This is a genomic window from Pedobacter puniceum, from assembly GCF_009674685.1.
Taxonomy (GTDB): Bacteria; Bacteroidota; Bacteroidia; order Sphingobacteriales; family Sphingobacteriaceae; genus Pseudopedobacter; species Pseudopedobacter puniceum.
The window spans coordinates 865,072-922,742 of the sequence record NZ_WKJI01000002.1 but is presented as its reverse complement, the minus strand read 5'-3'; the positions used below and the strand labels follow the sequence as shown (position 1 = coordinate 922,742).

53 protein-coding genes (2 of these 53 only partly in view) are annotated in these 57,671 nt (G+C 34.6%); 15 read left to right on the top strand and 38 right to left on the bottom strand.

Going from position 1 to position 57,671, the window contains the following annotated elements:
• The 5 genes in view from GJJ64_RS10695 to kdpB are tightly spaced (at most 30 nt apart) and all read right to left on the bottom strand, a layout consistent with a single transcriptional unit that may run on beyond the window.
• Positions 1-1,012 carry the 5' portion of a sensor histidine kinase gene (locus GJJ64_RS10695; protein WP_154287763.1) on the bottom strand. The gene continues 722 nt to the left of window position 1, outside the view, so the window shows 1,012 of its 1,734 coding nt (coding positions 1-1,012); its start codon is at positions 1,010-1,012; the stop codon falls past the left edge of the window.
• A gap of 4 nt (positions 1,013-1,016) precedes the next feature.
• Positions 1,017-2,129 (bottom strand): sensor protein KdpD, encoded by a 1,113-nt coding sequence (locus GJJ64_RS10690; RefSeq protein WP_154287762.1) that lies wholly within the window; start codon positions 2,127-2,129, stop codon positions 1,017-1,019.
• Between the two features lie 12 nt (positions 2,130-2,141).
• Positions 2,142-3,215, bottom strand: a complete 1,074-nt coding sequence (locus GJJ64_RS10685) for a porin (RefSeq protein WP_154287761.1) — start codon at positions 3,213-3,215, stop codon at positions 2,142-2,144.
• A gap of 30 nt (positions 3,216-3,245) precedes the next feature.
• Positions 3,246-3,812, bottom strand: coding sequence for a K(+)-transporting ATPase subunit C (locus GJJ64_RS10680; protein WP_154287760.1), 567 nt, complete (start codon positions 3,810-3,812; stop codon positions 3,246-3,248).
• A gap of 13 nt (positions 3,813-3,825) precedes the next feature.
• Positions 3,826-5,865 carry a potassium-transporting ATPase subunit KdpB gene (gene kdpB / locus GJJ64_RS10675; protein WP_154287759.1) on the bottom strand — a complete coding sequence of 680 codons (2,040 nt, stop codon included), beginning with the start codon at positions 5,863-5,865 and terminating at the stop codon, positions 3,826-3,828.
• A 161-nt stretch (positions 5,866-6,026) separates the two neighbouring features.
• On the opposite strand from kdpB, the gene GJJ64_RS10670 reads away from it, so the two are divergent.
• Positions 6,027-6,401 carry a four helix bundle protein gene (locus GJJ64_RS10670; RefSeq protein WP_026903888.1) on the top strand — a complete coding sequence of 125 codons (375 nt, stop codon included), beginning with the start codon at positions 6,027-6,029 and terminating at the stop codon, positions 6,399-6,401.
• Positions 6,402-6,538: 137 nt separating this feature from the next.
• Here GJJ64_RS10670 and kdpA read toward each other — a convergent pair whose 3' ends face one another.
• The 8 genes from kdpA to GJJ64_RS10630 all read right to left on the bottom strand — a co-directional run bounded on the left by kdpA (position 6,539) and on the right by GJJ64_RS10630 (position 15,776).
• Positions 6,539-8,266, bottom strand: coding sequence for a potassium-transporting ATPase subunit KdpA (kdpA, locus tag GJJ64_RS10665; RefSeq protein ID WP_154287758.1), 1,728 nt, complete (start codon positions 8,264-8,266; stop codon positions 6,539-6,541).
• Positions 8,267-8,275: 9 nt separating this feature from the next.
• Positions 8,276-8,353: a K(+)-transporting ATPase subunit F gene (gene kdpF / locus GJJ64_RS17090; RefSeq protein WP_081659238.1), complete on the bottom strand. Its 78-nt coding sequence runs from the start codon at positions 8,351-8,353 to the stop codon at positions 8,276-8,278.
• A gap of 445 nt (positions 8,354-8,798) precedes the next feature.
• Positions 8,799-10,127, bottom strand: coding sequence for a sigma-54-dependent transcriptional regulator (locus GJJ64_RS10655; RefSeq protein ID WP_229655516.1), 1,329 nt, complete (start codon positions 10,125-10,127; stop codon positions 8,799-8,801).
• Between the two features lie 135 nt (positions 10,128-10,262).
• Entirely contained in the window at positions 10,263-10,478 is a 216-nt protein-coding gene (locus GJJ64_RS10650) for a hypothetical protein (protein WP_154287757.1), read from the bottom strand.
• 366 nt (positions 10,479-10,844) lie between these two features.
• Positions 10,845-11,783, bottom strand: a complete 939-nt coding sequence (locus GJJ64_RS10645) for a PepSY-like domain-containing protein (protein WP_154287756.1) — start codon at positions 11,781-11,783, stop codon at positions 10,845-10,847.
• Between the two features lie 100 nt (positions 11,784-11,883).
• A complete protein-coding gene (locus GJJ64_RS10640; RefSeq protein WP_154287755.1) occupies positions 11,884-14,376 on the bottom strand; it encodes a TonB-dependent receptor in 2,493 nt (830 codons plus the stop codon).
• 22 nt (positions 14,377-14,398) lie between these two features.
• A complete protein-coding gene (locus GJJ64_RS10635) occupies positions 14,399-15,265 on the bottom strand; it encodes a FecR family protein (protein ID WP_154287754.1) in 867 nt (288 codons plus the stop codon).
• Between the two features lie 25 nt (positions 15,266-15,290).
• Entirely contained in the window at positions 15,291-15,776 is a 486-nt protein-coding gene (locus GJJ64_RS10630; protein ID WP_154287753.1) for an RNA polymerase sigma-70 factor, read from the bottom strand.
• A gap of 301 nt (positions 15,777-16,077) precedes the next feature.
• Between GJJ64_RS10630 and GJJ64_RS10625 the strand changes: the two genes are divergently transcribed.
• Genes GJJ64_RS10625 through GJJ64_RS10615 form a run of 3 tightly spaced genes read left to right on the top strand, consistent with a single transcriptional unit; the run spans position 16,078 to position 17,660 of the window.
• On the top strand, positions 16,078-16,428 hold the full coding sequence (locus GJJ64_RS10625) for a helix-turn-helix domain-containing protein (RefSeq protein ID WP_039454653.1): 351 nt from the start codon (positions 16,078-16,080) through the stop codon (positions 16,426-16,428).
• Complete coding sequence (locus GJJ64_RS10620) at positions 16,412-17,146, top strand: ImmA/IrrE family metallo-endopeptidase (protein ID WP_039454652.1); 735 nt, start codon at positions 16,412-16,414, stop codon at positions 17,144-17,146. The genes GJJ64_RS10625 and GJJ64_RS10620 overlap by 17 nt, the downstream gene beginning before the upstream one ends.
• Entirely contained in the window at positions 17,130-17,660 is a 531-nt protein-coding gene (locus tag GJJ64_RS10615; protein WP_195759275.1) for a hypothetical protein, read from the top strand. Before GJJ64_RS10620 ends, GJJ64_RS10615 begins: the two co-directional genes overlap by 17 nt.
• Before the next feature lie 11 nt (positions 17,661-17,671).
• On the opposite strand, the gene GJJ64_RS10610 is transcribed toward GJJ64_RS10615, so the two are convergent.
• The 5 genes from GJJ64_RS10610 to GJJ64_RS10590 form a co-directional block, all read right to left on the bottom strand.
• Positions 17,672-21,118: a hypothetical protein gene (locus tag GJJ64_RS10610; protein WP_154287751.1), complete on the bottom strand. Its 3,447-nt coding sequence runs from the start codon at positions 21,116-21,118 to the stop codon at positions 17,672-17,674.
• Positions 21,115-24,816, bottom strand: coding sequence for a sensor histidine kinase (locus tag GJJ64_RS10605; protein WP_154287750.1), 3,702 nt, complete (start codon positions 24,814-24,816; stop codon positions 21,115-21,117). The genes GJJ64_RS10610 and GJJ64_RS10605 overlap by 4 nt, the downstream gene beginning before the upstream one ends.
• A 112-nt stretch (positions 24,817-24,928) precedes the next feature.
• Entirely contained in the window at positions 24,929-25,810 is an 882-nt protein-coding gene (fabD, locus tag GJJ64_RS10600; RefSeq protein WP_154287749.1) for an ACP S-malonyltransferase, read from the bottom strand.
• A gap of 94 nt (positions 25,811-25,904) precedes the next feature.
• Positions 25,905-26,540: a GTP cyclohydrolase I FolE gene (gene folE, locus GJJ64_RS10595; RefSeq protein ID WP_154287748.1), complete on the bottom strand. Its 636-nt coding sequence runs from the start codon at positions 26,538-26,540 to the stop codon at positions 25,905-25,907.
• 9 nt (positions 26,541-26,549) lie between these two features.
• Positions 26,550-26,963, bottom strand: a complete 414-nt coding sequence (locus GJJ64_RS10590; protein WP_026903902.1) for a 6-pyruvoyl trahydropterin synthase family protein — start codon at positions 26,961-26,963, stop codon at positions 26,550-26,552.
• 83 nt (positions 26,964-27,046) lie between these two features.
• Between GJJ64_RS10590 and mqnB the strand changes: the two genes are divergently transcribed.
• The 3 genes from mqnB to GJJ64_RS10575 all read left to right on the top strand — a co-directional run bounded on the left by mqnB (position 27,047) and on the right by GJJ64_RS10575 (position 29,188).
• On the top strand, positions 27,047-27,694 hold the full coding sequence (mqnB, locus tag GJJ64_RS10585) for a futalosine hydrolase (RefSeq protein WP_154287747.1): 648 nt from the start codon (positions 27,047-27,049) through the stop codon (positions 27,692-27,694).
• A gap of 427 nt (positions 27,695-28,121) precedes the next feature.
• Positions 28,122-28,964, top strand: a complete 843-nt coding sequence (locus GJJ64_RS10580; RefSeq protein WP_154287746.1) for a menaquinone biosynthesis family protein — start codon at positions 28,122-28,124, stop codon at positions 28,962-28,964.
• Between the two features lie 86 nt (positions 28,965-29,050).
• Positions 29,051-29,188, top strand: a complete 138-nt coding sequence (locus GJJ64_RS10575; RefSeq protein WP_154287745.1) for a hypothetical protein — start codon at positions 29,051-29,053, stop codon at positions 29,186-29,188.
• 194 nt (positions 29,189-29,382) lie between these two features.
• Here the strand turns inward: GJJ64_RS10575 and GJJ64_RS10570 are convergent, their stop codons facing one another.
• The 4 genes from GJJ64_RS10570 to GJJ64_RS10555 are packed head-to-tail and all read right to left on the bottom strand — an operon-like array spanning position 29,383 to position 34,084.
• Positions 29,383-30,609 carry an FtsX-like permease family protein gene (locus GJJ64_RS10570; protein WP_317162923.1) on the bottom strand — a complete coding sequence of 409 codons (1,227 nt, stop codon included), beginning with the start codon at positions 30,607-30,609 and terminating at the stop codon, positions 29,383-29,385.
• Positions 30,606-31,247: an MBL fold metallo-hydrolase gene (locus GJJ64_RS10565; protein ID WP_154287744.1), complete on the bottom strand. Its 642-nt coding sequence runs from the start codon at positions 31,245-31,247 to the stop codon at positions 30,606-30,608. Before GJJ64_RS10565 ends, GJJ64_RS10570 begins: the two co-directional genes overlap by 4 nt.
• Position 31,248: 1 nt before the next feature.
• The gene (locus GJJ64_RS10560; protein WP_154287743.1) at positions 31,249-32,559 is read right to left on the bottom strand and encodes an alpha/beta hydrolase; all 1,311 of its coding nucleotides are present in this window, start codon (positions 32,557-32,559) and stop codon (positions 31,249-31,251) included.
• A 22-nt stretch (positions 32,560-32,581) separates the two neighbouring features.
• Positions 32,582-34,084, bottom strand: coding sequence for a rhomboid family intramembrane serine protease (locus GJJ64_RS10555; protein WP_154287742.1), 1,503 nt, complete (start codon positions 34,082-34,084; stop codon positions 32,582-32,584).
• A 300-nt stretch (positions 34,085-34,384) separates the two neighbouring features.
• Here GJJ64_RS10555 and GJJ64_RS10550 point away from each other — a divergent pair, with 300 nt between their 5' ends.
• From GJJ64_RS10550 to GJJ64_RS10535, 4 genes are all read left to right on the top strand, one after another.
• Positions 34,385-34,912, top strand: coding sequence for an RNA polymerase sigma-70 factor (locus tag GJJ64_RS10550; protein WP_154287741.1), 528 nt, complete (start codon positions 34,385-34,387; stop codon positions 34,910-34,912).
• Positions 34,913-34,973: 61 nt separating this feature from the next.
• Positions 34,974-36,035, top strand: coding sequence for a FecR family protein (locus GJJ64_RS10545; protein WP_154287740.1), 1,062 nt, complete (start codon positions 34,974-34,976; stop codon positions 36,033-36,035).
• 127 nt (positions 36,036-36,162) lie between these two features.
• The gene (locus tag GJJ64_RS10540) at positions 36,163-39,501 is read left to right on the top strand and encodes a SusC/RagA family TonB-linked outer membrane protein (protein ID WP_154287739.1); all 3,339 of its coding nucleotides are present in this window, start codon (positions 36,163-36,165) and stop codon (positions 39,499-39,501) included.
• A gap of 17 nt (positions 39,502-39,518) precedes the next feature.
• Positions 39,519-41,264 (top strand): RagB/SusD family nutrient uptake outer membrane protein, encoded by a 1,746-nt coding sequence (locus GJJ64_RS10535; protein ID WP_195759274.1) that lies wholly within the window; start codon positions 39,519-39,521, stop codon positions 41,262-41,264.
• A gap of 53 nt (positions 41,265-41,317) precedes the next feature.
• On the opposite strand, the gene GJJ64_RS10530 is transcribed toward GJJ64_RS10535, so the two are convergent.
• From GJJ64_RS10530 to GJJ64_RS10500, 7 genes are all read right to left on the bottom strand, one after another.
• Positions 41,318-42,142, bottom strand: coding sequence for a hypothetical protein (locus GJJ64_RS10530; protein WP_154287737.1), 825 nt, complete (start codon positions 42,140-42,142; stop codon positions 41,318-41,320).
• Complete coding sequence (locus tag GJJ64_RS17085; RefSeq protein WP_195759273.1) at positions 42,139-42,471, bottom strand: DUF2752 domain-containing protein; 333 nt, start codon at positions 42,469-42,471, stop codon at positions 42,139-42,141. The genes GJJ64_RS10530 and GJJ64_RS17085 overlap by 4 nt, the downstream gene beginning before the upstream one ends.
• Positions 42,455-42,907: a TM2 domain-containing protein gene (locus tag GJJ64_RS10520; protein ID WP_154287735.1), complete on the bottom strand. Its 453-nt coding sequence runs from the start codon at positions 42,905-42,907 to the stop codon at positions 42,455-42,457. Before GJJ64_RS10520 ends, GJJ64_RS17085 begins: the two co-directional genes overlap by 17 nt.
• Positions 42,908-43,056: 149 nt before the next feature.
• The gene (gene gldD, locus GJJ64_RS10515) at positions 43,057-43,638 is read right to left on the bottom strand and encodes a gliding motility lipoprotein GldD (protein WP_154287734.1); all 582 of its coding nucleotides are present in this window, start codon (positions 43,636-43,638) and stop codon (positions 43,057-43,059) included.
• Between the two features lie 10 nt (positions 43,639-43,648).
• A complete protein-coding gene (locus GJJ64_RS10510) occupies positions 43,649-44,440 on the bottom strand; it encodes a shikimate dehydrogenase family protein (protein WP_154287733.1) in 792 nt (263 codons plus the stop codon).
• A 34-nt stretch (positions 44,441-44,474) separates the two neighbouring features.
• A complete protein-coding gene (locus GJJ64_RS10505; protein WP_154287732.1) occupies positions 44,475-45,239 on the bottom strand; it encodes a phosphosulfolactate synthase in 765 nt (254 codons plus the stop codon).
• A 77-nt stretch (positions 45,240-45,316) separates the two neighbouring features.
• On the bottom strand, positions 45,317-46,723 hold the full coding sequence (locus GJJ64_RS10500) for a tetratricopeptide repeat protein (RefSeq protein WP_154287731.1): 1,407 nt from the start codon (positions 46,721-46,723) through the stop codon (positions 45,317-45,319).
• A 271-nt stretch (positions 46,724-46,994) separates the two neighbouring features.
• On the opposite strand from GJJ64_RS10500, the gene amaB reads away from it, so the two are divergent.
• Both amaB and GJJ64_RS10490 read left to right on the top strand, forming a co-directional pair.
• A complete protein-coding gene (gene amaB, locus GJJ64_RS10495; RefSeq protein ID WP_154287730.1) occupies positions 46,995-48,530 on the top strand; it encodes an L-piperidine-6-carboxylate dehydrogenase in 1,536 nt (511 codons plus the stop codon).
• Between the two features lie 52 nt (positions 48,531-48,582).
• Complete coding sequence (locus tag GJJ64_RS10490; RefSeq protein WP_195759272.1) at positions 48,583-49,392, top strand: hypothetical protein; 810 nt, start codon at positions 48,583-48,585, stop codon at positions 49,390-49,392.
• A 56-nt stretch (positions 49,393-49,448) separates the two neighbouring features.
• Here GJJ64_RS10490 and GJJ64_RS10485 read toward each other — a convergent pair whose 3' ends face one another.
• The 3 genes from GJJ64_RS10485 to GJJ64_RS10475 form a co-directional block, all read right to left on the bottom strand.
• The gene (locus GJJ64_RS10485) at positions 49,449-49,934 is read right to left on the bottom strand and encodes a DUF4920 domain-containing protein (protein ID WP_039454817.1); all 486 of its coding nucleotides are present in this window, start codon (positions 49,932-49,934) and stop codon (positions 49,449-49,451) included.
• Positions 49,935-50,052: 118 nt separating this feature from the next.
• The gene (gene radA, locus GJJ64_RS10480; protein ID WP_154287728.1) at positions 50,053-51,435 is read right to left on the bottom strand and encodes a DNA repair protein RadA; all 1,383 of its coding nucleotides are present in this window, start codon (positions 51,433-51,435) and stop codon (positions 50,053-50,055) included.
• A gap of 779 nt (positions 51,436-52,214) precedes the next feature.
• Complete coding sequence (locus tag GJJ64_RS10475) at positions 52,215-52,409, bottom strand: hypothetical protein (RefSeq protein WP_154287727.1); 195 nt, start codon at positions 52,407-52,409, stop codon at positions 52,215-52,217.
• 221 nt (positions 52,410-52,630) lie between these two features.
• Here GJJ64_RS10475 and GJJ64_RS10470 point away from each other — a divergent pair, with 221 nt between their 5' ends.
• Complete coding sequence (locus GJJ64_RS10470; protein ID WP_154287726.1) at positions 52,631-53,656, top strand: sensor histidine kinase; 1,026 nt, start codon at positions 52,631-52,633, stop codon at positions 53,654-53,656.
• A gap of 2 nt (positions 53,657-53,658) precedes the next feature.
• Positions 53,659-54,381, top strand: a complete 723-nt coding sequence (locus tag GJJ64_RS10465) for a LytR/AlgR family response regulator transcription factor (protein ID WP_154287725.1) — start codon at positions 53,659-53,661, stop codon at positions 54,379-54,381.
• On the opposite strand, the gene GJJ64_RS10460 is transcribed toward GJJ64_RS10465, so the two are convergent.
• The 6 genes from GJJ64_RS10460 to GJJ64_RS10435 all read right to left on the bottom strand — a co-directional run.
• Entirely contained in the window at positions 54,378-55,385 is a 1,008-nt protein-coding gene (locus GJJ64_RS10460) for a zinc-binding dehydrogenase (RefSeq protein ID WP_229655515.1), read from the bottom strand. The genes GJJ64_RS10465 and GJJ64_RS10460 overlap by 4 nt on opposite strands.
• Complete coding sequence (locus GJJ64_RS10455; protein WP_039454025.1) at positions 55,382-55,543, bottom strand: hypothetical protein; 162 nt, start codon at positions 55,541-55,543, stop codon at positions 55,382-55,384. Before GJJ64_RS10455 ends, GJJ64_RS10460 begins: the two co-directional genes overlap by 4 nt.
• 64 nt (positions 55,544-55,607) lie before the next feature.
• On the bottom strand, positions 55,608-56,210 hold the full coding sequence (locus GJJ64_RS10450; protein ID WP_026903864.1) for a superoxide dismutase: 603 nt from the start codon (positions 56,208-56,210) through the stop codon (positions 55,608-55,610).
• An 82-nt stretch (positions 56,211-56,292) separates the two neighbouring features.
• Positions 56,293-56,769 (bottom strand): nucleoside deaminase, encoded by a 477-nt coding sequence (locus GJJ64_RS10445; RefSeq protein ID WP_154287724.1) that lies wholly within the window; start codon positions 56,767-56,769, stop codon positions 56,293-56,295.
• 2 nt (positions 56,770-56,771) lie between these two features.
• A complete protein-coding gene (locus GJJ64_RS10440; RefSeq protein ID WP_154287723.1) occupies positions 56,772-57,107 on the bottom strand; it encodes a tRNA-binding protein in 336 nt (111 codons plus the stop codon).
• Positions 57,108-57,113: 6 nt separating this feature from the next.
• Positions 57,114-57,671, bottom strand: the 3' portion of a protein-coding gene (locus GJJ64_RS10435) for a DUF4197 domain-containing protein (RefSeq protein WP_154287722.1). The gene runs 174 nt beyond the window's last position; 558 of the gene's 732 nt are visible here — the last part of the coding sequence; its start codon lies beyond the right edge, outside the window; its stop codon occupies positions 57,114-57,116.

Genomic DNA, 57,671 nt, shown 5'->3' with positions numbered 1-57,671 from the left:
CAGAACCAATATTTGTAAAAGCGTAGTCGATATTTTTTTCGGGGTATAAATTACTTTGTGGAACCAAAATATTTAAAGCCTCCTTTTTAAAATAACTTTCTTTTGCATCGGCATAAATTTTCAGCTCATGGTTTACATGATTGTTAAGCAAGTCTTTTAATAAATCGTTCTTTAATGCAACATCGGGCGCAAATTTACCTACGAGGTCATTTTCGTTTAAACCAAAGAGTTTAAGAGCTACAGGGTTAACAAATAAAATATGCTGATGCTCGTCTAACCCAATTACACCATCATTCATGCTGTTAATGATAGCTTCTATCCTTTTTTTCTCAAAAAGAATTTTTGCCAAATTAGAGTTTTCAAAATCATGAAGCTTTTGAGCCATACTATTAAAAACCTGAGCTAACTCACCAAACTCGTCTTTAGAAGTAAAGCTTAAACGCTTGTTATAATTTTTCGCTTCAATTTCTTTTATTCCTTCTGTTAATAATTTAATGGGATTTGCAATATAACCGGGAAAATTAACAATAAAACTAAAAGTGATTAATAAACAGATACCTCCCCAAAAAATTAGAAATAAATTGGCACTATGCGCTGTTTTGTTTGCTAGTTCATTTTTAAAGATGATGGCTTTTAAATTTAAGTCCATGATTTTGTTCAAGCTAGCTCTAATTTGTTGTTGATGTTTAGCTACGTTTAGGGTGTCAGTAGCCTTTAACTGCTCTAAGTGATGTCTTACCTTTACGGTTAAAACCTGTTCTCCAGGCTCTGTAAGGTTGCTTTCCTGTTTAATAAGTTGCCTTTCAAAATTATTTAATGAGCTACCAAAATCAGACTTATCTAATTCGTACAACATCAATCGGGTATATTCTAGGGTCTCGTAATTATCTTTAAGAACCAATTTTGCTTCAGCAGATAGCTTGTTTAAATAATAAGCTGATAGTGCTCCAAGTATCAGAATAATGATAAAAAGTAAGCTAAAGCCTAAACGAAGTTTGGTTTTTATTTTCATTTCATCAAGATAAAATAATCAGGTCAATATCTGTATTTGTTAAGCGTTTAGAAAGTTTTTCGAAAAGATTTGGTTTGAAAAGATTAAGCAGACTAGTACTTTTAGGTTTACCGATGCAAATGGTTGTAATTTGTTTTTCAAGAACCAACTCCATGATGGCTTCTACAATATCAACATTTTTTTTTCTGACAACTTCTGCACCCATTTCTGTAGCTAGCTTTAAATGATTTATTAAGTGTCTTTGATTGGCTAATTTTATTTTATCAGCCGCTTCTGATGGGATTTGAACATATAAAACCATCCATTTAGCATGATAATAAGAGGCTAACCTTGCTGTTTTTCTAATGATGTTTTTTGCACTATTTGGATGTGAACTGATACAAGCTAAAAAGTATTCCTGTCTTAATTGTATTTGCTTAGGAACTTCTGTTTGAATTTTTCTTTCTAGCTGATTAGAAACTTCCCTTAAAGCCAATTCTCTTAATTGTAATATTTTCTCGATTTGGAAAAAATTCCTCAGGGCTAAAGGTACTTTGTCTAAAGTATAAATCTTACCTGTTTTTAGTCTATCAATCAATTCATCAGCTGTTAAATCAATATTAACTACCTCATCTGCCATTTGCAAAACCTTATCTGGCACTCTTTCTTGCACTTCAATACCGGTGATAGCTTTGACATCCTCATTTAAACTTTCTAAATGCTGAATATTTACAGCTGATATCACATTGATACCAGCATTTAAAATATCCAGCACATCTTGCCAGCGTTTTTCGTTTTTGCTACCTTCTATGTTCGTGTGTGCCAGTTCATCAATAATAACCACCTCTGGATGCAAATTAATAACTGCTTGTACATCCAGTTCTTCTAATTCTTTACCTTTATAAAATAATTTTCTACGGGTTATAATGGGCAAACCTTCTAAAAGCGCATGCGTCTCTTTTCTTAAATGCGTTTCAATAAAAGCTATTTTTACATCAATACCATTTGCTAAAAGCGCATGTGCTTCTTGCAACATTTTATAAGTTTTGCCTACACCGGCACTCATGCCTATATAAACTTTAAGCTTACCTCTTCTATTTGATTTTACTAATTCTAGAAAATCAGAAACTTGTTGCATCTCAATTTTAAATTAAAAAGACAAGGCCAAACTTGCGGTTAAACTGGTATTGTAATTTACAGCATTGTTATTTCTAATAAAGATTTGGTCTTTGCTATCATAAGTTTTGCCTTCTATTCTAAACGTTGCATTACTTACCGGAGCATAATCAATATTTATTGAATAACCGGTTGTGCTAAAACCATTTGGCGTACCTGTATTGATGATGATGCCATCGCTATCTTTATAAAACTCTACTCTTCCTGCTACAGCCCATTTGGGTTGAAACTTGTATTGAGCAATCAAAACTGGAGCAAAAATCTCACTCTTATCAGATTGACCGCTTAGCTTTTGCTGCGTTCCGTAATCAAACCCTGCTGTTAGCCCCAATACATCCGTTAGTTGTGCAATTGCATAAAAGTTATGATAAAATCTATGCACACTAACTTCATCCACACCTTCAGTACCATAATAATTACTGTAGTTAAAAGTTAAACTTGAATTTGGTTTATAGGTAAGCTGTAATCCACCGGCTGGCTTACTGTTACCATCTTGTCGCATGATTTTTTGCCATCCATTTAAATAAAGTAAGGTTGCAGTAAACTTATTATTGGCCGTAGCATAAGATAATTTTGCCCCAGCTTCATAATAAGGTGTATTTTCAGAAACTATATTTCTGGTTAACACCCAGCAGTCTTTACTGATAGCGCTCTCAGAACCTATATGAGAGGGAAAAATTCCTGCATCAAACCAAATATTTTGGGTTTTACTTATTTTGACGCCTATATTAGCCTCAAAAATGTTTTTTAGAACTCCTGATTCTGCTGCTAAATTGGCATTGGTATAAGTTCCTGCCATTAAAGCCAGATTTCCTCTTAGCATTTCACCGCTGTAATTGGCTTTTAGAAATCCTAAATTTAGGTTTACTTCATTGTGTCTGTTGTGCGAATAGATAAAATTTGGTCTGTTGTTACTAGTTGGCTTGTTAAAATCATAAACGTAATAGGTCTCCAAATATCCACTAATATTTATTTTGATAGGTTGTTGCGCTTTTAGTTGAGTTCCAAATATTAAGATCAAAGCCAATGATAAAATTTTTGTTTTCATGTTTGTATAATTATTAAAAAGGAAAAACATCTATCTTTTTAATTCGTCTAAAGCCAAATTCAACTTTAAAACATTTACTGCCGAAGGTCCAAATAAGCCTAATAAAGGTTTTTCAGTATTTTTTTCAACCAGTTTTTCCAACTGTTTCTCCTCAAGTTTGCGATATTCTGCTACTCTTTTAATTTGAATTTTAGCTCCTTCTACTGAGATGTTTGGGTCTAAACCACTACCAGATGCTGTAACTAAATCTGATGGGATTTGGGATTTTTTTAAATAAGGATGATATTTCAGAAGTGTATCTACCCTATCAGATACTTGTTGTAAATAATCAGGGTTTGATGGACCTTTGTTAGAACCTCCAGAACCAGCTGCGTTATAACCTACTGCTGATGGACGTCCCCAAAAAAATTCTGGATTAGTAAAAGACTGGCCAATTAAAGCATAACCAACAGTTTTACCGTTTCTAACTATCTTTTCTCCGCCACCTTCGCCTTTAGAAAATTTACCTGCAAAAGCTAAAGCTAAAGGATAAAGTACGCATAGCAACACCATTAAAACAATTGTTAAGCGTATAGATTGTAAAATGTATTTTTTCATGATTTCTTAAATTTTAAACAAATAAACCAACCACTAAATCAATTAATTTGATGCCTATAAATGGCGCAATTACTCCTCCAATACCGTAAATAAATAGGTTTCGACGTAGTAAAGCAGTTGCCCCTATGGGTTTATAAGCCACACCTTTTAATGCCAAAGGAATTAGAATTGGAATAATGATGGCGTTAAATACCACCGCCGATAGAATTGCACTCTCTGGACTGTGTAAACCCATGATGTTTAAACCTTGTAAAGCTGGTATAGAGGCAATAAAAAGAGCGGGAACAATCGCGAAATATTTTGCCACATCATTTGCAATGGAAAATGTGGTTAATGTTCCTCGGGTTATTAATAGCTGTTTTCCAATTTCAACAATTTCAATCAGTTTAGTAGGGTCGTTATCTAAATCAACCATGTTACCGGCTTCTTTAGCGGCTTGTGTTCCACTATTCATGGCAACACCAACATCGGCTTGAGCTAAAGCTGGAGCATCATTTGTTCCATCTCCCATCATGGCAACCAATTTTCCTTGTTGTTGCTCTGCTTTAATATAGTTCATTTTATCTTCTGGCTTTGCTTCCGCGATAAAATCATCAACACCTGCTTTTTCTGCTATAAACTTAGCTGTAAGTGGATTATCCCCAGTAACCATTACGGTTTTAACGCCCATTTTTCGTAAGCGCTCAAAGCGCTCGCTGATACCTGGTTTGATGATGTCTTGCAATTCTATTACACCCATTACCACTGCGTTTTCAGTCACTACTAAAGGTGTTCCTCCGTTTGAAGATATTTTCTTTACTTCTTCAGCGGTATCTTCGGGGAAATTAAAGCCAGCTTTTTGTGTGATATTTCTCATAGCATCAGAAGCACCTTTAAGAATTTGATTTCCGTTGCTTAGTTTAACACCGCTAGACCTTGTTTCTGCAGTAAATTTGATAAAATCCATCCCTTCTTTTTCTGATGATGAAACAGCGCCAATGGGTAAAAGCTGATTGGCCAACTCTACGATTGATTTCCCTTCTGGTGTATCATCGGGGATTGAACTTAATAAACAAAGCTTTATAAAAACTTCTCTTGGTATTCCTTTAGAAGGATAAAATTGTGTTGCCTTTCTGTTACCTATGGTGATGGTGCCCGTTTTATCTAACAATAAAACATCAATATCACCAGCAGTCTCAACCGCTTTTCCAGATTTAGTAATCACATTAGCTCTTAAAGCCCTGTCCATACCTGCTATACCAATTGCAGAAAGTAAACCACCAATGGTTGTAGGGATTAAACAAACAAAAAGAGAGATTAAAGCCGCGATGGTAATTGGCGTATTTGCATAATCAGCAAATGGTTTTAAAGTGATACAAACAATGATGAAAACCAATGTAAAACTTGCTAATAAAATGGTTAAAGCAATTTCATTAGGTGTTTTTTGACGAGAAGCACCTTCTACCAAAGCAATCATTTTATCTAAAAAGCTTTCGCCTGGCGATGTACTTACCATTACTTTAATTTCATCAGAAAGCACTTTTGTACCCCCAGTTACTGATGATTTATCGCCTCCAGATTCTCTGATAACTGGTGCTGATTCTCCTGTTATTGCCGATTCATCTATGGTAGCAATACCTTCAACAATCTCCCCATCTGTAGGGATGGTATCACCAGCTTCGCAAATAAAAATATTACCTTTTTTTAGTTGACTTGAAGAAACTTGTTGAATGGTTCCATCTGCTAAAATTAATTTAGCAGGAGTTTCTTCTCTGGTTTTTCTTAAACTATCTGCTTGTGCTTTTCCTCTTGCTTCGGCGATAGCCTCTGCAAAATTCGCGAACAAAAGCGTTAGGAATAGCACTAAAAAGATGAAAAAGTTATATAATGCAGAACCTTGACCAGTATTGCTGATAGAATAAAAAGTAACATAAGCCATTACCAAAGTACCAATCTCTACAGTAAACATCACCGGGTTTTTAATCATTACCCTTGGATCTAATTTTATAAAAGATTGCTTTAGTGCGGTTTGAACCAATGTAGGTTCAAATAATTTATTGGATTGAGATTTCATTTTTTATAGTATTAGTGAGAATAGGAAATAGGTGCTTTTATATGGAGATATAGAGAATAGGAAATAGAGACCATTTTCGCATTTACCCCATTCTATTTAAATTCCTTAAAGTCTATTCCTATTTTTCTGTATATTCAGATTTTAAATTAATAAGCTAGTTTGTGAAACCACACCAAAATTTAGAAGTATGGAAGCAAAGTTTTTCTCTTGTCAAAAAATTATATGCCCTTACTTCTGCTTTTCCAACTGAAGAGAAATTTGGACTTACCTCACAAATTAGAAGAGCCTGCACCTCTGTTCCAGTTAATATAGCGGAAGGTTCTGCCAGAAGATCTGATAAAGAGCTGCTACAATTTTTATACATATCTCTTGGTTCTGCTAGCGAGTTAGATACATTGTTATTGTTATCCAAAGAGCTTGGATTTATAAGTAATGATGATTGCGAAATCGTATTAAAAGATTTAGACTCCATATATAAATTACTTTTAGGTTTTATTAATACTGTTAAAAAAAGAATCATGGCTGTAAGCAAATAGGAGATTGAAAATAGAGAGCATGAAACAGTCTCATCTTTTAATTTTATCATGCTATAATCAATAATTCTCATTTTCTTCAATCTATTATCTATTCCCTCTATTCTATTCCCTATTCCCCATGTTCTATTCCCCTTATTCTATTCCCTTAATCCAATCATAGTAAAGTATTCTGCCAAAGGACCCAATGCCAAAGCAGGAAAATAGGAAAGTGCGTTTAAAACTAGAATGACTGCAAATGTCATTAAAGCGAAAGTTTTAGTATCTGTTTTTAGCGTACCTGCTGATTCTGGAATATATTTCTTGGCACCTAATAAACCTGCAATGGCTATTGGACCAATGATAGGTAAGAAACGACCAAGGAATAAAACTATGCCTGTTGAGATATTCCAGAAAATATTATTATCTCCCAAACCTTCAAAACCAGAACCGTTATTGGCATTAGATGAAGTCATTTCATATAACATTTCTGAAAAGCCGTGGAAACTTGGATTATTCAACCAATTTGCTGGTTTAACAGCCCAATCGGCATCGCCATAGGCTCCAAATACAAAAGTTGATATTGCTGTGCCTGCTAAAATCAATAACGGACTTAATAAGGTGATGATGGCTGCAATTTTTATTTCTCTGGCTTCTACCTTGTGTCCTAAAAACTCAGGCGTTCTGCCTACCATTAAGCCAGAAATAAACACTGCGATGATGAGATAAATAAAGTAGTTTAAAATACCTACACCACAGCCTCCATAAAATGAATTAATCATCATTCCAAGTAATTGCCATAATCCTGATAAAGGCATTCCACTATCATGCATAGAATTAACTGATCCCGTAGATATAATCGTGGTAACAGTACTCCAATAGGCTGATGCTGTTGGCCCAAACCTTACTTCTTTGCCTTCCATGGCTCCTGTGGTTTGGCTAATTCCTAATTTTTCTATGGCAGGATTACCCCCCAATTCACTCATAATGGTTGGTATCAGGAGCATAAACATCCCAATGGTCATCACCCCAAAAATTGTCCAAGCTAATTTTTTTCTTCTAATAAAATATCCAAAAGCTAAAACCATAGCTATAGGAATAATCATTTGAGAAATCACCTCAACCATGTTGGTTAAGTAACTTGGGTTTTCTATAGGATGGGCAGAATTTACACCAAACCAACCTCCTCCGTTTGTTCCTAAATGTTTTACAGCTATCATTCCAGCGGCAGGCCCTCTTGATACATTTACAGTATCTCCTTGTAAAGAAATGAATTGATCTTTTCCTTCATAACTGGTTGGAGTACCATTAAAAGCTAATATTAAACCTACAATTAAAGAAATTGGAAGTAATAATCTGGTTATTGATTTCACAAAAAATTCCCAAAAATTACCTAGGGTAGTAGTGGTTTTATCTCTAAATGCTTTAAAGAACACTACTGCTGCTGCAATACCTGTAGCTGCACTTGTAAAATGCAAAAACATGATTACAAATTGTTGGGTAAAATAAGTTAAGCCAGATTCGCCCGAGTAGTGCTGTAAATTACAGTTTACGACGAAACTGATGATGGTATTGAATGATAAATCAGGACTCATTCCTGCGTTTCCATCAGGGTTTAGCGGTAATTTATCTTGATACATCAAAGCAAAAAAACCATAAACTAACCAAACAGAATTAATGGTTAACATGGCTTTTAAATGTTGCTTCCAAGTCATTTGCTCTTTAGGATTGATGCCGGATAGCTTATAAATGATGCTTTCAAAGGGTTTTAAAAAGTCTGTCCAGGTTTTTTCTCCAGCAAATACTTTTGCCAGATATTTTCCAAGTGGTACAGCAATTACCAAGGTGATGGCAAATGAAGCTATAATTCCAAGTAATTCAGTATTCATGATGAAGGGTTAAAATTTTTCGGGCTTTAGCAGTACATAAACCATATAAATGAAAACTGCTATGGATATAATTAATAAATAAATCATTGTTTTGGGGATTAAATTTTCTCGAACCAGCTTATACATTTAAATGCAAGCAAGCAGAGTAATAAAAGAGTTAGCAATAAGATGAGTATAAGCATGATTAAGATTTTAAAAAGATGTTTGAAAGGATAGAGATAACAGCTAAGCTCAGCATTAAACCCATAAATACTTGGTATGGTGTGGGTTTGTAATGATTTGATTTTTCCATATTTGTGATATTAATTTTGATAACCCATACCAAAACAAATACCCTGATAAAAATTAGGAAAAAAATAAAATCAATAGGCTGATTATCAGTGATTTTAACAAAAAGCACTCATCATACGAATTATAAAAGCCTATCAAAATGGAAGGGTACATTTTCAAATTGGTAGGATTTGGGGAAAGGATGATAACCATACAGCTTATTGATAAATCAAAAGCTGATTAAAAATAATATCGTGTAAGCTTATTTTAAACCGTATTCTTCCAGCTTGCGATAAAGGGTAGTTAAACCAATATTGAGTAGCCTAGCTGCCTCGGTTTTATTTTGATGGGTATGATGTAAAACTTTAAGGATGTGCTGTTTTTCGATGGTTTGCAAATCAAAAGCATTAAGATTTGAATATGATTTATTAAACTCCCAGGGAAGCAAAGAGCTGTCTAACTCATCAGCGGAAGCTAAAATAACCGCTCTTTCTATCATATTTTTTAATTCTCTGACATTACCTTTCCATTGGTGAGCTTTCAACTCTTTTAAAAAATCAGGAGATATTTTTTTCACTCCTTGATTGATTTTAGCAGCAAATTCTTTGAGGTAAAAATCAGCCAATAATTCAATATCTTCTTTTCTTTGGTTTAAGGATGGAATGGCTATAGAAAAAACCGATAGTCGATAAAAAAGATCTAATCTAAACCTGTTTTCTTCCGCTTCTTTTTGTAAATTTCTATTGGTGGCAGCAATAATTCTTACATCTACTTTTATGGTTTCAGTAGCACCTACTTTTATAAAAGTACCGGTTTCTAAAACACGTAATAATTTGGCTTGTAAATCAATATCAAGTTCGCCAATCTCATCTAAAAATAAAGTACCTAAATGGGCTTCTTCAAACAAGCCTTTTTTATCTTTTAATGCTCCGGTAAATGCGCCTGCTTTATGCCCAAATAGTTCACTTTCTAATAATTCTTTTGATAGTGCACTACAATTGATGGCTACAAATTTCTTATTAGCTCTTTTGCTTTCGTAATGAATGGCATTGGCAAAAACCTCTTTCCCAGAACCAGTTTCTCCTAAAAGTAAAACAGTTGTATCAGTTTTAGCTACTTTTTCGGCCAAGTTTATCACTTCTTTTATGGCATCTGATTTACCAATGATAGATCTAAAACTAAACTTACCAGCTATTTTAGCTTCTAATTCCAGAACTCTTCGCTGTAATAAAGATTTTTCCATTGCTTTGGCTATCAAAGGGATAATTTTATCATTATCATCTCCTTTAATGATATAGTCAAAAGCTCCATTCTTTATAGCTTGTACACCATCAGAAATATTTCCATAGGCAGTTAAAAGGATAACTTCAGGTATGGGATATTGCTCTTTTATTTTTTTTACAAATGTAACCCCATTACCATCTGGTAGTTTTACATCGCATAATATGATATCTACATCGTACTGTTCAAGCTTCTTTAATGCAATTTTACAATCTGCGGCCTGTATAACTTCAAAACCCTCCAGTGTAATAATTCTGGCCATTAGAGTTCTTAGTTTATCTTCATCATCTATAAGTAATACTTTTCTCAAAATATGACGCTTCTATTATGATGTAAAGATATTGTTTATTTCTATTATACAAGATAGTATGAATAAGTGTATCGATTACTTAGGTCGAAAGCAGAGCTCTTACAAGCTCAGAAGGAAAATTATAATTCATCTCGTTTAATATTGTACTTTTAAAAGTATCTGCTTATAAAAAGATTTTAGTACTTGTTCATTGGGGTAATGATGCATAAATGGCAGTGCTTTTACAGATTCTACCATTAATTTAGGGTGAGTAAATTGATAAGGAAACTCAAAAAAGCCATTATTATACTTAAATGCTTTAGCTAGAATTTTCTTTTTCCAGTGGTTTACTATTTCAAGTATATTTTCCAAAATTTAATTAGAGAGATTAAATTAATTAGTAATATAAATTAACAAATAAATGATTAAATAACAAAAAATCCGACTGTAGCCTTTTAAAATTTTTAGATTAATCACTTTTAATTAATTATATATTTTTTATGTTAAAAAAGTGTTTAGAATAAATTTAGAGGCAATGGAAAAATATATAGTTAGAGTCAAACTACATAAGCTATAGGTCTACTGAATTAAGAAACTCTTTTCTAAATAATAGGTTTCATGATATAAAATTAGCAAAATGCAAAAGAAGACTCTATTGCATTATAATTTATAGAATAAAAAAGGATTGATTCTTATCCGAACCAATCCTTTCATCAGAAAATTAAAATAAGAGAGAAATTATCTTATCACTTTTGCCTCTACAAAAGCTCCTGTAGCGTTAAACAATACTGCGTATTTAGTCATGTTAGCATCTATGATAACTAGATAACCTCTTAATACGCCATTTGCTTTGTGCTCAAAAGCTTTTTTGAAAACATAATTAGGATAAGTTGTACTTAAATAACTTAATACGCTAGCTGGTAAAGCACTTTGTGCAATTTCTTTTTCTTTACCAGGATGAGATGGTAATACTTCTCTTCTCACAAAAGAACCGTCTGCTTTAAATGCTGTTCCGTAGAATTTTACGTTTTTACTTACCACCAACACTCCGCCATCTTTCCCTACCCAAGCATTCTTTAAAGTATCTTGAGGGTAATTGGTAGCAAAATATTGCTTAATAGTTTGTGATAATGCGCTAAGAGCAATACTATCTCTTTGTTTACCATCTCTGTTATCAAAAAAACCACCCGGATGATGTCCACCTGGTCTCTTCATATCCTTACCTTCTCTTAGTTCTAAAACTTTTATAAAAGTACCTGTGGCACTAAAGCGAAGTGCTACTGGTTTGCCATTAAATAAAATAGCCACCACATAGCTATCTAAAGTATTGGTAGCAATTAGCGTTGTACTAAATGCTTTAATAAAAGTATAACCCGCATAATTGGTGCTTAAATAAGTTGTAATAGGCGCTAAAAGTGCGCTCTCTGCTACTGCAGCTCTTTTATGTGTTCTTCTACAAGCATCAACAGCGTAAATAGAATCTGGTGCTGTAGTAGTTGTAGAGCCATTTGATGTTGTTAATACGATAGATGTTGGTGCAATTGCAACTGCGCCAATTTGTGTAGCATCTGAAGATAAATCTGTTTCTACTTCTTGGCCTTTTTGGCAAGCAGTAAAACCTGTTGCAATAGCTAATAATGCTATGGTTAATGTTTTAGCGGTGCGTAAATTTTTCATATTATCGTTTGTTTAAAGGTTATAAAATCAATTAATTATTGGTCTTTAACCCTTAACCGATGAAACTAGAACTTACCCTCAAAAAAAAATAATTTTTTTTTTACAACGCCAATTTTAAAAATATAGTTGGTGTAAACGGAACGGTGTTAGCGTAGATATTAATAGTGTTTAATTGCCCCGTAGAAATCCTATCTAAATTACCTACTCTTAAATTTTGTGTATTAAACACATTGATTAAAGAAACACCAGCATCTAAATTATATTTCCGAGCTTTAAATTTATAGGTTATAGCAGTATCAAACCTATTATAAGGCACATCATCTTCGTCAGTATTATTTAAACTTAAGCTTTTAAAGCCCGATCCATAAACATAATTGGCAGACAAGTAAAACTTATAAATATTAAACAAACCAGCAAATTTAAACTCATGCGTTTGGTCTTGCGGCGCTCTTTCGTAGTTATAAATGATGATATTATTAACGCCTCTTCGCGGAAAGCGCTCCTCTGTCTTACTTAAAGAGTATGCTACCCAAGCGCTATGTTTTTTAAATTCTTTTTTAATGAGAAAATCAATACCTGTAGAGCGTCCGTTGCCTATTAAGGTACGCCTTCCTTGTGCATTTTGTACAAAACGAGTAATATTATCAGTGGTTTTATGATAAACATCAACATTAAAAAAGAATTTGTTCTTCTCATAAGCTGCACCGGCTACCCAATGTTGTGCGTGGTAAACAGGTACGGTATTTCCATCGCTCACAGTCCATTGGTATCTAAAATTTCCTTCTGTATCTACCACGCCGTTGTAAGCAATAAATTGGTGATATAAGCCCCAAGAAGCTGTCATTTTAAAATGCGGATTGAACCTATATGTGGTTGATAAACGTGGCTGAAAATACCATTCTTGCTGTGTAGCATCATAATCTGTTCTTAAACCTGGTACAAATTTAAATTTCTGCGATAAGTAAAGTGTATGTTCTGAAAATGCATACCATCTTTTATTATCATGAGTACGATTGGTTTGCGAAGGATTAACATCATCGTAGGAAAGCATGCTCCTATTTTCAATATATCCAAAACCCAATAAATGACTTTTAGTACTGGTAACAGGTAGCTGATGGGTAAATTTTACGCTTTGCTCTGTAATTTCGTTACCAAATTGCTGGTCTGTACCGCTTACAAAAGCACCATTATTTTGCTGTGTTAAACTAGTAGATTTAGCTTCGGCATTGTCTAAACCAGAGGAAGCTATGGTAAGCGAGCTGATAGTACCATTTCGCCAAACTTTATTATAAAATGCAGATGCGCCATATTGTTGGTTTTCCTCATCTTTAGAGCCATTGATATTTAAGTTCCTTTGACTGGTGTTATAGCTAGAGTTTAGCTCATCGGCACCAGAAAATAAACTAATAAAATAGCTGTCGCCTTTTATTGATTTTCCAGAAAATTTAAGATTTATATCTTTAAAAACGTAATCTGGGGTGATGTTTAAATCTACCACATCTCTTAAACCGTTTCTATTATTTCTAGGCGGACTAACGCTATAACTGTTATAAAGATTAAAATAAGTTTGCCTACCTGCAATTACTAAAGCTGTGTTCTTGAAGAGTGGTGTACTAGCCTCAGCATTTAAAGTAAGGTTATTAAGCCCTATTTTTAAACTAGGCTTAAGAACACTGCCTTCTATACCGGTAATATCAACAATGCCACCAACCCTATCTCCTTGTTCTACCCCGTAACCACCTTTTTTAATATTTAAATCTTTGGTCATTAATGGGTTTACAGCACCAATATTATCATTAAAGTTTTTAACGCCAAAAATGGTAAAGCCATCAAAAGAAACTTTGGTATGCCCACGGTAGCTTCCCCAAATGATTAAATCGTTAGCCTGCTCTCCGGAAGCTAAAATACCAGGTTGTAAACGTAAAAAGTTATAAACCGAGTTATCGCTACTACCGGGTAAATCTTCTCCTACGTTTTGGTTTACCCTGATGTTTCCAGAACTGGTATTGGTAAGGGTAGCAATTTCTGTTTGGGTAGAGGTAAGTACAATCTCGGGCATCACAAAAGTGCTTTGCCTTAAAGCTATCTTTAAGTTGCTATTGGCTTGTAAAAGCGTATCTAATTTATAATAGCCTAAATAAGATACTTGTAACCTAAAAATACTATCAGTAGAAGAGTAAGAGAAATTACCCTTTAAATCTGTAGTTAAAGGATAATTATTGATGAGGATGTTTGAAAAAGGTAAAGACTCGCCGCTTTCTGCATCACTAACTTGGCCTATCAGTAAAAGCTTTTGTGCGTTGTGGTTTACTTTTTTAGAGCTGATGATAAAAACATCATTAACCAACTCTAACGTAAGCGGTAAATCTTTAAGTAGAAACTTTAAAGCTTCTTCGGCATTATTGAAATTAGCATTTACATTAACCTTGTATAGCGCTAATTTATCATCATTAAAAGATAATTTGATTTTGTAATAGTCTCTTAAATTGGTGATAACCTTATTAAGCGGCTGGTTTTGTGCATGTACAGCAATGGCTTGCTGCGCAAATATTTGCTTAATTGGCAGGGCTAAAATCCATAAAATTGCAATCAAAGAAGCAAATTGCTTTATCCATTTACTGGATGCTGTATGCTCCGGAAGGCAGTTTTCTGTATTCGATATTAAATGGTTTACAAACAAAGTTTAAAACTGGTTCTATATCTTCTTGTTTATTAAAATAGCCTGTATAAGACTGGTTTAGTTTATCGATATTTTTAATTTCTACCCCATATCTTCTAGCCACTTCTGCTAACACCTTACTTAAAGGTTCTTGGGTAAAGATAAATTTATCGGCTGTCCAATCTAATGATTTTTGAATATCAATTTCTAAACTAGCATTTAATTTTCCTGATTCATTAATAACAGCCATTTGGTTAGGTGTAATCACAACTTCTTCTTCACTAATGATACTAGAAACCCTAACCTTACCTGTAACACAAGTTACTTCATAATCTTCATTTCTTGCAAAAATATTAAAGCTAGTTCCTAAAACACTAGTTTCGCCTTGTTTAGATAGCACTGTAAATTTCTCGCCCTTTTTTACTTCAAAAAAAGCTTCGCCATCTAAAGAAACTTCTCTGTTAAAAGACCACCAAAACGGATGATAAGCCACACTTGAAGCTGCATTTAAGCTAACTTTAGAACCATCAGGTAAAAAGGCAAAAGCTTGTTTTCCTGCTATGGCTTCTACTTTTTTAGTATAAAACCTCATAAAAGCTAACACGCTTAAAGATACCAAAAGCGCAAAACTGGCAGCTACGCTCCATTTTCTAAAGCTTAATTTCCTAACTTTTGCTTCTTGTGGTAGCGGACGCTCCATCATAGCCTCCAGCTCTTCCCAAACCTGTTGTTTGCTTTTTTTAGCCTCCATGGGTTTAAGTTTTTTAATAAAATCAAGCGGTTCTTGCTCTTGATTTGTATTTTCTTGTCCTAGATTTTTCATCTATCCTATTATTTTTAAACTAGCATTACGCTATTAAAACTTTTCTTAAATAAAACAGCGCATTAGACATTCTTTTTTCTACTGTTTTGATGCTAATGTCTAAGCGCTCTGCAATTTCTGCGTATTTGAGTTCATCCATTCTACTCATTAAAAAAACGGTACGCTGCTTTTCTGGTAATTTATTAAGCGCATCTTCGTACTGATTTTTCAATTGCTTATAGTCATAATCATGTGCCTCGGTAAGCTCTGTCATCTCAAACTGCATACGCGTAGTATATTTATTTTCTACCTCTAAGCGGCGATATTTACTCACCAACATATCTTTAGCCATTTTATACAATAGGTATTTAGCTTGCGATATGTCTATGACTATTTGCTTCTCCCAAATACGTGTAAATATATCTTGAGTGATATCAGTAGCTACATCAATATCTCCTATGCGGTAAAAAATATAATTCTTTATCGCATCAAAATAAGTATCAAATAGTTTTTTAAAGTCGTCCTTTTCCAAATGTTTAATGAAAATTAATGGCTTTCAACTGTTATACCGATGAAGTTTTGCTTTACCCTACCTTGGTTTAAAAATAAATTTTTTATGGATTACTAAAAATAAGCCCTCACCTGCAAGCCTCCAGTATGAATAGTTCTTACTTCATTAGATTTTCTTCCTTCGTAGGTGAGGTTAAGTTGTATGCCATTATATCATTCTCAAAAGCTACATGAAAAAACTTTTTAATGAATTTTTTGTTACATTATTAGGATAATAACTTATATATTTATAATTTTGTAACACAATTTACCACAACTTATTTATGAACCACGCATCCATTTTAAGCAAAAATATTGTTGCCTTTAGAAAGCATATGGGTTTAACTCAAGATGCCTTAGCTCAATTCCTTGGCATACAAAGAGAGATGATTAGTTATTTTGAAAGTGGTAGCAGAGAACCTTCTGCTGAGATATTGTTAAAATTAGCAGATCTTTTTGGTTGTGAGTTAGAAGACTTATTAGAAGATAATCCAGAAGCTATTAATGCCTGCTTAGCTTTTGCATTTAGAGCAGAAGAATTAGCTGCGGAAGATTTAGCTACAATTGCAGAATTTAAAAAAATTGTAAAAAATTATTTAACTCTAAGCAACTTAAAACTTGGCAGCCATTCCTAATATCATTACAAAAAAAGCTGTCGAATTTAGACAAGAAAATGGTTTAAACAATACAGAACCTATCCTGCTTAAAAGTATTTTATTGAGTAATAATGTTCTAACTGTTTACAAACCACTATCTGGATCATTTTCTGGCATGGCCATTAAAGCAGCTGATAAAAAATTTATATTAATTAATTCTAATCATAGTTTAGGAAAGCAACACTTCACAATTGCTCACGAGCTCTATCACTTATTTAAGCAGCCTGATTTTAAATTTCGTTCATGTATTACAGCTAAATTCGATAAAACCGATATACAAGAATATTATGCAGATTTATTCGCAGCCGAATTATTATTACCAGAAGACGGTATTTACAAACAAATACCCGATGATGAATTAAAAAAAGATAAAATTCAACTGCCAACCATTCTTAAACTAGAACAATATTTCTATACTTCAAGAGCGGCCTTACTTTATCGATTAAAAACACTTGGTTTAATATCTATACCTAAATTTAACGAGTATAGTGTTGATATAAAAAGAGGTGCTATTAATCATGGTTTCGATACTCGTTTATATGAAAAAGGAAATGAAGGTCTTGTTATTGGTCAATATGGGCAATTAGCTAAAGAACTTTATGATGCTGATGTTATTTCTGAGAGTTTTTATATGTCTTTAATGATGGATATTGGAAAAGACATTTATGCAGACACTATAGATGAGCCAGAATCATAAATATATTCTAGTTGATGCTGATGTATTCAGTCATTTCATGATGTCTGGAAATATTCTTATATTTTCTAAAATATTCCCTAATAAGAAAGTTGTTTTAGAAATAGTTGCTGATGAAATTACACGGCATCCTAAATTAAAAGTATATATGAATCAATTGATTCAGCTCAAACAAATTACAGAAATTCCTTTACCCCAAAAACCAGAAATTTTAAAAGAGTTTGCATCACTTAAAAAAACTAAAGGACCCGGAGAAAGTGCGTGTATGGCTATGGCTCGTTTTTCTAAGGATATAATAGCATCGAATAATTGGAAAGATATTAAAGCCTATTGTGAAATTCATCAAATTGAATACCTATCTACTATGGATTTCATTTATGAAGCATACCAAAGTAAAATTTTAAGTTTAGCAAAATGTGACTTGATGATACATAACCTTATCACTGCTAAACAACCCGCTAAATTACCTTGTAAAAATCTGGAAGAATATTGTAAAAAGAATGGCTTAACTTTCTAATTCCTTTAACCCTAAAAATAAGCCCTCACCTGCAAGCCTCCAGTATGAATAGTTCTTACTTCATTAGATTTTCTTCCTTCGTAGGTGAGGTTAAGTTGTATGCCATTAGAAATGGTTCTTTGGAAGCCTGCCGCCCAGGTAAGGTTACTGCCGGGCTGTAACCCATCTAATAATTCGTAAGCTACGGGTGTATTGTTATTGCCTTCAAACTTGTTGTTGATGAGATTGAGTTGCGCCGTAAAAGTTCCTTTTTTAAGTAGGTTATATCTTACCTCAGAACCCAAACGCAGGTTTAAAGTTTCTTCGCCACCAAAGGCACTACCGTTGCTTTGCTTTCTTAGGCCCGAGTTTAGGGTGATTTTAAAATCGGTGGTAAACTGGTAGCCAAACTCTGGCTTAAACTCATAAAAACTGATGGCATAATTACGCTCTGCAAAAAGTTCTGATGTAAAATCTTTAGCTCCGTTTTTAAACTCGATACTAAAATTACTCTTTCTAATAAAGTTCCAACGCAGTCTTAAACCTTGTTCTTGCTGGTTACGACTATCAAAACCATTGGTTAGCAAAATCTTACTGGCTGTGTTTTGGATATTGATATCGATGCCCCAAACAGCATTTAAGCGATTATAAAATAAGGTGTTCCTGATAAAAGAGTTTAAAGAAACCAAGTTTTGCGCATCAATATTGGTTTGGAAAGGATTAAATAAAATATTACCATCGCCAGCTAAAACTTTCTTATCTATCCTTAAAGCAGATATGGAAGAAAGCTTAGCCATCAGTTTAGAAATGCCTTCTTTTTTCTTAAAGATACTTGCAGGGTTAAGTCTTAAAGTTTGGTTGATGCTGGTAAAATTAGATCTGATAAAATCGTTATTAGGCCTAAAAATACGGATATAACGGGCTTGGTCTGGAAAGCGGGAAATCTCGAACTCGTTTAACTCTTTAATACCATTGCTGTTATAATCATTCCAAGCGTAAATACCCTGCCCAGGCTGTACTTCTAAATAAATAAACTCTCTTCGGGGTTCTTGCCCTGTACCTAGCTCGTAAAAAGTATTGAGGTTTAAAAAGCCTTTAAAAGCATTGAGGTTATAATCTACCCTACCTAAAAGCGTTTCCTCGTCTCGGTTTAAGCTATCTAATTTCAGGTAATTAATGGTACGGTAGCTGGTATTTATAGTTAAGGTAGATTTTCCCTTTTTATTGAGTTCTAGTTTACCAGTAAAAGTATTGGCTTTACTAAAAGGCGTAAGTTGGCTACCATTGGGCATATCATCAAAACGAGTAATATAACCTAGTTGGAAGCCTGTTTTGCTATTGGATAAAGAGCGAATGAAGAAATCGTACTCTCTAAAATTGAAAGATTGCAAGGTTAATTGCTTGCTAATGCTGTTATAGGTTTTGTTAAGCTCTTCTTCATAACGAGTACCTGTTTCAAAGCTTTTAAAAGCTTTGGTTAATATGAGTTTTTGCTTAAAAAAATCGCCTTCATCTAAACCAACTTCAGACTGCAAAAGACTGGCATCATAACTAAATAGATATTTCTTGTAAGCAAATCTGGAGTTTACAGCTTGTTGTATAGCACTGTAATTGGCTCCTCTGGTAAAGCTAGATATTTGATATTTTAATTGCTTGACATCGGTTTTAAACAAACCTAAAGAAAGGGTGGTCCAATGCTCATTTGCTTGTTCTAAATTGAGGCCTCTAAAATTAAAATCGCGGTCAAATTCTACAGGGCGATATCTTTCTAAAGGTTTAAATTGCTGGTTCACATACTCGTAGCTAATTTGGGTGTTTAACTTTAGTCCTGTAGAATCATTCCCTGCTAAACGGTTTTGCTGATTTAAAACTACTTTGTATGCCAAACCTTTATTATCTGCATTTTGCAAATCAGAAAACAGGTTTACATCGTTATTACTCATCCCAACCTCTGTAAATAAACGCGTTTTTTTTGCCAGTTGATAATCAGCGTTAAGCGTTAACAATTGTTGCTTTTTGGGTGTAATTAATAGGGTAACAGGTTCGTAATCTCCTTGCGGGATATTGTTAATAGGCGCTACAAATACATAAACCCTACCGTTGGCGGTACTAGAAGCATCAACCCGATAGTTACCACGGTTTGCTCCAACAAAAGAAAAGCCTACGCGGTATTTGGCCAATTGCGGATTGGTAGAATAAACATAAACTTGGTTAAAGCCTAAAGTATCTAAACGGCGGTATAAAATCTCGTTCTCATTAAACGTAACCGAGTCTATGTTAGGGAATAATGCCTGATTGATATTATTACCAATGCTACTTAAAAACTGCTGCTGCTCTTGACTTAAATCTTGTAAAAAGGGGCGGTTAGGATTGTCTTGTTCTGAGTATAAGTTAAAGCCAATCTTTAATTTTTCTGATTTAAAATCCTGATTAACATAGTATAAACTTCTACCAAAAACCTTATCAGAATATTCAAACTCTACCACAATACGGGTAAAACGGGTAATTAACCTTTTGGTAGTGAAAGTAAGTTCTGAGGTATTGTAATCAACAATATAATCGTTATCCTGCCCCCTTAACAACAATTGCCCATCTATATAAACACGCTCTGTACCTGATAAAACTACAATAAATTGTTCGCCATTGTTACCTGTTAAACGGTAAGGGCCTTGGTTACCTTCTATACCATCAAACTGGTTACGGGCAGAGCGGCCTTTGGCCACAGCACCAGCTACCTGCGTATTAAAAAGCTGCCCTTTCTTGTTTTTATAGCTGTTTGATACATAAGCACCTTGCGTACGTTTAAAATAATTCATGAAATAGCTATCGGGTTTACGCAATTCGTAATCACCAGCAATTAAGGTGGTTTCTTTACGCTTTAGCTGGATGAAAACCCTATCAAAATCATTAATCTGTTGGGTATTTCCTTCTGGCTGTATGGGTAAATTATCATCAGAAATAGCAGCAGAAAACTCTATTTCATTATTGAGTTTACCCGCCAACTGTAATACCATGTTAGAGTTTACAGATAAATCTTGATTGTTACCAAAACCTATACTGCGGGAGATACTTCCACTTTTTTCTATTCCATCAAAATTAAAAAGGGTATTATCTTCTTGCTTTGGACGGTAAATAAAAGGGTTGTTATTGATAACCGCTTCTTCTATTAAACTTGGGTTTTTACGAAAGCTTTTTTGCGTTAATAAAAGCGGAAAAGTACGGTAAGTAATGGTAACAGAGTCTACCACTGGTTTTTGCTTCCAAATGAGTAAAGCATTTGGATAATCTATTTTATAAATACTGCTATCTATCAACTGCTCATGAAAAACTTTGAGCGTATTGGGTAGAATACTCAGCGTATCTATCGTAATCGTATCGGCTACAGCTATTTTTTTAGATTGGAAATTACTCTTGAATTGGGCAAAACTATGCTCACCAGCAAAAAGCAGTATAAAGCCGATGAGTAGTTTCTTGATCATTTATTTACCAGAGGCAAGATAATGAAGAAAGATGTTCCTGCATTAATTTGCGTAGTAAAATAAATATTTCCGCCAATATTCTCTACAGCTTGTTTCACAAATGCTAAGCCTAAACCCGTTCCAGAGCTTTTGGTAGTAAAATTAGGTGTGAAAATTTTGCTTCTTAAGTCTTCGGCTATTCCTGTACCGTTATCTTGCACTTTAATTTCTACCTTTTCTGTATAAACTTGGCAACTGATATTGATGATACCTGCTTTATTCTCAGGCATAGCTTCGATAGCATTTTTTAGTAAATTATTGAAAGAGCGCAATAGCTGGTCTCTATCGGCCTTAATTTTTAGGTTTTTAAAGTTTTCTTCCTCGTAAATGATATGTATACCTTCCATTTGTTTATAAATATGGATGGCTTGGTTTAAAACATCAACCAATTCAAAAACTTCAAGTTTTAAATCGGGCATTTTGGCAAAGTTAGAAAACTCTGATGCGATGCTGCTTAAACTATCTATTTGTTCTAAGAAAGATTTGCTAAACTTCTCAAACTTGGTATCAAATTTTGGATCTTTTTCTTTCCAAGAGCGCTCTAACATTTGTATACCTAAACGAAGCGGCGTAAGCGGATTTTTAATTTCATGTGCTACCTGCTTAGCCATCTCACGCCAAGCAGTTTCCCTTTCTGATTGTGCCAATTTATTAGCACTTTCTTCTAAGGCCAATATCATTTTATTATACTCGGTAATGAGGTTACCTATCTCATCGTTTCTACGCCAAAATATGGGTTTATTTTTTCTACCGATAACCGTTTTAGCCATGCTTTCCTGTATCAGCGTAAGCGGCGATGTAATTTGATTAGCTACTATAAAAGCAAAAAAACCTATAGCTACAAAAACCAAAACATAAATATTAATCAGAAGGTTTAAGAAGTTTCCTATCCTTTGGTTAAACTCATTCTGATTAGAAAAATAAGGTAATTGCAAATAAGCTATCACATTATTACCTGCATTTTTAACTGGCATATAGGCAGATTTATAGTTTAAATTACCGATATGCTCATCTTGTAAAAGCTCTGCTTTTTGCAGTAAACGTAATTGTATTAAAGCATAAGCATCCATTCTTTTAGCTTGGATACCTAAATTATATACCCGGGGCTGGGTAGAATTAATAAGGATGCCATTAACATCGTATAAATTTAAATCGGTATTGTACATTTTAGAAAACTCGGTAAAAGACATCATATCTTCCTCGATATTTAAAGTTGTATTTCTGTACTTTACCCTGCTTTCAAAGGCTTCTACTATAATTTTTATACGTTCTTTAATCAAATCATCCTGCTGCTCTTTGTATTGGATAGATATGTAAGAGAAAGTAATTAAACCTACAATAACCAAAGAACTTACCACCGCCATTACCAAAGCTATTTGGATACGGGTTTTATATAACATTTTGCCGCTATTAATGAATAACCGGAATTTTAAATTGCGAAAATTAAACTTGTGAGTAGTTACAAAGACCCATATCCATTTATAGGAGATAATAAGCAAGCCAAAAACCAAGAATAAGATAAAGAAGAAAGATAATGAGGCTATTTCTCTCCAAAAAGTATGATACTCTTTACTAATAACAATATATTTATTAGGCCCAGGCTGGTAAATCATATGGCTGTAATTATCCTTACGGAGGATTACAAAATCTTTAATCTTGCCGCTAAAATCTTTATTTACGAGGTCGTATATGAAATTACCTGTTTGGTAAATCAGCTTGTTATTGTAATAGTAAGCGTAAGAATAATCAACATAATCCTCAATAGAAATAAGCTTCCCATCCTTAAACAGTTGCGGAAAAGTACCAAATTCCCTAATATCTTTAGACCTCAACTCTATCACCATAGAGCCTATCAAAGTATCTTTTTCCTTTACAGGGATGATAGCAAAGTAGTTTTGCAAACCAAAAGTATTACTTACCCTATAAAAATTATCAGAAACCTTAATAGCACCACTTTCTACTAAAGTTTTATAGGTATTAAGTTCCTCTTCATTTTCTTCCAAAGCACTGCCATCAAGCCTAAAAGCGAAGAGCTTAAAATCATATTCGCCCAAATATCCTGTAAGGTAATAGTTCTGAAACTTTGAGTATAAGCGCTTTCTATACCCTTGCGGATTTTTAAAATATGATGATAAAATATCGTCTTTAAATATCTCTTCCTCAATTTCTGTAAACAGGATGAGGGCGTGTGGGTCATCCGCCGATTCTAATTTAATAGCTAACCTTTTACGGGTTTCCAGTTCTTTTATATTCTCGTATCGGTTTAGTTTGATAGATACCAAGGTGGCTAATATTAAAGTTATCAATACCAAAGCCGGAAAAACTATCTGCCCTTTGTATTGATATACAACCCTAGCAATAATCAGTATCAAGAGAAAAATCAGCAGTAAGAAAACGGTATTCTCATCAAAAAAAGACTGGTATAAATTAAAGCCTATTAAAACCACTACCATAATAGCTGCTTTAATTTCTAGCTTAATTTTAATGTAAGCAGAGAAATCTATCAGGATAACAACTATTAAATAATAGGTAAGTAAAGTAAGCAACAATAAACCTATACCTATCACGCTCCAGCCATCAAGGTTTACAATATTGGTAACCTTAAAATTAATGTTAGAGTTAAATACCAAACCGAAAAATAAATCAGAAAGTATATTAGAAAGTAAGGCTATAAAAAAAGCCGCATATATGAGGATAGGATAGCCAAACCATAAATTATGGATAGGTTTAAATATCTTCTCTTTATAGCTAAAAACAAAAATGGTAAACCATAAAGCCAGTAGAATATTTAATCCATAATCTGCCAAAGAAGGGAAGTAATAGTTAGATGCATATATTCTCGGACTAAATATATCCAAGTTATATAAAGCATCAGGGAAATGGTATTGTAAGCCCACAAAACGTAAGGCAATAAAAGCAAAAAGTAAAGCTAAAGAGGCTAATATAGGGCTGCCGTTGTCTGCATAATACTTACATATACTATTGATAAGCAAGCATAAAGTTAACAAACCAATGGCCCACATTAAAATTTCAATATTGGTGTAGGGGATATTGTTGATACCCGCAGTACGCTTAATAGAGAACAAATAACGGTCTTCCAGATTTCTAATATCTGCTACATTTTTATCATTAATATCAGCAATGCCAATGGTAGGGTCTTTAATGATACTATTGCTGCTATGGTCGTTTAAAAATTGGTTTCTGTAGGGATATTTATCTTTAACGAGGATATAAAAAATAATGCTGTAGTTTTTATCATCTTTCTTAACAACTTCATACCAACCATTCTGATATTCTACAAAAGAAGCGCCTTGTTTAATGTTTAAAGCGTAACTAGCGCTTATTTTATTGTCAGACCAAAAAACCAGTTGATCATCTTTAAATACCTGAAAATAAACTTGATTTGAGGTAAAGTAATTGATGATATCTAAAGCCTCGGATGCATTTTTATTAATACGTTTTAGATTCTGAAAACGTACAGAATCTGCCAGATAATCGTAAATAAAAAGCTCTTTTTCGCCTAGCTTATCAGCAATATCTTGGGCAACATCTTCCAAATTTGAAGAACGGGTTGCTGCCCACCTCGCTGTTAATGAGGTTGCAAATAAACCAATGGTAACAATTAATAAAAGCCAGCGTATTTTAGTATTTGTCTTCAACGAGTATCAAACTAATTCATCGTAATCATCTAAAGATAGTCAAACTTAAAAATCAAGCCAAAAAACAACGGGAAAGTATTCCTTTCCCGCTGTTTCATTATTTGTTTCTTTTTTATAAGCTTGCGCTTGATGTGCTTACGCTTCTATCTACCTTCTTTACCAGACCTTGTAAAACATTCCCAGGCCCAACTTCTATAAATTCGGTACCACCATCCTCAAGCATCTTCTGTACAGTTTGCGTCCACTTTACAGAACCTGTAAGTTGGGCAATTAAATTGGCTTTTATTGATGCTATATCTTTATAAGGTTTAGCATCAATATTTTGGTAAACTGGGCAAATAGGCTCGTTAAACTGAGTGGCTACAATAGCCGCCTCTAACTCTACCCTTGCCGCTTCCATTAATGGCGAGTGGAAAGCACCACCAACATTCAATTTTAAGGCTCTTTTTGCTCCGGCAGCAGTTAATAACTCGCAAGCTTTATCAATACCAGCAATGCTACCAGAGATAACCAATTGCCCTGGGCAGTTATAATTGGCTGGCACCACAACATCGCTTACACGTTGGCAAATATCTTCAACCGTAAAATCATCTAAACCTAAAATTGCCGCCATGGTAGATGGTTGTAACTCGCAAGCTTTTTGCATGGCATTAGCTCTGGCAGCAACTAGCCTTAAACCATCTTCAAAAGATAAAGCTCCGGCAGATACTAAGGCAGAAAACTCGCCCAAAGAATGCCCTGCAACCATATCGGGCTTAAAATCATCCCCTAAAACCTTAGCTAATATAACCGAGTGTAAGAAAATAGCAGGTTGTGTAACGTTGGTTTGTTTTAAATCTTCATCGGTACCGTTAAACATCACATCAGTAATTCTGAAACCTAAAATTTCATTTGCTTTTTCAAACAAGTCTTTCGCTTGCGCTGATGTTTCATAAAGGTCTTTACCCATCCCTACAAACTGTGCACCCTGACCAGGAAAAATATATGCTCTCATTGTGTTTTATTTGGTTTAAAATATAATTAGAATGTCTTAAAAAGGCTTCAAATCCGCTCAGCCCGACAAAACAGGGGTATGCTAAAATTTTAATCTAAGCTAAATTTGCAGCTATCAGCCTTAAAAATTCAGACCGTGTTTTTTCTATAATAAATTGCCCTGTAAAGGCCGATGTTGTAGTAACAGAATTTTGTTTTTGTATGCCACGCATACTCATACACATGTGTTTACACTCCATCACTACGGCAACACCTGCTGGTTTAAGCGTATCTTGTATACAATCTCTAATCTCGTTAGTTAACCTTTCTTGTACCTGTAACCTTCTGGCAAAAATATCTACCACTCTAGGTATTTTACTTAAGCCCACAATATGCCCGTTAGGGATGTAAGCAATATGCGCCTTACCAAAGAAAGGTAACATGTGGTGTTCACACATGGAGTATACTTCGATATCTTTTACGATAACCATTTGGCTATAATCTTCCTGAAACATGGCAGAACGTAAAACTTCTGCTGCATCTAAATCATAACCATGGGTTAAAAACTGTAAAGCTTTGGCAACACGCTCTGGTGTTTTTAGCAAGCCTTCCCTTTGCGGGTTTTCCCCTATTTCAGAAAGTATTTCTGCATAGTTGGCTGCTATTTTATTGATTTTTTTACTGTTATAACGGTCTATTTTAGCATAGCCATTTTCTTCAGCAAAATCATCATGTTGGTTATCAAGACTCATACGGATGTGTTAATCGCCAAAATACTCAACGTAATTATTGGCAGTTTCATAAAGTTTTATGCTATGCAATTGCGCTCCTCTAGCAGCAATATGAGATTCTAATTGTTTCCAAATTTCTATGGCTAAAACCTCTGTAGATGCCATTTTACCTTTCATAAAATCAACATCTAAATTTAAATTTCTATGGTCTAGCTTATCAATAACATTTACTAAAATAATATCTTTTAGTTCTTTTAAATCAATCACAAAACCCGTATCAGGATTAATATTACCTTTTATGGTAACATATAAATCATAATTATGGCCATGCCAGTTAGCATTTGCGCATCTACCAAAAAGCTCTTCGTTTTTCTCTTTGCTCCAATCCTCACGGTAAAGTTTATGGGCAGCATTAAAATGCTCTTTTCTTGTAATATAAATCATTTTTGCCTAAATAATGCGCAAATATACGTAAAGCATTTGCAAGGATAAGAAACACTTTAAATCATTGTGTGTAAATTTGTTGAATGAGGATACTAATTGTTGTTGCAACTTATCAAGAAATAGCACCATTATTTAAAAAATTAAGCATCCCCGAAAAGGGTTTAAGCTTCACTTACTTAGCTCATAAAATTGATATTTTGGTTACCGGAGTTGGCATGGTTGCTACTGCATATGCATTGGGCAAAGCGCTAGAAAGCCAAAATTATGATATAGCTATAAACGCAGGTATAGCAGGTAGCTTTAGTAAACGCATAGCCATTGGAGAAGTAGTACAGGTAAAAAAAGATATTTTAGCCGAGCTTGGCGCCGAGGACGATGAAGAGTTTTTAAGTCTAGAAGAAATGCAATTAGGAGAGGTTGAATTTTTACAACAGCTACATGATGATTTTGAAACAGATTTAAAGAAAGTTACAGGTATTACCGTGAATAAAGTACATGGTAATGAAGATAGCATTGAGGATGTAAAAGAACGTTTGTTCCCACAAACAGAAAGTATGGAGGGTGCAGCTTTCTTTTACGCTTGCGAAGAAGCAGGTGTAGCGGGCATGCAAGTAAGAGCTATTTCTAATTATGTAGAAAAAAGAAATAAAGCAAACTGGAACATCCCTTTAGCTGTTAAGAATTTAAATGAATGGCTAGGCGAATACTTAAATACTTTGTCTAAAAAATAAAATTGAGTAAAGTCTAAGCACTAGGCTGAGTCGTTTGTCATCTTGAGATTTAATATAAATTAATAGTATGAGTATGTTTCTATTTTGAAGTCTGGCCCAAGCATTAACAACCGTTTACGCTTAATTCCGCCTTGGCGGTTGCGGCAGCTACAGAACTAGCCTTAGCAAAACCTTTAGAAGCAAGCGGCGTAGCGGAGAGTTTTTGGGTACTTTTTGCGGAAACATGCAAAGCATTCATGAAGGCCAAAACATAAAACTAATACTTTGAATAAAAGTACCTTGACATGGCCGGTCAAGAGGCCGGAAAGCCAGTGGATAAACGCCCGATTTTAAGGTATAAATAATGGCTTCAACTCTGCACAGCCTAAATATGACAGCATTAAAAAATACGTTCTATTTGATTGATGATTTTTAAAATACCAAACACATGAAACTAAGCTTAGGCTTCTCGCCCTGCCCCAATGATACTTTTATTTTTGATGCGCTTATCCATAAAAAAATAGATACTGAAGGTTTAGATTTTGAGGTTTCTTATGATGATGTAGAAACATTAAACCAGAAAGCTTTTAACCAGCAGTTGGATATTACCAAGTTAAGCTACCATGCTTTTGCTTACGCTTTAGAAAACTACGTTTTGCTTGATGCTGGCAGCGCTCTAGGTTTTGGAGTTGGCCCTTTATTAATTGCCAACCAAGATTTTGATGAAAGCCTTATTCAGCTAAATCCAGATTTGTTGAAAGTTGGTATCCCTGGAAAATACACCACGGCCAACTTTTTATTGGGCGTTGCTTATCCGCAATTGCAAAACAAACAAGAAATTGTATTCTCTAAAATAGAGCAACAACTCTTAAATAAGGAAATAGATTTAGGCCTCATTATTCATGAAAACCGCTTTACCTATCATGAAAAAGGTTTAAAGAAAATCATGGATTTAGGCGATTATTGGGAGAAGACCACTCAATCTGCTATTCCTTTAGGCGGTATTGTGATTAAGCGTTCTTTACCCGATGAAGTAAAACTAAAGGTTAACCGTTTGATTAGAAAATCTGTAGAATTTGCTTTTGCAAACCCGAAATCGGGCTTATCATATATACGTTCTCACGCTCAGGAAATGAGCGAGGAAGTGATGTATAAACACATCTCTTTATATGTAAACCAATATTCGGTTGATTTAGGCATTGAAGGTCGTAAGGCTATTCAACAGCTTTTTCAAACGGCGCAGGATAAAAAAATCATTCCTAATTATAGTAAGTCAATTTTCTTAACCTGATATAGATTTTGCTTATATCCTCATTAGTATTATCGCTTTTTACTATAAAGTTATTATAGCGAAATTTGATACATCAAAAGGATATCATGCAGCAAGAACATAACATCAGCATAGAATATATTTCTTTAGCAAAAGAAGCTAAGGCTGATGAAATGGTAGAGAAAGAGATACAAGGTATTTGGCCTTTTTCTTTTATCTGGCAAATGCTTCAGGGTAACTGGTAAAAAACAGAAAATTACTGTCAATAATTAAATAGATAAGTGCTTAAGAGACAGTGTTTATTTAGATGTTGTAAGATTGTTATTGTGAGTATAGAAAAATAAGGAGAGAGGGACGATAAACACAAAAGAGAATAATTATTGATGGTTATTGATAGGTGTTTACACCGAGAAGGGATGATTTAAAATCATCCCTTTTTTTATAAATCTTCTTTTAACTTCTCAAACCTTTTGATACTTAACCTCGAGCTTATAAAAGCAGCAATAAAAGAGATGGTAAATACAGTCATAAATACTAAAAAGAAGTCTGCTATTTTAAGCTTTACAGGGTAAGCATCTATCAATAGATTAGCTTGACCCATACTTATTAAACCAAATTCTTGCTGTAATAAACAAAATCCTAAACCTGCTAAAAGACCTAAGAAGCAACCTAACATAGCTATCATTAAACCTTCATAAAGAAAAATTCTACTAATCATGGTTTTAGATGCCCCTAAACTATTCAAAATAGCAATATCTCTTCTTTTGTCAATCACTAGCATGGTTAAAGAACCAATAATATTAAAAATAGCGATAATGAGTATAAAGGTTAAGATGAGATAGATTGCCCATTTCTCAGAATTTAAGATTTTATAAAGTAAAGCGTTTTGTTGTATACGATTTTTCACAACAAAAGCACTTCCTAAGTTCTTTTCTAGGTGTTTCTTAAAAGCATCAACATCGTCTTGGTCTTTTAGAAAAATCTCTATTGCCGATACATTTTTAGATTCTTGCAATAAAGTACGGGCAGTCTCTATAGGCACAATAACCATATCACTTTCTTCTTGCTGCGTTTGAAAAACACCTACAGGCTGTAAATAGGCTGCTACAAATTCATCTGAAGGGGTAAATGCACTTTGCGTACCTTTTTTTGGCGAATATATCTCTAACCTTTTTAACGGGTTATTAATATTTACCCCTAAAACATATTGTACAGTTGCACCAATAACAACTAACTGTTGGGTAGAATCTCCTAAAACAAATTCACCTTGTACCAAAGAAGAATCTAACAGGTTATTCTTTAAAAAATCTTTACTTACCCCTTTTACTTTACCTATAAACTGTAAATCATCATACCTTAATAAAGCTTTTTCTTGCAAAACATGGGTATAAGAAAAAATTTGAGCATCGCTTTCTAGCTGTTTAAAAAAAGGTGTTTGCGGGTTGAAACTTTTACCTTTGGCAGCTTCTACTTTGAGGTGTGGCGAATAGCTATCATACATAGATAAAACCAAGCCTTCAAAACCATTAAATACCGATAAAATGATGATTAAGGCTGCGCTGCCAATAAATACACCTAGCATAGAAATACCAGATATCATATTGATAGCATTGGTAGATTTCTTAGAGAATAAATACCGCTTAGCTATGTAGAATGATGCATTCACCTATTAAAAAAAGGATTATACTGTTTCTCGTAACCCACTGTAGTTTCTGGTCCATGACCCGGGTAAACTACAATATCATCTGGCAAGGTAAATACCTTGTTTTGGATACTGTTAATAAGGGTTTGGTAATCGCCACCGGGTAAATCTGTACGACCAATGCTTCCTCTAAACAACACATCGCCACCTATCAAAAATTTATCTGCTCTGCTTAAAAAGCAAAGGTGTGCTGGCGAGTGCCCAGGAGCAAAAACCAGCTCTAAACTACTGTTTCCGAAGTTTACAAAACCTGTTTCTGGCAGAAATACTTCTGGCTCTGGTGATAATTCGTATCTAAAACCTTGTTGTGGCGCATAAGCGGGCACTGCCTGCAAAACCGGAAGCTCTCCTTTATGAAATTGGGGCTTTAAGCCATAATTATCAAAGATGAATTTATTACCTAAAACATGGTCTATATGACAATGGGTATTAAGGAATAATACCGGTTTTAAACCTTCTTCTTTAATAAAATTGATAACCTCGTTTTGCTCAGCAGAGGTATACATACCGGGGTCTATAATCACACATTCTTTAGTTTCATCGTAAAGAATGTAGCTATTTTCCTGATAAGGGTTGTTTACAAAAATCTGTATCTGAATCATATTATTGCTTTATCCAAGCTGCTACATCATTAATTAAAACGGCATCAACATTAGCTACTTGTTGGTATTGGCTAGCTGTACCTTTCTCAGAAACAAAGCTAAATAAATGATTAAGCATTGGGTAAAATTTAAAACTAACGTTCTTCTTATTTTTTAATGCTTTTTGCCATTCGTTATAATCTGTAGTGCTCACCTGAAAATCGTTTCCTCCTTGAATTACCAATATTTTGGTCTTCAATTTCTTTGCCGTTTCTACTTGGTTTAAGTTATTGATGTCTAACCAATAAGAAACAGGTAATCCTAGCATTAGAGAATCGGCAGGTAAAGCACCTGCTTTTAAGTTGGCTACTTGCTGTATATCTTTTAAGGCTTTATCTAAACTAGCTTTTAAAGTTGCAGAGGTGTCTTTACTTTGCGCAAACAAGTATTTATTTTGTTCGCTGATGATATCAGTAAATTTTCTTGCTGGTGCTGCAGCCAAAATAATACCTTTTACATCAGGGTTTTGGCTAGCTAAACGTGGTGCAACCATACCGCCTAAGCTATGCCCAAAAACGTAAAGCTGTTCTTTATCTATCTCTGGAAGGGTTTTAGCAAAATTTAAAGCAGCTTCAGCATCATCAACAGTTTCTTCTTTTAAGGTAAATGCTTTGGTAAATTCTTTCTGATAAATGGTAGTACGTTTTACGTATCTGATACTGGCTATCCCTTGTGATGCTAAGCCTACTGCCAAATCTTTAAAAGGTTTTTGTGCGCCAACGCTTTCATCCATATCTGCCGGACCAGAGCCATGCACCAATACCACTACAGGGAAATTTTCTCCGTTTTTGGGTTTTGTTAAGATACCTGGAAGCTCATGTGTACCAGATTTAATAGTGATAAACTCTTCTTTATAGCTAGCAGTATCGGCGTAAGCAGGTAATTTATGTGTTGGAATATTGGGTCTGGCTGCTATAAAAAAGCCTATCAGCTTTTGGTCTTTATTAAATACAAACTGAAAAGGTTGGTTTCCTTTCTCAAAAGAACAGTTTAAAATTACAGATTGAAAATCATCCTGACTACGGTTTTCTGCGCCATCAATAGAAGTTAAATTACCCATTCTGGCAGTAATTTGTTTCCAAACAGCTTCTAAAGTTGCCGGCGGAACTTTAGCTTTAATACTATCGGCAAAAAAACCTTGAGCTTCTTCAAATTTGCGCTGATTTAGCTTATCAAAAAAATCGCTTGCATTGTTCATGTAGCCAATTAACCCTTGTGCAAAAGCACCTGTGCTACATAATAGCGTTAATAGCAATAATTTAAATCTTCTCATTTATGTGTTAACGTTTAATTTATTATTCTTCCTCTTGCTCGTAAATTTCATCTGTAAGTTGTTGCATTTTCTTTCTGTATGCAGGATGATCTGTTTTATACTCTTTATACAATAACTCGTAAATTTTAAGCTTATTACCATAGTACTTGAAGAACTGTTTTGCATCTTTTTCTTCTTCTGATGGTAAAGGAGTACTCTTTAATTCCCTCAGCACTATTTCATTCTTTCTTATGACAGGAATCATCTTGGTTTCTAGCAAGACAATACGCTCTGCTTTTGTAAGCGTATCATAATCAGAAGCGTAAAAGTAAGAAGAAATAAGGTTTAAGTCGACCATCATTTTATCTTTTGATTTTCTGAAGGCTTCTAAATCGTATTTAGGCATTAAATACACCCAAGAAGACATGGCTAAAAGTATCAAAATATAACTCACTGTCCTTATAAAATAGCGTTTAGTGCGCTCTGCTTTTGTGTAAGCCCAATAAGAGAAAAGCCCAAAGATGTATCCAGAAATAAAACCTCCAAAATGGGCTGCATGGTCTATCCCTTCGCCGCTAGGCCATAAGGTAATGATACTTATCAATGCAGTGCTTATCAAAAATGCAGTTCTGGCCTTAGTATCAAAAAAGTTAGTACTTAAATAAGCTAAGAAAACACCAAACATACCCATGATAGCTCCAGAAGCACCTACGCCCATTTCCTCGTATCTAAAACCAATAGAAGTTATGCTTGCGCAGATACCTGTCATGAGGTATAAACCTAAAAAATTCCATTTACCAACCCTACCTTCTATAATAGAACCTATATAGGCCAGAAAAATCATATTAAAAAAGATATGACTAAAAGAACTATGAGAAAAACAAGCAGTAAATAAACGCCAGTAATCTCCATTTAAAACCAAATTACGCTCTATACCGCCAAATACTATTTTCGCAAAAGCGGTACTTTTCTCCTCAATATCTGAGGCTCCTTTTTTATTGAGCGCAAACACATAGGCAGAAAAAATAATACGCTGAAATATGAAAACCAGACAGTTTATACCGATTAATATCGGTACCACTTGATAGTTTTTTCTTGGTATAAATATGGTGCCTAAATGGGTAAACTTATCTTTAGCACCAAGCGGGGTATAAGACAGATTTATACCCGGATGCTGGTAAAAATTATCTTTAAACCTTTGAATATTTCCTTCTATATCTGTTTGGATATGGAAAGCACAATACTCAATCTCAGTAATTAGTAACTCTAAATTTTTCTCGTTTTTGCCATAATCGTACAAAAAAGCCTGATAACCTACGCATTCACTTTTGATATGCGCAATTTCATTTTCTATAACTACAGTAATCTGCTCTGAGTATGACTCCCAAGAAATGGGTGTATAAGCTATTAAACCTTTATCATCTGCATAGCTTACTTTCCAATTTAGATTTTCAAAAGCATTGAAAACTATTGCTAAATACTTATCGGTTCCAAAACCATGCAATGGAACTTGTGCTGTTTTTTTAGGTGAAATGCCCCAGGCCATATCCTAATATAGAAAGCTTCTGAAAATAAAAAAAGTATTCCTTTTAATAATTGTTGTGTTAACCTAAGACTACTAAAAACTCCCTTAAACAATTGCTAAAATCCTATAAACTTCTGAAAGGATTATACAGAAATATTCCTATGGCTAGCAATAACTTTAATTTTTACTTATGGTAAAAGCCAATTAATGATTTTCTGAAGTTAAAACTGTGTTTTTAGTTTAGAAATCGCCCTAAAAGAATTTAGAATCATGTTGTATTACATTATTCTATAACATCATTTACAAATAATAGCTATACAAATGGCAAACGGTTTTGAAGCTCTTTTTAAAGCTTATTATGCTAAACTTATCTTTTTCGCTAATAAATATGTGAATGATTTGCCTGTTGCAGAAGAAATAGTTTCTGAGGCTTTTAGTTTTTTGTGGGAGCGCAAAGAACAGTATGAATTTGACGAAAATTTTAGCGGCTATTTGTACAAAATGGTACAAAACAGGGCTTTAAATTATTTGAAGCATAAAAAGATACAAAGCGAGTACGTTAACTATCTTCAAAAAAATAATTTACTTTCTGAGGTTCCTACTTTTGAACAAAACCCTATCTACCATAAAGAATTTGAACAGCACATAAACCAAGCTATAGAAAACCTTCCTCAAAGATGTAAAGAGGTATTTAAACTTAGCCGGTTTAAAGAGCTTAGGAATAAAGAAATTGCTAAGCAACTTAATATTTCACATAAAACAGTAGAAAGGCAAATGTCTATTGCTTTAGAAAAATTGCGTTTTAAGCTCCAACATCTGCTTTTTTTCATCATCATCTATTTTTTCTAATAATAAATGAGCCTCCCCTTTGGGGGTAAAGCCTTTTACAATTGTATATCATTTTATAGGGATGGAAAATTACATCAAAGAAATACTCATTAACTACATTACGGGCCATGCTTCTGACGAAGAAAAGCATTTGGCAAAACAATGGATTGCCGAAAACGAAGCGCAAGAAAAAGCATTTATAGACTTATATGAAAATTGGCATCAGCAATTAAGCCAACAATACCTAGAAATTGATATTGACAAAGCTTACAATAGGTTTGTAGAAGAAAACACCCCTACACAAACATCTTATACATGGCTAAAATATGCTGCTAGTGTATTATTGGTATGTTCTATTGCGCTGGCAGCCTATATCTATCAGCAAAAAAACACCAAAATAGTTTACCAAGAGCTAAGCGTTCCACGTGGAAAAACTCAAACAATTACGCTTCCAGATGGCACTTTAGTAATGATAAATGCAGGTACAAAACTCAGCTATAATAAAGATTTTGGTAAAGCAGAACGCCAAGTTATCCTCAACGGTGAAGCATTTTTTGATATTGCAGAAAGCCAAAACGATATTCCTTTTATCATACATGCGGCTGGCTTTAAGGTAAGAGATATAGGCACAGCTTTTACAGTTAAAGCTTATCCAGAAGATGGTGTTTTTGAAACAGCTGTTAAAGAAGGTAAAATTTCTGTAGAAGGAAAACTTAACCCACATGATGATGAAGAGGGTAAAGTATTTATCAATGCCAACCAACTTCTAAAAATCGACTTAAAAAAGACTAACAAATTTAATCCATCAACCAATAAAAAAGCCAATACACCTTTAAGCATTACTGATGTTAAGCCTGCTTATTTAGAAGAATATAACGGCTGGCAACACCAACTTTTGATGTTTGAAAATACCAGCTTTTTAGAAATCATCAACACTCTAGAAAGAAGATTTAATGTAGAGATTATTTTGGAAGACCCAGAACTTGGAAACTACCATTATACAGGTACTTTTAAACCTACTGCCAATGTTTTTACCGTTTTGCAAATCATTAAAGAAACTACACCTATAACCTATACGCTTAAAGAGAAGCGCATTATCGTGAAAAATACTAACCAATTGTATCATCAAAAACCTAAACCGTAATTTATGAAATAGAAAAGAGACATAGAACATAAAAAAACCGGGACGCTTGCAACATCCCGGTAATCAAATGAATAGCTAATACCCTATAAGCTTGGGGAAGCCTAGTATTAACTAATAAACCAAAATTATGACTTTTTTAAATAGAAAACTTCTATTTGCCAACTCTTATTGGCTAAAAATGCTTATCGCTATGAAGCTAATGACCTTTTTAGTATTTGCGGGTATTATGCAGCTACATGCTGCCGTATATTCTCAAAGTTTTAACCTCCATGAAACAGATATTACTGTTAAACAGATGTTTCAGAAAATTGAAAAAGAAAGTAAATACAGTATTTTCTTTAGGCAAGACCAGGTTAACCTCAACAAAAAAATAAAAGTTATCGCAGAAAATGCTGATATCAAAACAGTAATGAAGCAAGTCTTACAAAACCAAGCCTTGGTTTTTGATTTGATTGATGATATGATTGTCATTAAAGCTTCTTCTACTGCCGCAGTTGACTATGTAATTAACGGAACCATCGTAGATGAACAAGGTTTACCATTACCTGGTGCTTCGGTTACCATAAAAGGTACTACAAACGGTACCTTAACTAATGTTGATGGTAAATTTAGCATCAATATTTCTGGGCAGCAGGCTACTACCTTAGTGGTTACTTACTTGGGCTTTAAACAACAAGAAATAAGCGTTAGCAGCAGCCAAACTACTGTTAATATTACTTTAGTTGCCGATGCTTCTCAACTTGATGAGGTTGTAGTTATAGGCTACGGAACCGTAAGAAAAAGAGATTTAACAGGTTCTGTTTCATCTGTAAAAGCAGAAGATATTGTAAGAACACCAACTCATAATGCTGTTGAAGCTTTGCAAGGTAGGGTGGCTGGTGCCGATATTGTAAGAAGCACAGGTGCTGCTGGCGGAAACGCTAATATTGTTATCAGAGGAAATAGATCTATCGCCAGCAACCGCGATGATGTAGGTAATAGAAATGGCCCTCTTATTATTGTAGACGGTTTCCAAGGAAATAGTATTGACGCCATAAACCCTAATGATATTGAATCTATTGAGGTTTTAAAAGATGCTTCTTCTACAGCCATTTACGGGGCGCAAGGTGCAAATGGGGTTATTATTGTAACTACTAAAAAAGGAAGTGCCGGAAAAGTAAAAGTTAATTATGATGCTTATTATGGTATCAATACTTATGATTTCCCATCTTCAAGAACTGGCGAAAGTTATATCAAACTTAGACGTGAAGCCGCAAGAACTATTGGTATAACAGATGACCAATTGGTTTTTGATGGCCCAGGAGAATTAGACGCTATACAAGCTGGACAGTTTGTAGACTGGATGGATTTAGTAATTAGAGACGGCTCACAACAAAGTCACAATGTTTCTATCACCGGAGGCTCTGAGAAAACATCCGTATTTGGTTCTGCAGGATATTTTAAAGAAGATGGCATGTTAAGAGGGAATGATTTTAATCGCTATAACCTGAGGCTAAATTTAGACCAAACCGTTAACAACTGGATGAAAGTTGGCTTTAACACCCAAATTGTATACTCGGCACTTAATAACCGCCAAAACCCATTGGGGCAGGCTACGCAAATTAGCCCTTTAGGCACCCCATTTAATCAGGACGGAACAATTAACCTTTTTCCTTTACCAGACGGAACTACCATAAGCCCGCTAGCAGATGAACGTAACGAGTTTATTGCTAGAAATAACACCCTAAGAAACAATATCGTAGCTAATGCCTATATATCTGTATCGCCTTTAAATGGATTAAATTTTAGATCTAATATTGGGACTAACTTTAATAACTCCAGACAAGGTATTTTTAACGATAGAACATCTTTAGCACAAAACGGACCACGCATTTCTGTAGCATCACAAAATACTGCGTTTAACCGTTACATCAACTGGGATAATATCTTAACCTATACCAAAAATATCAAAGACCATAATTTAGTTTTAACAGGTATTACCAGTTATCAGCAAAGTGATGTAGACCGCCTATCAGCATCAGGGCAAGGACAAATTTTAGCTTCCCAACTGTTCTACGATTTAAACTCTTCTAGTACTTCTATCACCAGAACTATTGGTTCTGCCTATGAGGGTTGGAGTAATATGGCTTACGCTGCTAGGGTTAATTACAGTTATAAAGGCAAATATTTGTTTACCGCATCAGGCAGATATGATGGTGCTTCCAGACTATCGCCAGGTAATAAATGGGACTTCTTCCCTTCGGCAGCTATCGGCTGGAATATTTTTGAAGAATCTTTCATGAAAAATATCCGCCAAGTAAATAATCTTAAATTAAGAGCTAGCTATGGTATCAGCGGAAACTATAATATTGGTGTTTACAGCACTCAAAACAACTTAAACTCTTCTTCTAACATGAGCTTTGGCGATGTACCTGTAAATTCATTCGTATTTAGAGGTACCGTTGGGAATACTAACTTAGGTTGGGAAAAAACAGCTTCTTTAGATATTGGCTTAGATTTCGGCTTGTTCAATAATCGTATTAGTGGTTCTGTTCAATGGTACGAGGCTCGCACATCAGACATTTTATTAAGCAGAACTTTACCACTTTCTACCGGGATGATTGATGTTACCCAAAACATTGCAAGTACAAAAAATAGCGGTATCGAGCTAGAAATTACCAGCAGAAATATCCAAACTAAAAATTTCACCTGGTCTTCTACACTCACTTATAACCGAAAAAAGGAGAAAATAACTGAACTAATTGATGGTAGAGATATTTTCCCTAGCAGTGGTTTTGAAAGAAGCTCTTTACTGCTTGGTCGTCCTATTACTTCTTTCTATACTTATGATAAACTAGGTATTTGGCAGTTAAATGAGGCAGAAGAAGCTGCTAAGTATAAAGTTGGTGGCCATACTTTTCAACCTGGTGATATCAAGTTAAGAGATATTAATGGCGATTTCCTCATCAGTTCTGCCGACTTAACTTATGTAGGATCAACCGTACCAGATTGGATAGCAGGTTTACAAAATAATTTCACCTATAAAAATTTCGATTTAGGTGTTTTCTTAGTAGCCCGTTATGGCCAAACCATTGATGCTGAGTTTTTAGGCAGGTTTAACCCTGCAGGCACAGGAAACGGACCAGAAATATTAGACTATTGGACACCAGAAAACCCTACTAACGATTTCCCTAGACCAAGAAGAGGAACCACACTAAGCTCTTACGCTGGTTATACTGGTTACCAAGCTTTAAACTTTGTAGATGGCTCTTTCTTCAAAGTGAAAACAGTTACCCTAGGCTATACTTTACCGCAAATAAAATCTGGAAAATCTTTTTACAACCGGGTTAGGGTTTATGCTACCGCAAATAATTTGCTTACTGTAGCTAAAAGCTCGCTGATAAGAAATTATGACCCAGAGCGTGGTGGTGCAGAAAATAGCCCACTAAGCAGAACTTTTGTATTTGGATTAAATGTTGGTTTTTAATGATAAACAGGAAAAAGATGAAAACTAAAAGATATTTAACATTAAGCTGTTTAGCAGCAGGTATGGCGCTAACCATTTCTTGTAATAAACTAGAGGAGTATAACCCCTCTGGAGCTACGGCAGATGCTGTATGGTCTACCCCAGAAGGTTTTGTTACCAATGTAAATGCAGCCTACTCAGAACAAAGAGCTTGGTATGGCAAAGAAGATGGCATTTTTATGTCAGAATCTGGTACCGATTTATGGTTTAACCGAGATAAAAATACCTATGCCGCACAACTAACACAGTATGCTGGTTTAACACCCTTACAAGGAAACCCTGTAAGAGCGGCTTGGCGAGATCTATGGAAAGCTATTAACATATGTAATGCGGGTATTAACCGTATTAATGATGCTGGCTTTACCAATCAGGCTGAAAAGAACAGAAGAGAAGGCGAGTTACGCTTTTTAAGAGCTTTTTACTATTGGCATATAGTAGAAAGCTTTGGAGGGGTGATGTTACGTACAGAAGAAACCAAAACCCCCTTGTTAACAGCCAAAAGAAGTCCGGTGGAAGATTTTTATAATCTCATCATTTCTGATTTAGAGTTTGCAGCTGCAAATCTTCCTTTACAAAGCTTTTGGGGAAATGAATATAGCAGGGCAAGCAGAAAATCTGCTATGGGATTTTTAGCCAGAGCTTTACTTTCTAGAGCTTATTATTCAACTGGTGCAGAAGCTCAAACCTATTTTACCAGAGCCAGAGACGCTGCTAAAGCCGTTATTGATAACAAAGCTGCTTTAGAAGTAGATTTATGGACCAGCTACGCTGATATGTGGAACCCCGCTAACAATAAACGCAATAAAGAAGCGCTTTATGTAGTCAGCAATTCTACCAACCAAGCTATTAATTACGATGCTAATGGTAATCGTCTATATCAGGTGTTTCAAGCTCGTTATAACGGAAAACCAGGTTTGGTACAAAGTTTAGAATATGGTTTCGAGAATAGCAGACGCTTAATGCCTACACTAAGCTTTTTAGATTACTTTAATGAGAATATAGATAGCAGATACGATGCTTCTTTCCAAGAAGTATGGATTGCTAATACCAATTTCACTTGGACAGCATCTTTAGCCGCTACACATCGTAAAGACCCAAGCGTAATTGGTAAAGTAATTAGAGCTGGCATTGATACTGCTTTATTTATCACTAAAAAAATTGTACCAAACGATAGGTTAAAACCTTATATCGTTATTGATAGGGATAGTGTTTACAATGCAAACGGAACTATTATTACAGGTGCAGACCATATCAATTTCAAGAAATTTAGAGATCCAGACCGTACCGCAGCCAATGCACAACCTGGCTTTAAAGATGTTATTGTGATGCGTTTGGCAGAAATGTATTTAATTGCTGCCGAGGCCGAGTGGAAATTAAACAACCCAAGTGCTGCGGCAGATTATATTAATGTTTTAAGAACCAGAGCTGCCAAAAAAACTCCGGTTAACCAAACTGCAGCTATGCAGGTTAGTGCAACCAATATCAATGAGGATTTTATACTAAAAGAAAGAGCAAGAGAATTGGCTGGTGAGCATCTTCGTTGGTTTGATTTAAAGAGAATGTTAGGCGCTAATAACGGACAAGCATTTGTTGATTTTATAAAAGCACAAAACCCTGATATTACGCAGGTACAGCCTTTTCACCGCTTACGTCCAATTAGGCAAGAAGAGTTAAATGCTTTATTAAATGCAGAAGAATTCGGACAAAATCCGGGATATAATTAAAAAATTGGTTGGGTTAGGTTAGTAAAGGGGGAAGATTAATTTCTTTCCCCTTTTTAGTTTATCAATTCAAATTTGATAGTAATCATAGTTTTTAATAAAGAGTTTAGTTGATAAACCCTTACCTGATTATTTGATGTAACTTCTATAGTTGCAGTATTTGGCGGATAATTTCCTTCACTTAAAACAAATATCTGCATCACATTACTAATACTCTGCCCTAGCTCTAGCTCAAAAATATTCCCCTCATTATTAAGATTTAGTTTTTCACTTAACACTTTATTATTATAGATAATTTTAAGCTCATCACCATCTAACTTACCATTATCAAATATTCTTACCTTCACCATTTTGCTTGTACAAGGTATAGTATTAACTAAATGATTAGATAACCTCTCTATAGAGTTAGAAGTATTTGCAATAGAAAAGTTGTTAGACAGTTGTTGGATATTAGAAACTTTCTTTAATAATCTAATAGTTCCACTACCACAAATATTTTTTCTTTTATCTCTTCCTATAAAAGTTCCCTCTAAAAAATCGATACCATCAACATTTTTTCTTTTTAACGTAGCCTCTACAAAACAAATAATAGATTTATCTTCTTTAATTTTAGTTTTAATGATACTGGTTTCTTTGAATTTTATAGCTCCATCTTGACTTATTGAGCCTGTAATATTAACAACAGCTTCGTCTTTATTGCCAATATTAGTTACTGATGTACCTATTAGTTGCTCTCCATTTAAGAGCAGAATTAATTTATAGGTATAATCTCCTACACCTTTTACAGTTATAGTACCTAAATATTCTTCTTCTATGGGTGCAGCATAAGCTAATGTCTTGAAAATAAAAAGCGTAATAAAAAAAATAAGAAACGGCTTCATGAAGATTGGTATGCTTTATAAAATTTTTTGCTCGTTATAATAAATTCTTGAAGTAGCAAAAAGCACAAAATAGGAAAAACTATAAAAGAAACTTTATTAAAATTCCAAGCGCCTACAAAATCAAAATTGATTAACCTGATACAAGCTCTAGTTAAACCGCAACCGTAGCATTCTATATCCGTTAATAAAGTAAACAAACATAAGGTTTGACTATGGTCATCAAAAGATGATTTAGGAATGGAAATTAACCATAAAGGAAAAGCCGCTAAGCAAACTAACTTAGCGGCTAAAAAATACTTATTATGCTTTAACTTATAAAGTTTTGTCATAAGAACCATCCTTCGGTTGAAGATCACCAGTTATAATTCTTATTAAGTCAATTAAAGACCAAATACCACAACCACCCAAAGTTAATAGCTGAACAACGCCTTGCCAAGTGTAACCCAAGTAAAAACGGTGAATACCTAAACCACCAACTAAAGCAACTAATATTAAGGCTATAATTTGGCTTTTACCACCCGTTGCCATAACACGCTCAACAAAAGATTTTTTTTCCTTTTTTACCTTCTTTTTATTATCAGCCTTAAGGTTATCTTTTAAAGCTTCTGTGCTAGCAACTTTTTCTTCAACAGCTCCCGGAGCAGCAGTATTGATTACTTTAGAAGCTTCATTTGTTTTTTGTGCTACTGGAAAAGCAGCTCTAGTTTGATTAAAGGTTAGCGTTATTAAAACCGCTGTTAATAGAGTAAAAATTATTTTTTTCATAAAATTAAGTTTATTAAGGCTAAACTATTAATTTAATCTATAATATAAATAAATTTTTAACAAAAATAAATAACTGTTTTTTAAAGATATTTAATCTATTTACATTTTCGTCTAGCAATCAAATATCATGAATACAGTTAAAATAATTTCTATTTCCACTTAAAAGTCTTGATCATTTTATCCATATCCCTTTTGATAAAATCTATCACAGGTTGTATAGAGTCTTGCTGAGGCTTTTCATTAAAATATAAAGCCGCTCTAAGATAATGGTTGGTACTGTCTGTTAAGAAAAACTGGTTGGCTGATGCTGTATTACCGCTTATGGTGTAATAAATGCCGTAAACTTTATCTTGCTTGTTGGTAATTAAAGCTTCATCTATTCCGGTAGCTTTAACAGTGTGCTTAAAAGCTAATTTTCTTGAATCTTCTGTGAGTTGTATGAACTCTTGCTGAGAACCAATAGGGTAATAGCTAATATGCAACCTAGCATTAAAGGTAGGAAACGTTAAATTATACCAATTTGATTTAGCATTTTTAGAACTATCAGGATACATATAGGCGTATACCGGATACTCAAATTGAAATGGTGCTGATGAAGAAAAAGTTTGATACTGCTTTTCTGGAAATTCTATCCTGAAATATCCTCTTGGTTTTGGGCTGTAATGAGGCTGATTACATGCTAGTATAAATCCAGCAAAACTTATACAAATACCTATTTTTAATAGCCTCATATGGTAGGGATTATTTAGAATTCCAGATTTCCCAAGATTTCTCTGCTTGTAGTTCTAGCATTTCATAACCGTTTTTAATTTGCGCTCCTTTTTCTCTACCTTTTTTTAGGAAAGTAGTTTCTTCGGGGTTATAAATTAAATCGTAAAATAAATGCTTATCATCAATAAAATCATAAGGAATTGCTGGTGCTTCTTCTATATTAGGATACGTACCAACAGGACTGGTATTGATGATGATTTTATGCTCTTTAACAACTTCTTTTCCTAAATCCTGATAAGAAATGATATTACCGTAAGGCTTACGAGAAACAAAAGTGTAATCTATTTTCAACTTTTCTAGTACGTATTTAACGGCTCTTGCAGCACCTCCATTTCCTAGAACCAAAGCCTTTTTATGATAATTCTTAAGCATAGGTTTTAGAGATTGCTCAAAACCATAAACATCCGTGTTATAGCCTTTCAATTTAGGCTTATGGGCATTCATGGTGCATAGCTCGCCAGAAAATAAAGACCTTACTGCATGGTGATGTGTTACTTTAATACAGTTTACAGCATCAACTTCTTTGGCTACTGGGTCTATTTCATCTAAATAGTACATGATACCGATTTTATGCGGAATGGTAACATTTATCCCACAGATATCTTTATCATCTTTAAGTAGTGCTGGAAAATCACTTAAATTTTGAAGCGGATAAAGCTTATACTCATGATCTGCTAAACCTAATTTCTCAAATTTTTCTGTAAAATATTTTTCAGAAAAAGAGTGGCCTAAAGGGTAGCCAATTAATCCAAATTTCTTCATCAATCTTTCATAGATACGGCGTTAGCCACATCTTTTACTTCTTATTCAAAAAATGACTAAAAGTATCGCCACGTAAACCTAACCTAATGGTTTCTAGCGGGATAACTTCTGCCGGAGCAATATTTCCTAAATTTACATTAGTACCTATCAACTCTATAAACCAAACTTGTTGTGCTTTTTGAGGGGCTTCCCAAATAATAGTTTCTTCTGGTATTTGAGTTAGTATCTCATCAACCAAACCTTGTCTTACCTCTCCAGAATCTCTGTAAATACCCACATTACCACCTTCTCTTGCTTCTGCAATTACTTTCCATGAACCGGCTTCAATTTCGGTTTTCATGAGTTGTATCCATTTATAAGGAGCAAAAATTTTGGTGGCATCTTTAGAGCCTACTTCAGAAATAACGGTAAAATCCTGGCTTAGCTTTCTAATAAATTCGCACTTTTCATCCTGCTCAATTTCTATAGAGCCATCAGAAACTTCTACATACTCCATACCGTATTCTTGTAAAACACGACGATAATCATCAAACTGATCTCTGATAACAAAAGCTTCAAATAAAGTGCCTCCAAAATAAACTGGTATGCCGGCTTCTTTATAAAGTTTTAACTTATCTTTTAAATTAGGTGTTACATAAGAAGTAGCCCATCCTAATTTAACAATATCTGTATGTGTACCCGAAACTTCCAGAAAGTCTTCTACCTGGCGAAGGCTTAAGCCTTTATCCATAACCATGGTTAATCCTTTCTCACGTGGCTTTTGCGTACGCTCAGGAATATTTTTAAGTGTGTAATTCATATTCGGGTGCAAAAATTCAAAAAAAAATTCAAAACTCTATTAACTAGATGCTTTTGATTTTATTTATTCTTGAAATCTTATTTAGAGAATCTGTTAATGATATCGATAATAACCTTATTATCTTGCAACTGAGGCAGATATTCAAACAATAAATAATGTTTGTCTACATCTGTATTTAAAGCCAATTGAAGCTGGGTTAAAGCCTCATTATACTGTCCATCAGCAAATAAATAGGCTACTAAACGGTAATAAAGCTCAGCAGCGTCTGGATTATTTTTGATGCCTTCTGCAATAATTTCGATACAAAGCTTAAGATTACTCTGCTCAAAGACTATGGATGAATAATCTAGCCATGCTTCCACGTCTAATGGATTAAGTTCAACCACTTTTTCATATGCTTTAACAGACTCTTCTAAATTGTTTAGCTTATAATAAGCATCAGCCATAGCGAACCAAAAATCTGGATTTTGGTCATCAAGATTGAGGGCTTTTTTATAGAAGTGTAGCGATTCAAAATAACGCTCTTCAAAATCTAGCGTTACACCAATACCATACCAAGCATCGGCCAGTTTAGTATCCATTTTAACGGCCTTCTTGTAATAAGACCGGGCTTCGTCCATTTTTTCTAACTTCTCATAACACTCTCCAATTGCACAATAGGTATCCGCATTTGGTGGTTCATACTCAAAAGTTTGCTTGTAAACTTCTATGGCTTCGGCATATTTGTCTAATTGTACCAAAGCATTCCCCTTATTAAAGTAAGCCGATGAAAAGCTTTCTTTTATTAAAATGGCATAATCGTAAGCATCAATAGCTTTTTCAAAAAGTCCAATTTTATGATAAGCATTCCCCAAATTGTACCAAGCGGCAAAAGAGTAAGGCTCATTATCAATATATTGCTTATAAAACTGAATGCTCTCGTCTTGTTTATCTAATACATCATAACAAAATGCCAACTCGTAAAGGGCATCTTGGTTTTCCATGTTGTTTTCTAAACATTGCTTTAAGTAATTTACAGCCTCGTCATAATCGCCCATGTTTTGGTATACATAAGCAATTTGCATTAAAACCTCATCTTTAGACTCGGCCATTTCTAAGGCTTTTAAAAGATTTTCTAAAGCATCTTCATGACGTTCTAAACTTTCATAGATATTTCCTCTGATAAGATATATATCACCTTCTGAGGGCTCTAATAACTCTGCTCTTTCTAAAGAAGTAAAGGCTTTGTCAATCTCATTCGTAAAAACATATAGTTGCGCTTGTTTAATTAAAAACATAGCCGCAAAGGGATGCTGCAATACAGCATAATCTATTACCTGTAAGGCTTTTACAGGGTCGTTTTTCTCTATGTAGTAATCAATGATATTTTCAAAAACGTGGGCATCAAAAAAATACTGATCCTGGTTACGAACCATTTCCTCATAACGCTCTACGGATTGTTTTGGATCCTCAGAAAATTCAAAGTCAAATTCTTCTTCTTCCATGACTATTAATATTATAGAGAACGTAATTTTCTGTACAGTATTGGATAATGCCTAGTATACAGAACAATAATTACTCTCAAATTATAATTTATGATATTAATTAATGCATTTATTTTTCAACAAATAGACACCACTATTCTTAATTAATTGATAATTAATGCTATACAAAGCCTTTCTAAGGCTATATTTTTTTGAACATTTTAGTTTATGATTGTTAATTAAAGAATGCAAAAATTTAGCCCGATATTTAATCGTTATCATATAGCACATCATGGAAAATAAAATTCAACATATTTTAGAAGTACTAAATCTTAAAGAAATAAATAGTGGTGCTAGCACAGGCAGCCATTGGTTTAGTGGGGAAGAAATAATGGCTATTTTCTCTCCGGTTAATGGAAAAGAGATCGCCAAAGTAAGTTTTGCCACTAAAGAAGTTTATGATAAAACTGTTGAACAAGCGGAAAAAGCTTTTGTAATTTGGAGAAATTGGCCAGCACCCAAACGTGGCGAAATTGTAAGGCAAATAGGAGAAGCCCTAAGAGCGCATAAAAATGCTTTAGGAACTTTAGTTTCTTACGAGATGGGGAAAAGCCTGCAAGAAGGTTTGGGAGAAGTACAAGAGATGATTGATATTTGTGATTTTGCTGTTGGCTTATCAAGACAATTATACGGATTAACCATGCACTCAGAAAGGCCGCAACACCGTATGTACGAGCAGTGGCATCCTCTAGGTGTGGTTGGTATCATATCAGCCTTTAATTTCCCGGTTGCGGTTTGGAGTTGGAATGCAGCCCTAGCATGGGTTTGTGGTAATGTTTGCGTTTGGAAACCATCAGAAAAGACACCTTTAACGGCCATTGCCTGCCAGCAAATCATCTCAAAAGTTTTTGAAGAAAATCAAGTACCAGAAGGTGTTTCTTGTTTGTTATGTGGTGATAGCATCTTAGGAGAAAAACTAGCTCTTGATAGTAAAGTAGCCTTACTATCAGCAACAGGTTCTACCAGAATGGGTAAAGCGGTTGCGCAAGCTGTTGCTGCTAGACTAGGTAAATATTTACTAGAATTAGGAGGCAATAACGCCATCATCATATCTGCTGAGGCAGATTTAGATATGAGCCTTATAGGAGCAGTATTTGGTGCTGTTGGTACAGCCGGACAAAGATGTACTTCTACCCGTAGGTTAATCATCCACGAAAGTGTTTACCATACTTTTAAAGAAAAACTCGTTAAAGCTTATGGGCAACTTAAGATTGGCAACCCCTTGGATGAGAAAAACCATGTTGGCCCATTGATAGATAAGCAAGCCGTAGCACATTATATTGCAGCTATAGAACAGTGCAAAGCACAAGGCGGAAATTTTATTGTTGAAGGCGGAGTTTTAAGTGGCGAAGCTTACACCTCGGGTTGTTATGTTAAACCTTGTATTGCCGAAGTAGAACCCCATTTTGATATTGTTAAAACAGAAACTTTTGCACCTATTTTGTATATCATGAAATACAAAAGTTTAGATGAAGCTATAGCTATACAGAATGATGTTCCGCAAGGCTTATCATCTGCTATTATGACAAATAATTTAAGAGAAGCCGAGCAGTTTTTAAGCGTTAACGGCTCTGATTGCGGCATTGCAAATGTAAATATTGGCACATCTGGTGCAGAAATTGGCGGTGCTTTTGGTGGTGAAAAAGAGACTGGAGGCGGTAGAGAATCTGGTTCTGATGCTTGGAAAGCGTATATGAGAAGGCAAACCAATACCATCAATTACTCTACAAAGCTTCCTTTAGCACAAGGCATAAAATTTGATATATAAATGTTTTTAAACCCTTTATCTTTAATATTAAATAGCACACATAAAAATCACGATGATGAAATTAAATTTAAGACACACTTTATTAACCGCTACAGCAGTAATACTTCAGTTGGCAGTTGCCAATAGCCAAACACACCATAATCATCAAGAACATAGCGGTAAAGACCATAAAGGCCTTAGCATAGAGGCGCTTAAAGAAAGTAACGAGTTCCCTAATGCAAAACTTAGCATTAGTAATGTAACTACAGAACCACTAGGCGCAGATTCTGTTAAAGTAACTTTTAACTTTGATGTGAAGAATTACGAGCTTACCAAGCAAACAGAAAACATGCCTGAAGAGCATTGTGCTAACTCTGCTGAAGGGCAACATATCCATTTTATTTTAGATAATAAACCTTACCAAGCTTTATACAAGCCAACCAATACGGTTAAATTAGCTAAAAACAGCGAGCATTATTTGCTTAATTTCTTGTCTAGGTCTTACCATTTATCGGTAAAATCTCCAGGAGCATCTGTTTTAATTAAATTTAAAATTGATGAAAATGGTAAATTTGTATCGCTTCCTACACCTAAAGAGCCCATGCTATTTTACAGCAGACCAAAAGGAGATTATAAAGGTCAGGATGCTAAAAATGTCTTGTTAGATTTCTTTGTTTATAATGCTAAACTTTCTGCTAAAGACTATAAAGTAAAGGTTAATGTTGCCGATACTTCTTTTACAGTAGATAATTGGACACCTTATTTTATTAAAGGCGCACCAGCAGGTAATTTAAAAATCAGGATTGAGCTGGTAGATAAAAACGGTAAAACCGTTAGTAATGCCTTTAACCCCACAGAAAGAACTGTTTCTATACAGCCATAAAATAAAAAAGGGTTGAAGTAAATTTTCAACCCTTTTTATTTTTAAAAAAATCCTCCCTACATCACTACTACTCCCTTAGCTTCAAAGCTAAGTTTTACTTTAGAAGTAGTGATTTTATTAATCTCTTCTTGAGATTTTCCTGCATCTTCTGCATAATGTCTTTGGGTTTCTACAGAAACGGTATCTATTTTGGCAACACCATCTAGAACAACGGTTTTACCTGCTATATCTTTAGGAACAAAGAAAGCATAATTTTTAAAGGTCACATGTAAATCCTCACCATCTGCTGATTTTAACTTTAACCAACATCCTTTTTTCTGACAAACTTCTGTAACAACACCAGTTATTTTAGCTTCAGTAGCTCCAGATTTTTCTGCAACAGATTTTACAGCCTCTAAACTTTTTATATTGTTATCAAAAACAGAATCGCCATAGGTTGTACCTTTAACCAGTTGTGGCCCTTTTAATTCTACTTTTTGTGATATAGAATTACATGATATAGCAAAAAGAGCTGTAAAAGAGAGTAGTAATATTCTTTTCATCTTTAAATTTTATTTGAATCTTGCGGGTAGTACAAGAATGTGTTAAACAAAAATGAGCTTTTTCTTTCTCATTTAAATCCTAACTATGAAGAAAATATAAATTTTTACGATGAGATAACTAACCAAATAATAAGCTAAACATCTCTTCTACCTTAGAAACAATTTTTATTTCTATTTGATACTTGCTTACATCTAAGCCTTTTTTATTGTATTTAGAAATGAAAATTTGCTCGAAACCCAACTTCTGTGCCTCTGCAATACGTTGCTCTATCCGGGTAACGGCTCTTATCTCTCCGGATAAACCTACCTCGGCAGCAAAACAAATTTTATAAGAAACCGGAATATCTTCATGAGAAGAAATTATTGCTGCTACCAAACCTAAATCTATACTAGGGTCTTCTACCCTAATGCCACCGGCTATGTTAAGAAAAACATCTTTTGCACCCAATTTAAATCCGCATCTTTTCTCTAATACCGCCAAAAGCATGTTCATACGACGGGTATCAAAACCTGTTGCAGAACGTTGGGGTGTACCGTAAGGCGATGTACTTACCAATGCCTGGGTTTCTATCAGCATGGGGCGCATGCCTTCCATAGTGGCCGATATGGTAACACCACTTAAAGGTTCTTCCCTTTGCGATAATAGTATTTCTGAGGGGTTAGAAACTTCTCTAAGCCCTGTTCCTTCCATTTCATAAATACCTAGTTCTGATGCTGAGCCAAATCTGTTTTTAATTGCTCTTAGTATTCTGTAAACATGATGCCTATCGCCTTCAAACTGCAAAACGGTATCAACCATGTGTTCTAATATTTTTGGCCCAGCTATCATCCCATCTTTGGTAATATGCCCAATTAAAAATACAGGAGTTGATGATTCTTTAGCAAAACGCAAAAGTTCTGCCGTACATTCTCTCACCTGCGAAACACTTCCCGGAGTAGATTCTATATGTGATGAATGTAAGGTTTGGATAGAATCAATGATTACCAAGTTAGGCTCAAGTAGCTCTATTTGCTTAAATATATTTTGTGTTGATGTTTCTGTGAGGATATAACAGTCTGACATCGGTTTGGCTAAAATACGCTCTGCTCTAAGCTTAATTTGCTGCTCGCTCTCCTCGCCAGATACATAAAGTACTTTTAGTTTAGGCACAATAAGAGCCAATTGTAACATCAAGGTAGATTTACCTATGCCCGGCTCGCCACCTATTAATACTAAAGAACCACCAACAATACCACCACCTAGTACACGATTTAGTTCTTTATCTGGTGTTACCAAACGGTGTTCTTCTGTATATACAATTTCTTGAACTTTAGAAGGTTTGTTTACTCTGCTTAACGAAGCACTTCCAGCACTTTTCCAATCGGGTACACCGTTAGATTTTTTCTCTACCACTTCTTCAACAAAAGTGTTCCATTGCTGGCATGCAGGACATTTTCCTAACCATTTTGGAGATTCATATCCGCAACTCTGACAGAAATAAGAAGATTTAGTTTTAGCCAAGACAATTTTGTTTTGTTCCTCTACGAAGTACGAGGTTTATTGCCACAGTTGCAAGGGTTGATGTTTCTTTAGTAGGATGGATGTGGTTTATTATTATACTAACGGAGTACGAAATGTTCTCTTAAAGTAGAAAGTAAAAAGACCTCAATAGCTGAAATTTAGATATAGTAGAGGGTAGTGTATAAATAACCTCCCCCTACACCCCCTCAAGAGGGGGATACTTTGCAAATGGGTGAGGAGTTGTCTTTTAAAATAAGATTTCTGTTTATAATACACTTAATAGGTATGCCGTCAGTATCTCCCTCTGGAGGGAGAATCAAAGAGGGAGGGATTTTAAGTAAAAAGATGCCTAAAAAGCGATATTTAGGAATTTCCAATAATATTAAATAAAACTTTTCCTAAGAATGAAGGATGGCCTATGAAGATTTGGAAGCGAAGTCAAATAAATCTTTTGTAGAAATTTTATCAAGCAGTATCGGGAAACAATCCGAAGGGTGTTGTAGAAGCAATCATCAAGTAAAACCTTTCACACCACTCAGGATTGTAGATGAAGATTTATTTAGACGAAACAACAAATATTCATCAGCCTTGATTTATTCATTTTTTGTTTATGGTTTTTCTTAGGCATTCATGAACTCGTTCCTCGTTTTTGTTTCTTTTTATCAAGGAACAGAAAGAGGCCGCAACCCGGCTAGTGTTGGAAAGCCTTATACATGAAGGCCAAATTTTGAGATATATACAGAGTTGTAAGATTTTAAAAGTCTTAAACCCAATTACCTTTATTTTTTTAACATCACACTTACCAAAGAAGAAACACTAGCCTCTACCAATAAAGTAGCTTTACTTTTATGAGCTGCTGTAAAAGCTTCTTCTGTTTGCTGTTGTTGTTTTAATCCTAATGAAAGTCCTAAAATTAAAATTACAGGAACTATTAACATGATAAATGGCGATACAGAGGTTGATATTTTTTTCATCTTTTGTTTGTTTTATCGTTTTGTTGAAACAAATATTCACCATCTTTTTAGCTTCCTAAAAAGTATTATACTAAGCCCCTATATTTAAAGACGAATAGCCATTTTAGCAGATAAACCCATTTTTAAACACTAATGCCCGTTGGTAGATAAAATATGGGCGTTGGTAGAAAAAAGTATCACAGAAAAGCATAAAAACCAATAATTTTAAGACATTAGAGAAAATGAACTGGAGAAAGAAAATAATGCTACATGGTATGGTATGGGCTTTTTTAATTGCCCTATTTACCCTTGTAGCTTCCGGCGGATTTAACTCTAGCAAGGGTTTCTATATCCATTTCATCAATATGTCTATCCTTAACGTGATTATCTTTTACGTTAACCTCTATATCATTATCCCGGCAACATTAAACAAAAGAAAATTCTTTTTATGGTTTTTCTCTTGCTCTGCTGTGGTGATATTTTTTACACTGATAAAGTATGCCGAAAGCTTTTACATGTTTAAGCTCAGCAATTTAGACATCACTATAGAGGGTAAAAAAATAGCCGATAACGAGTTTTGGGCTAATATAATTTCCTTCTTTCTTACCAATGGCTTCTTTATATTCTTAAGTACTGTTTATAAATTTACAGTCGACTGGTTTTTTAATGAGAAAGAAAAAAGCGATTTAGAAAAGCAAAGTTTATCGGCAGAGTTGGCCTTTCTAAAATCGCAAATAAACCCCCACTTTTTATTTAACTCGCTAAATAATATTTACTCTTTAGCCTATCAAAAATCTGATGCAACACCCAATGCTATTCTAAAACTATCAGAAATTATGCGCTATATGCTCTACGAGAGTAATGATAGCAGGGTAAATTTGGCTAAAGAGATTAATTATCTACAAAGTTATATAGAGCTTCAAAAGCTAAGGTTTAGAGAAGGTGCTCATGTTGTTTTAGAGGTAGAGGGCGAAGTTAAAGACCAAGTTATTGTGCCTTTAATTTTAATCTCTTTTGTGGAGAATGCTTTTAAACACGGTGTTGCTACTGATGAACGTAATCCTATTTATATTAATATTTCGCTGTTTGAAAACACCCTACTTTTTACGCTACGTAACCTTAAGAACAAGCAAAACAAAGATCAAACTGGTGGTATAGGTATGGTAAATGTGAAAAGAAGATTAGACCTCACCTATCCACAGCAATATAAACTTACCGTAGAAGATGGCGAAGAGCATTATTTCTGCGAATTATATTTAAATTTATAGCCATGATACGCTGCCTTGTTGTAGATGACGAGCCTTTGGCTATCGATATAATCTCTGATTATATTGAGAAAATACCTTTTCTTACCCTAGTTAAAAGCTATCAAAACCCTATTGAAGCTTTAATGGCCGTACAAAACGGCGAAGCTGATTTGGTTTTCCTTGATGTGCAAATGCCAGAACTAACAGGTATTCAGTTTTTAAAAATCGCTAACGGGAAGTGTAAGGTAATTTTAACTACTGCCTACCAAGAGTATGCTTTAGAAGGTTACGAACTTAATGTGGTTGATTATCTATTAAAGCCAGTAGCTTTTGAGCGTTTTTACCAAGCAGCACAAAAAGCACAACAATTGTTATGTAATGTAGTGGCTCCGCTTCCTGTAGAAACTAATGCTGCTCCAGCCCCCATCAATAATTTTATTTTCGTTAAAACGGAGCATAAAATCCAAAAGATATACTTAAATGATATTTTGTTTATTGAGGGTTTGAAAGATTATATCTCCATCTATACCAAAACAGAACGTATCATTACCTTGCAAAGCATGAAAAAAATGGAGGATGTTTTACCAGAGCATCAATTCATCAGGGTACATAAATCTTATATTCTTGCTTTAGATAAAATTGAAAGTATAGAACGTAGCCGGATTACTATTGGAGATAAAATTATCCCGATAGGAGACACCTACCGGGATGGATTTTTTAAGGCTATAGAGAGTAGAAATGTTTAATCGTTAAATGTGATAACAATCTTTCCAAACTGGTCTGATTGATCCATTAAACGGATAGCTTGCTCTGCATCTTCATAAGAAAAGACGCTTTCTACCACGGGTTTAATTTTATGTTTGGTCATAAATTGTAGCATATCCTCAAATTCTTGAGCCGTACCCATCGTTGTACCCATAATTTGTAGTTGTTTCCAGAAGATGATACGGGCATTAAGAGGTGGTAAATCTCCGGCTGTAGCGCCAAAGAAAACCAAACGAGCACCAGGTTTTACATGGTTTAAGTGTTTGGCAAAACCTTCGCCAATAGCGCTATCTATAATCACATCAAAACCATCAGCAGCTAAGGCTTGCAAATCTGTATCATAACTTTCGCTTTTATAGTTTACACCACCTTTTACTCCTAGCTTAATTGCTTTGGCGATTTTATCATCAGAACCAGAGGTTACATAAACCTCAGCACCTGCATAAACAGCCCAAAGTAAAGCAAAAGTAGCTGCACCACCACCTATACCAACAATCAATACTTTTTCATTTTTTTTAAGTTGAGCTTTGGTAAATAAAGCTCGGTATGCGGTTAATCCTGCTAAGGGGAAAGCTGCTGCTTCTACATCATTTAAATATGTAGGCTTCTCGTAAACTTGTACTACAGGTACTTTAACATAGGCTGCAAAAGTACCATCATCTGGCAAGCCTAATATTTTAAAGTCTTTTCCTTGATAATTTGGAGCATCACCCCAGTTAAAAGAAGGGTTTATAACTACTTCTTTGCCTATCCAATGTTGGTTGGCATCGTCATAAACTTCTGCTACAACACCACAGCCATCAGAACCTAAAGTAATAGGGAACTTTAAGCCAGCATATTTACCTTGTTGTATCCAGTAATCCCTACGGTTAAAAGCCGCTGCTTTTATCTTTACCAATACCTCGCCAGCGTTAAGTGTAGGTTTGCTAACTTCTTCTAATTTAAGGGGTTCTTTTATGCCGTGAAGCACTAAAGCTTTCATCATCTTCTAAATTTGTTGTATATAAAAAATATGATGACTAATATAATCACCACAACAAATATACCTACATAATAACCAGCTTTAAAAATAGTACCTATAGCTTCGCAACTGCTTAACAGGGTTAACAAAAGCAGTAAGCTTGGGATGGATAATTTTTTCATAGATTATAAAAAAAGCGGAGAGATGAATTTCCCTCCGCTTTTTAAGCATTAAAATAATGCCAAATTATTTTGCAGCTGCAAAACGCTCTGCAACAGCATCCCAGTTTACTACATTCCAAAATGCAGCAATATAATCAGGACGTTTGTTTTGATATTTTAAGTAGTAAGCATGCTCCCAAACATCCATACCTAAGATTGGCGTACCTTTAACCTCAGCAATATCCATTAAAGGATTATCTTGGTTTGGAGTTGAAGTTACTGCTAATTTACCATCAGCAACAATTAACCAAGCCCAACCAGAACCAAAACGAGTAGCACCTGCTTCAGCAAATTTAGTTTTGAAATCTTCAAAAGAACCAAACGCCGCATTAATAGCATCAGCCAATTCGCCACTTGGTGCACCACCCGCATTTGGACCCATTACAGACCAAAATAAAGAGTGATTGTAGTGACCACCACCATTATTTCTTACCGCAGCAGGGTAAGCAGAAATGTTTTGGCAAATTTCTTCAATAGAAGAACCATCTTCTTTACCTTCTAAAGCTTTGTTTAAATTGGTAACATAAGCAGCATGGTGTTTGCCATGGTGGATTTCCATTGTAGTAGCATCAATATGTGGTTCTAATGCGTTAGTTGCGTATGGTAACGCTGGTAATTCAAAAGCCATAATTTATTTATTTTAAGATTTAACAATATGAGTTAATAGTTACAAAGATAAAGTACTACAAGTATTTTTTGTTTTATTAATGTTAAGATTTGTTTCTCTTCTCTTGAAAAAATTTACGTACCAAATCTCCACAGCTTTCTTGTAAAATACCCCCTACAAAAATAGTTTTAGGGTGTAATATAGAGGGACTAACCCTGCTAAAACCTCTTTGGGTATCGTAAGCTCCAAAAACAATTTTACTTACTTGTGTCCAGTAAGAAGCGCCAGCACACATCACACAAGGTTCCATGGTTACATATAAAGTGCAATCTTTTAGATATTTGCCACCCATAGCATTACTTGCGGCTGTAAAAGCTTGCATTTCTGCGTGGGCAGTAACATCATTTAAACGCTCTGTAAGGTTATGTCCTCTGCCAATAATTCTACCATTAGCCGCTACAACAATTGCACCAATAGGCACTTCATCAGCTTCAAGGGCTAATAAAGCTTCCTTGTAGGCTTCTTTCATGTAAAACTCGTCTGTAGATATTTCAGGCTCTTCGCCAAAAGTGTAACGCATATCTAAATCAATTTTGCACCGTTAGGTACTTTACGCTCTGTTGTGGCCAGTACAATAGCACCATTCTCATCCAGGAAACCGGTAACTAAAAACTCAGACATGAACTTGCCTATTTGTTTTTTTGGAAAATTTACCACGCCTATAATTTGTTTGCCTATTAAATCTTCTGCTTGGTAATGGGTGATAATTTGTGCGCTAGACCATTTAAGACCTAGCTCACCAAAATCTACTTTCAGTTTCCAAGCAGGTTTCTTCGCTTCCGGAAAAGGTATTACTTCAACAATGGTTCCTGCCCTTAGCTCAACTTTTTCAAAATCTGCCCAGTTGATAACATCCATTACCCTTTATTTTTTAGTAGCTGCGTAACCAAAGACTTTTTGCAATAAAGGCGTAGACCTTGCCGATACCTGCTGTCTTATTTTTAACTCTTCTTGAGCAATTTCTACAAATAGGCCGGCTATAGCTTTATCGGTAACATAACCTGTTAAATCTGTTTGTATAGGTTTTACTAAAGGTATTTTATTATACCGGGTAGTAACATCAGTCCAGTAACGGGTAGCCCCTACTTTATTGATGCTACTTTCTATTACTGGCCTAAATTTTTGCGCTAATAAACTACTCGTTGTTCTTTTAAAATAGTTGGTAGCAGCATCTTGTTCTCCTAATAAAATATTGCTCACATCCTGAAAAGTCATTTGCTTGATAGCAGTCACAAAAATAGGTTTGGCTTCTTTTGCAGCATCCTCAGCAGCCCGGTTTAAGCTTAAAATAACATTATCGCAAAGCTGGTTTAAACCTAAAGAACGCAAAGTGTTTTCTACTTTTTTGGCTTCATCAGGAAATAAAATCTTAACAGCCATATTGCCTAAGAAACCATCTTTGGCAGATAATCTATCGGCACT

Excerpts from the sequence above, each read along its gene's own strand:
- amaB (WP_154287730.1), top strand. The coding sequence starts at position 46,995 with ATGGAAAATAAAATTCAACATATTTTAGAAGTACTAAATCTTAAAGAA.
- GJJ64_RS10575 (WP_154287745.1), top strand. The coding sequence starts at position 29,051 with ATGCAGCAAGAACATAACATCAGCATAGAATATATTTCTTTAGCAAAA.
- GJJ64_RS10465 (WP_154287725.1), top strand. The coding sequence starts at position 53,659 with ATGATACGCTGCCTTGTTGTAGATGACGAGCCTTTGGCTATCGATATA.
- GJJ64_RS17085 (WP_195759273.1), bottom strand. The coding sequence starts at position 42,471 with ATGACAAAACTTTATAAGTTAAAGCATAATAAGTATTTTTTAGCCGCT.
- GJJ64_RS10685 (WP_154287761.1), bottom strand. The coding sequence starts at position 3,215 with ATGAAAACAAAAATTTTATCATTGGCTTTGATCTTAATATTTGGAACT.
- GJJ64_RS10615 (WP_195759275.1), top strand. The coding sequence starts at position 17,130 with ATGAGCCAGAATCATAAATATATTCTAGTTGATGCTGATGTATTCAGT.
- GJJ64_RS10545 (WP_154287740.1), top strand. The coding sequence starts at position 34,974 with ATGGAAAATTACATCAAAGAAATACTCATTAACTACATTACGGGCCAT.
- GJJ64_RS10560 (WP_154287743.1), bottom strand. The coding sequence starts at position 32,559 with ATGAGAAGATTTAAATTATTGCTATTAACGCTATTATGTAGCACAGGT.
- GJJ64_RS10550 (WP_154287741.1), top strand. The coding sequence starts at position 34,385 with ATGGCAAACGGTTTTGAAGCTCTTTTTAAAGCTTATTATGCTAAACTT.
- GJJ64_RS10565 (WP_154287744.1), bottom strand. The coding sequence starts at position 31,247 with ATGATTCAGATACAGATTTTTGTAAACAACCCTTATCAGGAAAATAGC.
- GJJ64_RS10460 (WP_229655515.1), bottom strand. The coding sequence starts at position 55,385 with ATGATGAAAGCTTTAGTGCTTCACGGCATAAAAGAACCCCTTAAATTA.
- GJJ64_RS10555 (WP_154287742.1), bottom strand. The coding sequence starts at position 34,084 with ATGGCCTGGGGCATTTCACCTAAAAAAACAGCACAAGTTCCATTGCAT.
- GJJ64_RS10485 (WP_039454817.1), bottom strand. The coding sequence starts at position 49,934 with ATGAAAAGAATATTACTACTCTCTTTTACAGCTCTTTTTGCTATATCA.
- GJJ64_RS10680 (WP_154287760.1), bottom strand. The coding sequence starts at position 3,812 with ATGAAAAAATACATTTTACAATCTATACGCTTAACAATTGTTTTAATG.
- kdpA (WP_154287758.1), bottom strand. The coding sequence starts at position 8,266 with ATGAATACTGAATTACTTGGAATTATAGCTTCATTTGCCATCACCTTG.
- GJJ64_RS10635 (WP_154287754.1), bottom strand. The coding sequence starts at position 15,265 with ATGAAAAATCTAGGACAAGAAAATACAAATCAAGAGCAAGAACCGCTT.
- GJJ64_RS10510 (WP_154287733.1), bottom strand. The coding sequence starts at position 44,440 with ATGAAGAAATTTGGATTAATTGGCTACCCTTTAGGCCACTCTTTTTCT.
- GJJ64_RS10520 (WP_154287735.1), bottom strand. The coding sequence starts at position 42,907 with ATGAAAAAAATAATTTTTACTCTATTAACAGCGGTTTTAATAACGCTA.
- GJJ64_RS10580 (WP_154287746.1), top strand. The coding sequence starts at position 28,122 with ATGAAACTAAGCTTAGGCTTCTCGCCCTGCCCCAATGATACTTTTATT.
- GJJ64_RS10645 (WP_154287756.1), bottom strand. The coding sequence starts at position 11,783 with ATGAAAAATTTACGCACCGCTAAAACATTAACCATAGCATTATTAGCT.
- GJJ64_RS10440 (WP_154287723.1), bottom strand. The coding sequence starts at position 57,107 with ATGGATGTTATCAACTGGGCAGATTTTGAAAAAGTTGAGCTAAGGGCA.
- mqnB (WP_154287747.1), top strand. The coding sequence starts at position 27,047 with ATGAGGATACTAATTGTTGTTGCAACTTATCAAGAAATAGCACCATTA.
- GJJ64_RS10470 (WP_154287726.1), top strand. The coding sequence starts at position 52,631 with ATGAACTGGAGAAAGAAAATAATGCTACATGGTATGGTATGGGCTTTT.
- GJJ64_RS10625 (WP_039454653.1), top strand. The coding sequence starts at position 16,078 with ATGAACCACGCATCCATTTTAAGCAAAAATATTGTTGCCTTTAGAAAG.
- GJJ64_RS10590 (WP_026903902.1), bottom strand. The coding sequence starts at position 26,963 with ATGATTTATATTACAAGAAAAGAGCATTTTAATGCTGCCCATAAACTT.
- gldD (WP_154287734.1), bottom strand. The coding sequence starts at position 43,638 with ATGAGGCTATTAAAAATAGGTATTTGTATAAGTTTTGCTGGATTTATA.
- GJJ64_RS10500 (WP_154287731.1), bottom strand. The coding sequence starts at position 46,723 with ATGGAAGAAGAAGAATTTGACTTTGAATTTTCTGAGGATCCAAAACAA.
- GJJ64_RS10445 (WP_154287724.1), bottom strand. The coding sequence starts at position 56,769 with ATGCGTTACACTTTTGGCGAAGAGCCTGAAATATCTACAGACGAGTTT.
- GJJ64_RS10475 (WP_154287727.1), bottom strand. The coding sequence starts at position 52,409 with ATGAAAAAAATATCAACCTCTGTATCGCCATTTATCATGTTAATAGTT.
- GJJ64_RS10540 (WP_154287739.1), top strand. The coding sequence starts at position 36,163 with ATGACTTTTTTAAATAGAAAACTTCTATTTGCCAACTCTTATTGGCTA.
- GJJ64_RS10490 (WP_195759272.1), top strand. The coding sequence starts at position 48,583 with ATGATGAAATTAAATTTAAGACACACTTTATTAACCGCTACAGCAGTA.
- GJJ64_RS10530 (WP_154287737.1), bottom strand. The coding sequence starts at position 42,142 with ATGAAGCCGTTTCTTATTTTTTTTATTACGCTTTTTATTTTCAAGACA.
- GJJ64_RS10450 (WP_026903864.1), bottom strand. The coding sequence starts at position 56,210 with ATGGCTTTTGAATTACCAGCGTTACCATACGCAACTAACGCATTAGAA.
- kdpF (WP_081659238.1), bottom strand. The coding sequence starts at position 8,353 with ATGATTTATTTATTAATTATATCCATAGCAGTTTTCATTTATATGGTT.
- GJJ64_RS10610 (WP_154287751.1), bottom strand. The coding sequence starts at position 21,118 with ATGATCAAGAAACTACTCATCGGCTTTATACTGCTTTTTGCTGGTGAG.
- GJJ64_RS10535 (WP_195759274.1), top strand. The coding sequence starts at position 39,519 with ATGAAAACTAAAAGATATTTAACATTAAGCTGTTTAGCAGCAGGTATG.
- kdpB (WP_154287759.1), bottom strand. The coding sequence starts at position 5,865 with ATGAAATCTCAATCCAATAAATTATTTGAACCTACATTGGTTCAAACC.
- folE (WP_154287748.1), bottom strand. The coding sequence starts at position 26,540 with ATGAGTCTTGATAACCAACATGATGATTTTGCTGAAGAAAATGGCTAT.
- fabD (WP_154287749.1), bottom strand. The coding sequence starts at position 25,810 with ATGAGAGCATATATTTTTCCTGGTCAGGGTGCACAGTTTGTAGGGATG.
- GJJ64_RS10690 (WP_154287762.1), bottom strand. The coding sequence starts at position 2,129 with ATGCAACAAGTTTCTGATTTTCTAGAATTAGTAAAATCAAATAGAAGA.
- GJJ64_RS10505 (WP_154287732.1), bottom strand. The coding sequence starts at position 45,239 with ATGAATTACACACTTAAAAATATTCCTGAGCGTACGCAAAAGCCACGT.
- GJJ64_RS10455 (WP_039454025.1), bottom strand. The coding sequence starts at position 55,543 with ATGAAAAAATTATCCATCCCAAGCTTACTGCTTTTGTTAACCCTGTTA.